The sequence below is a fragment of the Moorella sp. E308F genome (genome assembly GCF_006538365.1).
Lineage (GTDB): Bacteria > Bacillota > DSM-521 > Neomoorellales > Neomoorellaceae > Neomoorella.
In genome coordinates, this window is the sequence record NZ_BJKN01000002.1 from 1,049,602 (window position 1) to 1,107,272 (window position 57,671).

Here is a 57,671-nt window from a genome sequence, read left to right on the forward strand (position 1 = left end):
CCCGACAATTATTTCCTGGCAGACCGGGCTCTTGCAGTCAAAGATGCGCAAAGGATTACGCTCAAAACGTCCTTGGCACGTGGGGCATAGATCGGCAAGGTGCGGCCGCAGGTAATCCTGCAGTTTCTCCCGGTGCCGGGGCCGGCAGGCCGGGCAGCCGACGCTGTTTAAATGCAGTTCCAGGTCCTTCAACGCCAGGTGGTTATAAAAATCCATGGCCAGGGCGATAACCTCGGCGTCCAGGGCCGGGTCACGGGAACCAAAGGCTTCCACCCCAAACTGGTGGAACTGGCGCAGCCGGCCGGCCTGGGGGCGGCCGTAACGGAACATGGGACCAAGGTAAAAGAGCTTTACCGGCAATCCCCCGGCCTCCAGGTGGTGTTCCAGGAAGGCCCGCACCACCGGCGCCGTGCCTTCCGGCCGCAAGGTCAAGCTGCGCCCGCCACGATCGGTGAAGGTATACATTTCCTTCTCCACAATATCGGTGGTATCCCCCACACCGCGGTTAAAAAGCTCGGTATGTTCAAAAACGGGCGTACGGATTTCCCGGTAGCCGTACAGCCGGCTCACCTGCCTGGCAGTGGCTTCCATTAAATACCAGCGGCCCACCTCTTCCGGCAGGATGTCTTCCGTACCCCGTGGTCTACTGGTCAGCATCTCAGGCCTCCATTAACTAAAAAAGGGATTCTCGGCCCGCTCGGCACCAATGGTAGAGGCCGGGCCGTGGCCGGGATAAATTTTTAGATTATCCTCCAGGACAAAAAGTTTTTCTTTGATGGAATTAAGGAGCTGGTTAAAGGAACCGCCGGGAAAATCAGTACGGCCAATGGAACCGGCGAAAAGGGTATCGCCCGTAAATATTAATCCCTCGCCTTTCAGGCAAATACCGCCCGGGGTATGCCCGGGGGTATGGATCACCGTCAGGGTAATGGTCCGGCCGATGGTGATAGTATCCCCCTCTTGTAAAAGGCGATCGGCGGCGGGGCTCCTTTCCCTGGCACCCATGAGCACGGAAAGATTGCGCCCGGGATCGGTAAGACAGGGAGCATCATTGTTATGGATCAGGATGGCGGCACCAGTGGCGTTTTTTATGGTCCCGTTGGCCCCAATATGGTCAATATGACCATGGGTATTGATGATATAGCGGATTTTTAATCCCGCTTCCCTGGCTACCGCGAGAATTCGCTCGCCTTCTGCGCCCGGGTCAATGATAGCCCCCTCTTTCGTTTCCTGGCAACCCACAAGGTAGCAGTTGGTGCCAATTGGTCCTACCACAAGGTTTTTTAAATACATAAAGCAACCCCATCCCCAAAAAATAACTCCAAACTTAAAACAACTTCTTACTATCCAGCAGCATGGTCACCGGGCCGTCGTTTTCCAGGGCCACCAGCATCTCGGCCTGGAAGTGGCCGGTGGCCACCTTGATGCCATAATCTTCAAGGGCGACAACAAATTGCCGGTACAGCTCCCTGGCTAATTCCGGCGGCGCCGCGGCGGTAAAACTTGGCCGCCGTCCTTTGCGGCAGTCGCCATAAAGGGTAAACTGGGAAACAGCCAGTACCTCACCGCCGACATCCCGGACCGATAAGTTCATTTTACCTTGGTTATCAGCGAAAATCCGCAAATTGGCCACCTTGTCGGCCAGGTAGGCAACGTCATGGTCATCATCACCCTGGCCTACGCCGATGAAAACCAGGAGCCCTGGGCCAATAGCGCCCACTTCCTGCCCTTCTACCGTCACCCGCGCCCTTTTGACCCGCTGCACTACCGCCCTAATAATTGTCACCTGCCTTCCAGTTTAACACAAAAAGAGATGAAAACAAAGCCGTTATCCATTTAACCGGGAATTACCCTTTTGACCTCCATCACATCGCGGATACGGCGGATTTTATCCATAATGTAGTTCAGGTGCTCTAGACTCCTGATTTCAATCTTTAAGTCTACCAGAGCCTGGTCATTTCTGGTGGCCCGGGCGTGGACGGAGTTAATAATGGTTTTGGTATCCGCCACAGCGGCCATAATATCCATGGCCAGATTGGGCCGGTCCAGGGCCAGGGCCTCAATATGCACCTGGTAGGTGGCATCGGAGGTATCCCCCCAGGCCACCTCAATGATTCGCTCCTTTTCCGTTTCCCGGTGGTGGTTGATATTGGGACAATCGATCCGGTGGACGCTGATACCCCGTCCCCGGGTTATATAACCAAGGATGGCATCCCCCGGCAGGGGATTGCAGCAGTGGGCCAGGCGGATATCCAGGTTATCCAATCCCTTAATTCGGATACCATGGGAAGGTTTACCGTAGCCGCTCCAGGGCTTAACTGCTGTTTTAGCAACTTCCGCAGGAGGGGGTACTTCTTCTTCACCCTTCAGCCGGCCGAGTACCTGGGATGGGGGTATGACCCCATCGCCCACCATTACATACAGGTCTTCGTTGGTGGCCACATTGAATTTACGGGCCGCTTCCTGGAGCAGAGCCGGTTTTAAGATTTCTTCCGGATCTAAGCCCTGCTTCTGGCATTCTTTTTCCAGCATTTCCCGGCCCCTGGCCAGGTTTTTCTCCCGCTCTTCCTTTCTAAACCACTGGCGGATGCGGTTTTTGGCCTGGGAAGTCTTGACGATGTGCAACCAGTCCCGGCTGGGGCGGCTGCCCTTGGTGGTTAAAACTTCAACAATATCCCCTGTTTTTAACTTATAATCCAGGGGTACAATGCGGCCGTTAACCCGGGCCCCGGTACAGCGGTGGCCCACATCGGTATGCACGCGGTAGGCGAAGTCTATGGGTACCGAACCGGCCGGCAGTTCCACCACATCCCCCTTGGGGGTAAAGACGTAGACGCGATCGGAAAAGAGATCGATCTTTAAGGATTCCATGAACTCCCGGGGATCGCGCATCTCGCGCTGCCAGTCCAGGAGCTGCCGCAGCCAGGTCAGTTTTTTCTCAAAATCCGGGTCCGAGTTACCCCCGTCTTCTTTATAGCGCCAGTGGGCGGCAATGCCGTATTCGGCCGTGCGGTGCATCTCCCAGGTGCGGATCTGGATCTCAAAGGGGTCCCCGTTAGGCCCGATAACGGTTGTATGCAGGGACTGGTACATATTAGGTTTGGGCATGGCAATGTAGTCCTTAAAGCGCCCGGGGATGGGTTTCCACAGGGCGTGGACCAGGCCCAGAACGGCATAACAATCCTTTACACTATCAACAATCACCCGCACGGCAATAAGGTCGTATATCTCGCTTAACTCCTTGCCCTGCTTCATCATTTTATTGTAAATACTGTAAAAATGCTTCGGCCGCCCCTGGATGTCGGCTTTAATCCCACCTTCAGCTAATTTCTCCCCCAGGATCTTGACCACTTGCTGGATATATTCTTCCCGTTCCCGGCGCTTCATGTTGATGCTGTTGACCAGCTCATAATAGCGTTCAGGCTCGAGATAGCGCAGGGACTGGTCTTCCAGCTCCCACTTCAGGCGAAAAATACCCAGGCGGTGGGCCAGGGGCGCGAAGATTTCCAGGGTCTCCCGGGCGATCTCCTGCTGCTTTTCCGGCGGGTGGTGCTTCAAGGTGCGCATGTTATGCAGGCGGTCGGCCAGTTTAATCAGGATGACCCGGATATCCTGGGCCATAGCCAGGAACATCTTGCGTAAAGTTTCCGCCTGCTGTTCTTCCTTGGTCTTGTATTCCAGGCGGCTGAGCTTTGTGACGCCGTCGACCAGAAGGGCCACTTCATCGCCAAAAATTTCCCTGATAGTATCCAGACTGATGGGTGTATCTTCCACCACATCATGGAGGAGGGCCGCTGCTATGGTCACCACGTCCAGCTGCAATTCCGCCAGGATAGCAGCTACATTTAAGGGGTGAGTAATAAAATCTTCCCCGGAGCGCCGTTTCTGTCCCTGGTGGGCGGCAGCAGCAAACTGATAGGCGTCATCCAGGAGTTTCAGGTCCGCTCCCGGCTGGTAACTTTTAACCTGTCGCTCCAGTTCCTTCAGGTCCACAGGACATCACCTCCCGCCTGCAATTTGCCGGTAAAATTGCCGGGCCATTTCTGTTTCAGCCAAAAGCTGGCGGTAACGCCGGGAAGCCATTAAATTGCACCTGGCAGCTACCTCCTGGAGATGGATGGCCAGCTCCCGCCCCCGGCTTTCGACCCGGATGAGCCCAAGTTCTTCAAAAATCGCCAGGTACCATCGTTGATGATAACCTTTATTATTAATTATGTAAAGTCTGCTGCCGTTGTTAGTCCCTTTTTGCAGCTGGCGGTAAAATACCGCCAGTTCCCGGCGCAGGTTTTCCGGCTGCCTGTCGCCTTCCCGGAGGCTGATATATACTTCCGGTACCTGTTCAGCCAACGGCAGGGCCAGCTCTATTTCCTCCTGGCTGCCGGGAGGGTAATTAAAGATTACGGCATCGGCGGGGTAAAACCATGCCGGCATCTCCCGGCTGGCTACCAGCAACGGCAGGCGGCCGCTCAAAGCCGTTTCCCGAACCAGCCAGAGGTGCCGGGCATCAAGATAAGTATCTACGGCCAGCCGCACCCCGGGCAGCTCCCGCTGCAACCGGGCACCCAGCTGTAACGTCTGCGCAGCGTCCCTTTCATATATGAGAACGTTTTGTCCCCTGGCCAGCAGTTCTGTTAAGAGGGGCAACAGTTCCGGGAATACCTGCCACGTTGCCGGGCCGCCAACAGGACGTAACAGGTGCCCTGCCGCCTGTTCCCCGGTGACCAGGGCAGATACGAGGAAAGAACCTTCCCCGGCCTCTGCTTCTGCTGCCCAGAAGGGGTGACAGGTGATGAGCGTCCCTTCCCGGGTTAAAATCCTGCTTAAACCCGCCTGTCCCAGCCAGGGGCCCAGGGGGCGTAAAAATACTGGATTCTTGAAACAGCGCTTTAAACCGTAATAGCTCTGGCGGATGGCAAGACTGGTGGCGAATAACAGACCCGCGATCGGGCGGTTGTTACTTAAGGCTCTTTGCAGTTGTCGGCACCAGATTGAACTGGCACCTGCCGCGCCGGTTGCCGCCACCAGATCCTTGTTTATAACCGGCAGTACCGGTACCCGGCCGGCCGGCCGGAGGGCTGCCAGGGAGAGCTGCAGCTCCTCCCTTCCCTGGTAGTTGTCCCGTTCCAGATAAAAGGCCAGGTCCAACAGGTCTCCGGGAGACAGTTCCGGCGGTAATTGCAGGTTAAAGCCAATGGCCTCCAGTTGCCTGCCTTCCCCGGCTAGCGTCAATTTTAAATGAGCACCATTGCTACCAACCTGGCGGGCCGCCTTTAACCGGGCGTTACTGTAGACCAGGAGGGGGCGGGGATTGCCTTCGCCAAAGGGAGCCAGGCCCTCCAGCTCCGCCAGTAAATCCCAGTCCAGCTGGTTGAAAAGGACTTCCGCCTCAGGTGATATTTCCGGAGCAGGTTGAACCTCAGCCATGAGTGACTTTACTACTTCATTAAAGGCGGCCCGGAAGGCCGGAATTTCTTTAGTAGCGATCTCCAGCCCTGCTGCCTGGGCATGGCCGCCAAAGGACAGGAGGTAGGAACGGCACCTGGCTAAGATTTCATGGAGATTGATACCCGGAAGGCTACGGCCCGAACCTCGGCCCCTATCGCCCATCACAGTAATTAAAACAACCGGGCAGTTATATTTTTCCACCAGGCGGGCGGCAATAATGCCGGTTACTCCCGGGTGCCAGCCCTCGGCCGCCAGGACCAGGCCTTTTGCTCCTGCAGCTAAAGCCGTCACGGCCATGGCTTCGGCCTCGGCGGCAATGCTCTCCTCCAGGTGTCTCCGGGCCTGGTTTTCCTTCTGCAGGTGCTGGGCCAGTTCCAGAGCTCGCTGGGGAGAAGTAGTTAGTAAAATTTCCAGGGCTGGCATCGCACTTCCCAGGCGGCCGCAGGCATTCAAGCGGGGAACAAGGCCAAAGGCCACCTCCCGGGACGTCCACTCCCTGGCTGGCAGGCCTGCCACCTCTCCCAGAGCCTTCAGGCCGGGCCGCGCGCCTCCGGCCAGGGCCTTTAAACCCAGCTGGACCAGGAGGCGGTTTTCTCCCAGGAGGGGTACGGCGTCAGCGATAGTTGCCAGGGCTACCAGGTCAAGAGCCCAGCCAGCGGCCACACCTTTCTGGGGTACCAGACCAAAATGGGTCGCCAGGGACTGAGCCAGTTTAAAGGCCACCCCGGCCCCGCAGAGGGGGGGCAGGCCCGGTGCCAGCAGGGGGTTGACGACAGCCTTAGCCTGGGGCAGGCCTGTCCCGGGTCGGTGGTGGTCGGTAATAATCAGGTCCAGCCCCTGTTCACGGGCGAAGATGGCCTCCTCCAGGGAAGTAATGCCGCAGTCTACCGTTATGACCAGCTGACAATTTAACTCCAGGGCTTTAATGAGACCCTTCTTTTTTAAACCGTAACCCTCCGTTAGACGGTCGGGCAGGTAAACTTCCGCCTCAACCCCCAGGCGCGCCAGGGTTTCCAGCATAATGGCCGTGGCCGCCAGGCCGTCGACATCATAGTCACCATGGACCATGATTTTTTCCCCGTTTACTATAGCCTGGACCAGGCGCTCCCGGGCCGCCGGCAGGCCGGGAATTTTTTCCGGCGGGATAAGATTGGCCGGATCCGGCTGGAAAAAAGTCCTGGCCGCTGCCGCCGTAGTAATGCCCCGGTTGAGGAGAATTTGCGCCGTTACAGGTGAGATATGTAACTCCCGGGCCAGGGCGAGTCTCTCCGGCAAGTTTACTGGAGGCATGGCCCACCGCATACCCGTCAAGCTTGCCTCGTCCTTTCCTGCCGGCCTTCCCCTGTTCCCGATCCCGCTGCTGCTTGCTCGAGGCTGGATATGGTTTCCTGCAGTCTTTTAAGTTGGCTTTTTAATTCTCTTATTTCCCGTGCCTGGCGTACCTGCCTGACAGCGCCCAGCAAAAATACCACCAGGGCACCAAAGGCTGCCGACCCCAGGATAACCAGGACCAGGGAAATATTGCTAAATTGCCAGGCCAAAAATTTAATTTCTACCGGACCTGCATTCTGGACGGCAAAGATAGCCACCAGCAAGGCAAAAAAAATGGAGAGAAGGGAATAAATCTGCACCGTGGTCCACCCCCGAAAAATAGACACCGTTCGCCTCTAATCAATTCGCCTTTGAGGAACGTTTTCCTTCTCCGGGCAGGCGGCGCACACCGGGCAATCAACCGGTGAAGTACAGGGTTCAGCATGAATTAAAACCTCGGTATAAGGCAGGGCCGCTTTTATCTCATCGCCAATATGCTCGCAGAGGTCATGGACGTAATCGATATGCTTGTAACGCGGCACCACCAGGTGCAGGTCTACCTGGCGGTCCCGGCCAGCCTTGCGGGTGCGTAATTTATGGAATTCAACATATTCATGGGCATGGCGAGCGATAATTTCTTTAATTACCTCTTCTTCTTCAGCCGGCAGGCTGACATCCATCAGGGGCAACATGGCTTCCCTGGTTAAATGATAGGCTGCCCTAATGATCATGGCAGCCACCACCAGGGCCACCAGGGGGTCCACCCAGTAGAAACCGGTAAAATAAAGAGCTACCAGGCCCAGCATCACGCCAGCGGAAGTATAAACATCGGTGCGCAGGTGCCAGGCATCGGCCTCCAGGGCGATGGACTCCGTAGCCTTTGCCACCTGGAAGAGATAGCGGGAAACCAGGTAGTTGATGAGGCCGGCCCCGCCCATGACGAGAACGCCGGTCAGGGGTTGGTTTACAGCATGACCGCCGCTAATAAGCCTTTTTATGGCTTCATAGATAATCCAGAGGGCTGCCAGGAAAATCAGCAGGGCTTCAATGGTACCCGCAATATTTTCAATTTTACCATGGCCGTAGCGGTGCTCGGCATCAGCCGGCTTACTGGCTTCCCGGACGGAAAAATAGGCTATTGCCGCTGCCACCAGGTCCAGGCCGGAGTGGATGGCTTCCGACATGACGCTGACCGAATGCATCCAGTAACCGATCCCTAGTTTGCTCAGTACCAGGATAAAATTGGAAAAAATGGATACCCTGGCAGCTCTGGTCCGTAAATCCATTCCTTAAGGCCCCCTGCACCCTTATAAAAGTAAAAATTGGACTTCATGCGGGAGCGATGAAGTCCCTAGCACCAGGCCTTTTATTCATTGTACAACGCCGGTTGGCCTTCCGCAAGCTGCCGGTCTAAAAAAGTCCAAGCAGGCGCCCGCCCAGCAGCACAGCCGGTAAAAATAAAGCGCCCACTCGTAAGCATGATAAAAATAATCCCACGGCTAATTCAGATAGTGAATGCCGGCGCGCGAAATAAGCCGCTCCCAGGCTGCCGGTGCCCCCTGCCAGGAGCAATCCCCACAGGGAGCCGAGAAAGATCCCGGCCAGGAGTAGAACCGCTAGACTCCCTGTTAGCAACTGTTTTCCTGCCAGGACAGCTTCTTTATGCCCCCGGTACCAGTGCCGGGCAATTCCTTCGGCTGCCATCAGAGCAACGGTTCCCCCGACTGTAGCCAGGGTAGCATAAGAGGCAGCCAGCCCCGGGACCAGGCCGGTGACGCCAAAAATTACCCCGGTAGCCCATAGAAACAATAACCCCCGCCAGGGCCGGACCACTCCTGCTGCCAGGGCCAGGATAAAGGTTAAACCGCCCAGGAAGGGAATAGCTAAACGAATATCCATAAGTATAATTCGCCTGCAGTTTTTTACGTTTAGCATACCCTTGTTGACGTTAACTATGCTGCCCGGCGCCAGGCCCGGTCGCTCCATTTTCTGGTGCACGGGCGATGGTGTTCGAATTGAGGGCAGTCATGGCCGCCATTTCCCCTGGCGCCCGATTATCAATACGATAGGAAAATATTTTGCCCACCGGTAGGAAACCGGTGGGCTCCGTCGTACTGGTGGTTCCCTTTTAGATCGACTATAGTATCTCGTTCTTGGTACAGATAAACTCTTCGTAAGCTTTATACCCGCATGTTAATCGATCAGGCCTTTTTTCAGCAGGAAATCTCTTGCCACCTGGGCCACTTCCTTTTTTTCCTCGTCTACCTGATAATTCAGCTGACGCATTTCATCATCATTGAGCTGGCCTGCCAGCTTGTTCAGGATTTCTTCCAGTTGCGGATACTTCTCAAGGGTATCCATACGTACCAACGGTGCAGCAAAGTAAGGCGGGAAGAACTGTTTATCATCTTCCAGGATCTTTAGCTTATAGGTAATCAATTGGCCGTCGGTGGCGAAGGCGTCGATCACATCTACCATTTTGTTGCGAACGGCTTCGTATTTTAGGCCGGTTTCCATCTGCTTGGTGCTTTTGAAATTTAGCCCGTAAGTGGCAATTAAGCCGTCATAGCCGTCCGGGCGGTTAAAAAATTCCTGCTCGGCCCCAAGTACCATCTCACTGGCCACGCTTTTCAGGTCGGAAATTTTTTGTAAGTTATACTGCTCCGCAACCTCCTCCGGTACCGCCAGGGTGTAGGTGTTATTAAAGCCAAAGGGTTGCAGCCATTTCAGCTTGAACTGCTCGTTATACGCCTTTTGGACGGTATCGTAGGCCTTCTGGGGGTCATTAATAACCTCCCTTTTCAAGATTGCCACCAGGCCGGTACCGGTGTAGTCAGCGTAAAGGTCTAAGTCACCTTTTTTAAGGGCGTTAAAGTTAACCAGAGTGCCGCCAAGGTTTAATTTGCGTTCAACCTTCAGGTCCGTATGGGCCTCAATGAGCTGGGCCATCATCTCGCCAAGGAGAATGTTTTCGGTAAAGTCTTTGGAACCTACAACCACCACGCCGTTAGCCCTTGTTCCACCGCATCCAGCTGCCACCAAAAGCAACATAGCAATGCCTGTAACTAGCGCGATCAGCTTCCACACTCGTTTGCATTTCTGACGCAAAATATCTCCTCCTTAACTTACTTTATAATGCTGAGACAGCCTTCTTTTTGAGCCCCCGCGGGACCAATGCTTGTTCAAGCAGGGCCAGTCCGGCGTCGGTCAAAATAGCCAGCAGCGCCGCAGGTACGGCCCCCATCAGTACCATGGTGTTGTTCCTCGTTTGAATGCCGCGCCAGATTAGCGTCCCCAGTCCACCTGCCCCAATGAGTACGCCGATGGTCGCAATGCCAATGGCCGTGACAAGAGCTACACGCAAGCCGGCCAGGATCACCGGCAGGGCAATTGGCACCTGCACCCGCCATATTAGTTGGCTCCTGGTCATCCCCATGCCTTTACCTGCCTCCAGCAGGCCGGGTTCTACCCCTAATAGCCCGGTATAGGTATTGCGGACAATAGGCAGCAGGGAATAAAGGAACAACGATACAACGAGGGTAGTATCCCCCAGTCCGAACAGCATCATCAACAGAGCTAACATGGCCAAGCTGGGAATAGTTTGGATCACTTCAGTGGCTGCCATTACAGGCTTGGCTAACCACCGGTACCGGGTCAACAGTATTCCCAGCGGAATGCCGCCCGCCGCGGCCAGCGCTACTCCTATTACCGATAGGCTGAGGTGTTGCCAACTCAGAGCCAGCACCCTATCCATCTTTCGCCTCCTCTCATTTGGTTTTTAAACGGGCGGGTTATCGCTGCTGCAGCCCCCGTGGGGTTACCGCCCGCTCCACAAGCCCTAGTAACCAGCTGGCCAGTAGGGCCAACATGGCAGCGGGTAACGCACCGGCTATGATGAGCTTGGCATCATAGGTGTGGATGCCAGCAAGAATTGGATCGCCCAATCCACCGGCGCCAATTAAGGCCGAAAGGGTAGCCCAGCTGATAATATAGACAGTCGAAACACGGATGCCAGACATAATAACCGGGAAGGCCAAGGGGAACTGTATCCAGGTTAAAAGCTGCCGTCGGTTCATTCCCATACCTACGCCAGCTTCCAGGTAGGCAGGGCTTACTTCGCGAATGCCGGTATAGGTGTTGCGTAGGATAGGGAGAATCGAGTAAAGGAACAATACAGTCATGGCCGGAACTACACCAATACCTAGAAAAGGCAGAACAAATCCAAAAAACGCCAGGCTGGGAATGGTTTGAATAGTACCAGAAATACCGAGCACCACCGACGCTACTCGCTCATGGCGGGCGAGTAGAATACCCAACGGCACGGCGATAAGGGTTCCCAGCAACACCGCACCTAGCGAAAGCAGCAGGTGTTCCCCGGTAGCAGATAGGATACTTGAACCTCTGGCAGCCAGAAACTCCGTCCAGCTAAGCACTTGCTTCATCTCCCCATACCACGGAAGCCAGGGCATTGACTATACTGGTCCTGGTGACCAGTCCCTTCAAGCGGCCTTCCCTGTCCATTACCGGCAGATATTCCAACTTCTCCTGGATGATCAGATCAAAAGCTTCCCGTGCTGGGGTTCCCTCAAACACTACAGGAACATCACGCGCCATTAAGTCCTGCACCTGGTGAGCCCGCTGGTAGTTGCGATTCAATTCCTCGATAGATACGGCGCCTAACAGCCGGCCAGATTCATCGGTAACCAGCAGCGTATCTACCTTTTTACGACGCATGGTAGCAACTCCTTCGGCAACACCCGTATGAGGCCGCACCGTCACCGGTTCACCAATCATAACCTGTTCTACGGTGCGCAATTCCAGTCCGGGGGCCAGCCGATCTTTGCCGATGAACGACGCTACGAACTCGTTGGCTGGGTGCCGCAACAGTTCTTCAGGCGCAGCGACTTGAACAATGTGGCCGTCTTTCATTACCACAATCCGATCAGCAAGCTTCAGGGCTTCGTCCATATCGTGGGTAACAAAGAGAATGGTCTTGCGCAGCTTGGCCTGCAAGGCCTTCAATTCCTCCTGCAGGTTTTCCCGTGTAATGGGGTCAAGGGCACCAAAGGGCTCATCCATAAGGATGAGCGGCGGTTCTGCCGCCAGGGCACGCAACACCCCGATACGCTGTTGCTGCCCCCCGCTTAGCTCTGAAGGGTAACGGTCAGAGTATTCATCAGGATCCATCCCCACCAGTTCCAGTAATTCGCGGACGCGCTGGCGACGGCGTTCTGCCGGCCATCCCAGTAGACGGGGTACCACATCTACGTTTTGAGCAATAGTCATGTTGGGAAACAGGGCGATCTGCTGGATAACGTAGCCAACCTGCCGCCGTAACGCTACGGGATTTTGTTCCCGGATGTCCTTGCCGTTAAGGTAGATAGCCCCGGCGGTGGGTTCGATAAGGCGGTTAACCATTTTTAAGGTGGTGGTCTTGCCACAACCGCTGGGGCCGATTAACACAATAAATTCTCCTGCTTTGACGTCCAGGTTAAAATCGGCTACGGCTATTCGGTTACCGTCATATACTTTTGAGACGTGTTCGAAGGTAAGCATGGCGTCCTCCTTTCAACAGTGCTGTTTCGGGCCAAAAACACCTGGTATTAACTGTCATGAGGTGCTGGTTTAACTTCAGCCAGCTGACGGAGCCGATCCACCGCGTTCTGGCTTCCTACCACAAGAAGCAAGTCCCCTGCGTTTAAGCGCAGCTCTGTCCCCGGAGAGGCGTACCAGCGGCCCCGGCGCCGCACAGCGGTAACGGTAACACCCGTAAGTGTCCTCAATTGGGCCTCTTGCACACTCTTTCCTACAAGGGGTGAACCCGGTGAAACCAGGACCTCTTCAGCATTCTGCATGTTTTTTAGCATGCCGGTTTTAAAGTGCACAATTTCTTTAACCAGTTTATCGATTTCTGTGTTTAGCTTATTACGCTGTCTTATAAGGGTCTCCAGCCGGCGCTCCAAGACCTCAAGGGAGTTGTGTTCGTGAAAATCATCTATAAAGTCCCGGGCAGCCTGACGGGAAAGGATAATTACCCCACTCCCCGGAACTACTTCAACCACCTGTCGTGCCTGCAGGAGCGCCAGGGCTTTTCTTACTGTTTCTGGCGAAACCCCGTACTGCCCGGCTAAACTAGTCCGGCCCGATACTCTTTCACCTTCCTTGTAAGTTCCCCGGAGAATTTCGCTGGCAATCATTAGCGCAATTTGTTCATAACGGGCCAGATCTTCGTTGCTTGTATAGTCCATTTTTAGTCTCTCCTTACCGCCAACTCTATATTATAACTTAGATTGTCACCTGTCAACCTATCCCACTATGCCATTTTAATTACCAAATAAGTTCTAGAGCCAATATCATAATGTAGGGACAAGGATATTATTGTCTTCATTCGGGTATAAACCGCAAAAAAAGCCGCCTTATTCTTTATGAAAGAGTAAGGTGGCTTTTGACTATACGGACAGGCTCATTGTAACATTCGATCACTGCCCATGGCCAGCGCACATAAAAGATAGCCTGTCAAACTTCCTAACAGGCTATCTCCTGGTAAACCCTTTTATAGCCAAACTTTATTTAATGGGAAGTAGCCTTGCGCGTCTTGGCTTTGGTCGCTGACTTGGTCACCGCCGCCTGCCGGTGGCGTTCCCGGCTAAAATTACGCAAATCGATCCACAGGGGACTGGCGGTAAAGATTGAGGAGTAAGCACCGCTGATAGTACCGATGAGCATGGCCAGGGCAAAGGTCCTGGTGGTCTCACCGCCCAGGAGCATCAAAGCCAGTAGGGCGATGACGACAGTCAAGACGGTATTAATAGACCGGGTCAGGGTCTGGTTAATACTGCGATTGACCAGTTCCTCTATAGTTTCCTTCTTGCGTAGCCGCAAGTTTTCCCGGATGCGGTCAAAAATAACAATGGTGTCATTTATAGAATAACCGATAATAGTCAGGATGGCCGCCACAAAGGTACTGTCTACTTCCCAGCGGAAAATGGCAAATAATCCTATAGTAACCAGGACATCATGAATCAGAGCCAGGATAGCCGCCAGGCCGGATAAAAATTCAAAGCGGATTGTGATATAGATAATCATCAGGACCCAGGCAATGGCCATGGCTTCAATACCTTTTATGGTCAGTTCCCGGCCAATGGTGGCGCCAACCTTTTCATTTCGCTTTAAATCGAGTTGCCCCAATTTATCGCGCAGGGCACTAATTACCTGGTCGGTTTGTTCTTCACTGAGTTCTGTTGTCCGGACCAGAAACTCATTATTGCCCGCTGCTTGAATGGAGCTGTTACCCAGGTTGAGACCGCCGAGAACCTCCCTGACCTGGCTGGCACTAACCGGTTGCTGGAACTGGATCTGAACAATATTCCCGCCGGTGAAATCAATGCCAAAATTCAGGGGGGATGGCCAGTTCAGGACCATGGCTATAAGGCCCGGTATAATTATAAGCAGCGAAAGGGCATACCACCATTTGCGCCTGCCGATAAAATTAAAGTTTAAGTTCATTAAATCTCACCCCTCGCCGCTACCGGTATTTGTCCTTCTTTGACCCCATAGAGCCACAGTTTTTGGAAGGCTGGTACGCTAATGACCTGGTGTAAGAGGAAACGAGTCAGGGTTATGGCTGTGAACATGCTGGCGACAATACCTAAAGAGAGGGTGACGGCAAAGCCACGCACCGTGCCGCTGCCCAAGAAATAAAGGACCAGTGCCGCCAGCACCGTCGTGGCGTTAGCGTCAAAGATGGTGGTGAAGGCGCGCTTAAAGCCGGCATCAACAGCCGCACGTAAAGTTTTGCCATTACGCAGTTCCTCTTTGAGGCGCTCGTAGATAATAATATTGGCGTCGACGGCCATACCCACCGACAGCAAGAGGCCGGCTATGCCCGGTAGTGTCAGGGTAGCCTTTAAAGCCCACAGGACGACAAGGACAATCAAGGCGTAAATAATCAGGGAAAAATCGGCTACTAATCCCGGCAGGCGGTAAACAACAAGCATAAACAGGGCAATTAAAACCAGGCCGGCAATGATCGCCGTCTTACTCTTAGCCAGGGAATCAGCTCCCAGGGTCGGACCCACGGCTCGGCGCTCAATAATCTGCACTGGTACCGGGAGGGCGCCGCCGCGTAAGAGGGCTGCCAGGTTGGCTGCCTCCTGGAAGGAAGCAAAGCCGCCCCTGATGACCGCCTCGCCGCTGGGAATGGCTTCGTCAACATGGGGGTTTGTCAGCAGCTGGTTATCCAGGTAGATGGCTATATGCCGCTTGGGGTCACCCCTGCTGTAGCTGCTGACCAGCTTCTGGGTCGTTTCGGCAAACTTTTTGGTGCCTTCGGCATTAAATTTCAGGGTAATTTCCGGCTCCCGGGTTTGCTGGTCAATAACGGCCCTGGCGTCTTTCAAGTCTTTCCCGGATACTACTACCTGGCCGTCACTGGTCTTAAACTCCAGTAAGGCTGTTTTACCGATCATTTTAACGGCTTCCTCCGGGTTGTTGACCCCGGCCAGCTGAATAATCAGGCGGTCACTACCTTCCCGCTGGATCACCGGTTCAGCTATCCCCAGCTGGTCGACCCGGTCGCGCATAATCCGTTCCAGAGCAGCCATATCCTCACTGGTCACCGTATGTTCCGGTGTGCTCTGGGCCTGGATGAGGATATAAACACCGCCGCGCAGATCCAGTCCGAGTTTCATGGCCCGTATTAAAGGTTGAAAGGCTCCTATGCCTAGCGCCAGGATGGCAACCAAAACAATGGCGAGCTTAAAGAAGCCGCCTGTTCCTTTTCCCCCTGCCAAAATTCTCCTGCCTCCCTTGACAGAATGCGATTGTAGGACAACCTATTATAACTCCAGCAGGAGTTACCCGTCAATTGCTGCCAATACCACTCCTACCAGTTTTTACTATTTTACAGCAACCGGGCTTCATTGGCCACCAGCCCAAAATGGCAATCGAGGAAAGCGGCGGCCCGCCGGCACATCATCATCCGCGTCAGGAAGATCTCAAAATACTCCATGGGCGTGCTGATTGAAAGGTCAATGGTCAGTTCCAGGGTAATGGTACGCCTGGTAGCATCTACCCGTAAAAAGGAGTGCTGAACGGCGTAATTAACCCGGTCGTGGATATCAAAGGTACTGATATCATTATTGCGCACCCGGGAACGGTGGACATCAGATTTATCCGCCAGGATGAGGGCTGCCCCAACGATATTGACGGCCTGGCCATACTCTTCTTCATGGTTACCGATGGCGCCTGCAATGGTAGCTACCTCAGGGATAGGCATACCCATGCGGGTTAGGATGCGGTAAGCCAGCAAGGCCCCTGTCTGGCCGTGATCCTGCCGGCTTATGACATTACCGATATCATGCAGGTACCCGGCTATAGCCGCCAGTTCGGCCAGCCTCCGGTCATAGCCCAGGTGTTCAAGCACGTTATAGCTGATCTTGGCCACCAGGTTCAAATGGCGGTGGCTATGTTCAGTAAATCCCATGGCCCCCAGGTGTTCATTACCTTTAACAATCAGCGCATCTACTTCGGGATCCCTTTTAACATCTTCCAGGGTCACCGGATCCAATCCTTATTATTCCTCCTGTCCCGGGACATAGGCCACCCCCGCCTTGTCCACTTCGACCTCAACCCGATCAGCAATGCGGACCATCAAAGTTCTATCTTTGATTTTCGTTATTCGGCCATGCAGCCCTCCAGCCAGGACCACCCGATCATCCACCTTCAAGCTGTTCAGCATTTCCTGGCGCCGTTTTTGTTGCTTTTGCTGGGGCCGGATCATTAAGAAATACAGGATTGCAAAGAAAACCACCATGTAAAAAATGGTTCCTGCCCACTGTTGCATGAAACAACCTCCATTCTTTCTTAAATTTAGTCTGGACTTGCTTATCATTCGACGTACCTTTGGAAAATACCTGCCCTGTTCTAGATTTTTCCCGAATTATATTTAGCATAAAACTCGGCTGCCATTGCTTCCAGGTCATTGTTAGCGATGGCCTGGCGAATCTGGTGCATCAACTTCAGTAGGAAATATAAATTGTGAATGGTGGTCAGCCTGAGCCCCAGAATCTCATCGGCCTTGAGGAGGTGCCGGATGTAGGCCCGGGTGTAGTGGCGGCAGGTATAGCATTCGCACTCCGGGTCCAAGGGGCGAAAATCCCGGGCATAGGCGGCGTTGCGCACCACCAGCTTGCCGTAGGTAGTCATTACGGTGCCGTTACGGGCAATGCGGGTGGGCAGGACGCAGTCAAACATATCCACCCCTCTTTTTACCCCTTCAATCAGGCAGTCCGGCGAACCCACACCCATGAGATAGCGGGGTTTGCCTTCGGGAAGATATCCTTGCAGGTCCTCCAGGATGCTGTACATCAATTCCTTGGGTTCACCGACGCTTAAGCCCCCTATACCGTAACCGGGGAAGTCCAGGGCTGTAATCTCCCGGGCGCTGCGGCGACGCAATTCGGGAATTACCCCGCCCTGAATAATGCCAAACACCGCCTGGTCCTCCCGGCGGTGGACCTCCAGGCAAATTTCCGCCCAGCGGCTGGTGCGCTCTACTCCTGCTTCTACTTCTTCCCGGCTGGCCGGGTAGGCGACACACTCATCAAAGGCCATGGCAATATCGGAACCCAGGGCTTCCTGGACAGCCATAGATTCCGCCGGTCCCATAAAGTGGGTGGAGCCGTCCAGGTGGGAACGAAAGGTCACCCCAGCATCACTGATTTCCCGCAAATCGGCCAGGCTAAAGACTTGAAAGCCGCCGCTGTCGGTAAGAATGGGTTTGTCCCAGTGCATGAATTTATGCAGGCCCCCGGCTTCCCGGATAATATCGGCGCCGGGGCGGAGGTAAAGGTGATAGGTATTAGCCAGGATAATTTCGGCTCCCACTCCGGCCACTTCTTCCGGTGTCATGGTTTTGACGGTGGCCTGGGTGCCGACGGGCATGAAGACCGGCGTTTCGACGGTGCCATGGGGCGTTTTTAGTCGCCCCAGGCGGGCGCCGGTGGCCCGATCACGTTTGAGCACGGTAAAGGTTACAGCGGGCAAATGAATATTTCCTCCTAACTAATAATCCGAAAATAACTCGAAAACAAAGCCAGCACTCATCTACATAGTTTACCCTCCGGGGGTGGTCACTGACAAGCAACCGAAACTCTTTCCTACAAGATCAGCATCGCATCCCCGAAGCTGAAGAAACGGTAGCCCTCTGCCACAGCAGTCCTGTAGGCGGCCAGGATTTTTTCCCGTCCGGCAAAGGCACTGACGAGCATAATGAGGGTTGATTTGGGCAGGTGGAAGTTGGTGATGAGGCAGTCAACGGCCTTGAAACGGTAGCCGGGGTAAATAAAGATATCCGTCCAGCCGTTCCCTGGCTGGATAAGGCCTTCTTCAGTAGCTACCGTCTCCAGGGTGCGAACTACCGTCGTGCCCACGGCCACTATCCGCCCTCCCCGGGCGCGGGCGGCATTAATGGCCGCCGCCGCCTCTGGGGTTACTTCGTAGTACTCGGCATGCATATGGTGTTCTTCAATATTTTGCACCTTAACGGGGCGAAAAGTGCCCAGGCCAACATGGAGAAGGAGGTAGACTATTTGCACCCCCTGCCCCCGAAGCTGTTCCAGGAGGCGGGGGGTAAAATGTAGACCAGCCGTCGGCGCTGCCACGGAGCCTTCAACCCGGGCATAAACCGTCTGGTAGCGCCCGGGGTCCTCCGGCTTTTCTTTAATATACGGCGGCAGGGGCATCGCCCCCAGACGGTCCAGGAGGGTTTCAAAGGGCCCTTCCTGGTAAAAAAACTGCAGTAATCGTCCCCCGGCGCTAGTCGTAGCCGTGGCCCGTGCCTTCAATTCCCCTTGACCAAAGATTATCTCCGTACCGACCGGCACCCGTCGCCCCGGCCGTACCAGGGCCTCCCAGGTATCCCGGTCGCGCCGGGTTAGTAAAAGAACTTCAATCCTGGCCCCGGTACCGGCCCGGCGGCCCCAAAGACGGGCCGGTATCACCCTGGTCTCATTTAAAACCAGGACATCCCCCTCTTTGAGATAATCAGGCAGGTCGTAGAAATGACGGTGTTCCAGATAGCCCCTTTCCCGATTAAGGACAAGGAGGCGCGAGGCATCCCGCGGCTCCACCGGTGTCTGGGCAATCAATTCCGGCGGCAGATCATAGTCGAATTCTTCCAGGCGCAAAACACCTTTCACCTGCGGTAAGAAGCAATTTTTAAGCGGCCGTCAAAGCGGTCCTGGTTATAATAGTGTTCAATAATTTGCTGGTAAGTATACCCTTTTTCTGCCATCCCCATGGCGCCCCACTGGCTTAAGCCCAAACCATGGCCGTTACCCCGGCCCTGGAATACTACCTGCCGAAACATCTTCGGTATACTGCGGGTACCATCCCGGCCGGCTACCGTATACTCACCGGCGGCGCCGTTGGGAGCGTTCATCACCCCGCCGGCCCCCAGGGCCACCAGCTCGGCACCGTAATTTACGGCCCGCTGCTCGCCGGTGCCGTCCAGGATGTTAACAGTGGAATCCATCTGCACGGTAAACAAGGTGCTTTTCAGGATATCCTTCCCGAAGACGGCCCGGATGCCGTCCCGGAAGGCCGAGGCAGTCCCGGTGGTTGTCCGAATATCCATCCTGGTAACACGGCCGGAGACCGTTTCCCCCTGGCCGTCCCTGCGCTGGCGGGAAAGCACCAGGTCAACCACATCCCCGGCTGCCACCTGGCCCTGCCCCGCCAGCCAGGCATTGAACTTTTCCTGGACCTGTTGCCGGGTCATGGTTACCGTCCAGGTGTAGGTGTTGGCCGGGTAGCCGCCCGGCGTCTGATGGGGATACTTTAAAGCCCACTCATCTTCCGGAGAAGGCACCCCGCGCAAGTAGGGCAGGGGGTTGCTCCAGACATTCTCGCTGTCCTCGGTATAGCCGCCCGCATTGGCATGAAAGTAGGCCTCGATTACCCTGCCGTCATAGTAAATTACCTGCCCGCGGGTGGCATCGACGGCTTGAATGACTTTATCGCGGTTAGGGCCATAGTTGACCTCGGCTTCATAACCGCCATAGACCTGCGTCATGGTATCATCGGTGACATCATATAAGGCAGCCGGTTTCAACCTCGTAACGGCATAAGAACGAGCAATCACAGCCTGGGCCTTGAGGGCCTCTATGCCGGCACTGGCCGGCATCTCCCTGCCCACCACGCCATAGAGGTATTGTTCCAGATCCAGGACATTAACAGCCATCAGGCCGCTGTCTCCCTTGAAAATATGCAAATTACCCCGGTAACGCTGCCCCTGGTAGCGGAAAAGATTCAAAGCCCCGGTATCCTGCGCTTTAAGCTGGATGGGGCCAGGGATTGTACCCGGGAAAGGCGTGCCCTCCCGGAGTAACTGATAGCCGGCCCCGGTATTTTTAACCGTCCACTTTTCTCCTTCTTTCACAGGGCTGATCTCCTTGCCGCTGGAGCCATCAATTAACTTGTAGCTGCCCTGGTCAACCTGGAAATCAACCTGCTCCAGATCGCCAGCGAGCAAGACCCGGATTATTGGTACGTCTCCTTTAGGGGCGGCACCTGCCGGTATCGTTACTAGAACCAGGAGCAAACTCGCCAGGAGAACGATTGCCCCCCCTCTCCTGCAGGCTTTATTTTTCAAGTTTTCTCCTCTCCCTTTAGTGCCGTATTTTATTTAAGGTAAAAATTGAAGCCCATACAAAAGAAGCTTCTTGCAGCGATAGTTTAAAGAAACGATAAATCCGGTCAGTTTATCTGGTTTTCTGGTACCCTGGTATCCCTTTACCTTCCGGAACTGCCTTCAAGCCTTTACTGCCGCCCGGGTTAACGTGGCCCGGGGCGGGCTCTTTCACCTGCCTGGCAGCCTTTGGTTTTTCCCGGGGATTACCTTCACCGGTTTTCTGGTCCTTTTCTTTTACCTGCCCCGGTCGCTCCTTGTAATTGGTATTATTTTTCTGTTTCTCGCCCTGCCCCCCGTCGTCATCACGATGGTTACCAGCACTATTACCACCTGCAACTTGTTGCCCCAGGGCCTTCTTGAGGGTGGCGCCCAGCTGCTGCTCTTTCTGCAAAAGATCTTTATCCTGATGCAGCTTTTGCAGCAGCTGCTCCCAGTTGCTGTCAAATCTCGCCAGCACCCTGGCCACGCTCTCTCTTTGCAGGTCGGCCGCCGTAACCGGCAGTCCTGCATCCAGGGCTTCCAGGAGGATACCGTACTTTCCTGGCGAAAGGCCGGCGGCTTCTGCATGCTGGCGAATTTCCGGCTGGACGGCGGCTGCCTCTACTACCGCCCGGACCCTGGCCTGTTGAAGGATATTCCGCGCCTGGCTGGTTAACTTCTGACCCAGTTCAACGCCGGCCGCCAGTTTTTCCTGACCGCCACTGACAGCAGGGCTCACTGTTATCACCATAGCTCCCTGGCTGTCGGGGAGGTAGTAACCCTGGCGCACGGCCTCCCTGGTCAGGATCTCGATGGCAGTAGCTGCTTTTTCATCCTTAAGGGCAACGCCGGCCAGAAGCTTTTCCCCATCGTCATTTAATCCCCGCGCACTGAGCACCTTTTCCCGCTCATCCACCGCCAGTTCAATGCTGGGATTGATGTCGATATTAATATAATAGGCCGGTTGACGGGGAGCTGGCGTGACCGTGGCCCGGCGGGCCAAGGGTGGAGCCAGAAAAAGCAACAGGATTACTGCCGCTACCGCCATCGCAGCCTGCCAGGGGGGCCTCTTTTTTACCGGAGGCAACATCACCTCTTCCCCTACTTCCGGCACCGAGCCGGTCAGGTGGAGGGTACGCCACTCCCCCTCCGGGGTCAAAACAATGACCTCTTTTCCCTGCCTGGCCACTACCAGACCCCGCTCGGCGTTAAGCATCCTGACCACCCCTTTTGCCTTGACCTATGTATTCTGCCAGGTAATCATAATCACCCATCAGCATAAGTGCTGCGGCGATAATATATTTGCGGTGGCGTTCCAGGGTTTTGCGGCTGGTTTCCACGGACTTTTCCAGGGCTTTCAGGGGCAAGGCTTTACGTTCCTGAAGATACTGTCTGAAGAGGGGATTGGCCGCCACTACGCGGGCGGCTGCCAGGGCCCGGTCACGGGCGTCCCGGTGCTGAGGGCTGGCCTTGACCAGGTCCTTAAAGGTTATGCCAAAGCTGGCCAGCTCTTCCCGGTAGCGCTCAATTTCCCGGCGCCGGTCAGCCAGCTCGTTGACCAGGTTTATCTCTTCCCCGCCCAGAGGATCGGCGGCGGCTGCCGTTTCGTTATCCAGAGCCTGTAAAGACAGCACCCGCCGGTGGCGCCCCTCCCGGCGGAAATAATCAACTAGACGGCGGCGGATAATAGTCTCGGCGAGGGTTAAAAAGTTGGAACCACCGCCCGGCCGGAAACTGTCGATAGCTTCGTTAAAGGCTATCAGGCCGACACTGGCCTCGTCATCTTCTCCCAGGCGGATAAAATGACCCGTTGCCCGAGAAACGACGGCCAGGATAAAGGGGGTAAAACGGCGGATTAATTCCTCCCTGGCCCCGGCATCCCCGTTCCTTGCCCGGAGCAGTAACTGGCTGGGGTCTGCTTCCAATGGCACTTTTAGCCTCACCTCACATAGTATTCGCCCGACCCTGTCGTTTTCCGGCTACCAGCCCCTAACGACGAAAGATTAAGTTTAAGACGATGGTTAAGATGAGGCTCAAGAGGAGGGAACTCAGCAGGGGAAAATAGAAAGTGAAGTTGCCCCTCTGGATATAAATGTCCCCCGGCAGGCGCCCGATAGAAAAGATTTTCCCTATCCCCAGGAGGATGAGACCCATCAGGGCAAGTAGCAGTCCCATCCCCAGCAGCATTTTGCCGAAAAAACTCCAGTCGCCCATGGTAGTTCCTCCAATTTAATTAAAACAAACTGTCCATCCGGGATATCCCCAGGTGCTCGTAGGCCCTGGCTGTAGCCATGCGGCCCCGGGGAGTGCGCTGGATAAAACCGTGCTGGAGCAAAAATGGCTCATAGACATCCTCAATGGTATCCGGTTCTTCGCTGATGGCCGCCGCCAGGGTGTCCAGGCCCACCGGGCCGCCGTTAAATTTCTTGATAAGGGTTAACAACAGGCGGCGGTCGGAATTGTCCAGGCCTAAGGAGTCAACCTGCAAGAGTTCCAAAGCTTCCCTGGCTACCTGCCGGGTAATTGTCCCCCCGGCCCGGACTTCAGCGTAATCCCGTACCCTTTTCAGCAGGCGGTTGGCCACCCGGGGTGTTCCCCGAGAACGGCAGGCAATCTCCCTGGCCCCTTCAGGCTCAATGCCTACCTGCAGGATGGCTGCCGCCCGGAGAATAATTTGCTCTAGTTCCTCTATCCGGTAAAACTCCAAGCGAGAATTAATTCCAAAACGATCCCTTAAAGGCGAAGACAACAACCCGGCTCTGGTGGTAGCCCCCACCAGGGTAAAAGGGGGTAAATCCAGGCGGATAGAGCGGGCACCAGGGCCTTTGCCCAGAATAATATCCAGGGCAAAATCTTCCATGGCCGGGTACAGGACCTCCTCTACCTGGCGGGGCAGGCGATGGATTTCATCTATAAAGAGAACGTCCCGGGGCTCCAAATTGGTAAGGATGGCCGCCAGATCCCCGGCTCGTTCCAGGGCCGGGCCCGAGGTAACCCTTAAACTTACCCCCAGCTCGTTGGCAATTATTCCAGCAAGGGTGGTCTTCCCCAGCCCGGGAGGACCGTAGAGCAGGACATGGTCCAGAGCATCCCCCCGCTCCCGGGCCGCCTGGATAAAGATGCTTAAGGTTTCCTTGACATGCTCCTGGCCGATATATTCGGCCAGGCGGCGTGGGCGCAGGCTCACTTCCAGTTCTTCGTCTTCCCGATGCAGGTTCCCGGCCAGCAAGCGCTCTGCCGTCAATCAGCACCACCCCTCCGGCCTATGGTTTTCAACACTCCCTGGAGAACGGCCGCCGTATCAGCCTCCGGCCCCAGTTCTGCTTTAACCCTGGTCAGGACCTGGCTTATCTCATCGCGGCTGTAGCCCAGGGCCAGGAGGGCGGCCAGGGCTTCATCATTATCGCCGGCCCCGTTATCCCCGGACACCCCGGCTGTTGCCGCCGTCTCACCGGCGAGACCCGATTTTAAAATTGCATCTTTTAATTCCAGGAGCAGGCGTTTAGCCTTCTTGGCCCCGATGCCGGGGAGGGCGGTTAGGAAAGCGGTATCTTCGGCAACAATAGCCTGCGCCAGCTTTTCCGGAGACGCCGCCGCGAGGATTTGAAGGGCCCCGCGGGGTCCAATGCCGGCCACCCCAAGTAAAAGGACAAAGAATCTTAGCCCCTCGGGCCGGGTAAAGCCGTATAGCTCAAGGGCGTCTTCCCTGACTACCAGGTGGGTATAGACGGCAATCTCTGTTCCCGCGGGCGGCCAAACTTCCGCGGGCGGTGTGCGGACAAACCAGCCAATGCCCCCGGTTTCCAGCAAAATGCCTTCCGGCATTACCTGGAGTAACCGCCCGCGCAGGTAACCAATCACTGCTGCAACACCCCGGCTTCCCGCCGGCGCCAGGGAGCTATACTTGCGTGGCAAATGGCCACGGCCAGGGCATCGGCCACATCATCGGGTTCCGGCCGGCTTTTCAGGCCCAGCAGGGTCTGAACCATCCGCTGCACCTGCTCCTTGGGTGCCCGGCCGTAACCGGTAACTGCCTGTTTGACTTCCAGGGGCGTGTACTCGGCAACGGGAAGGCCCGCATGGGCCGCCGCGAGCAACGCTACCCCCCGGGCCTGGCCTACCGCCAGGGCCGTACGGCTATTTTTATTAAAAAAAAGTTCTTCAATGGCCATAATATCCGGGTGGTGATTTTCTATTATTTCCTGGAGGTGATCGTAAATCATGACCAGGCGCCGGCTTGCTTTTTCCCCTGCCGGCGTCCGGATGCAGCCATAAGCAAAGGCCTGCAGCGGCCCGGCATTCCTCGCCTCTATCAGGCCATAGCCAACAATGGCGGTACCAGGGTCGATTCCCAGGATCAACATCCTTTTATTCCTCCCTGGCAATTATTCGACGTCAAAGATAGTAGTTCCTTTTTTTGTACCATGCAAACTAATATTTCAGGCCAATTTTCTATATCTTACCGGCTCGAAAGAGTTATAATATATCTGGATACCGGCAAGACCTGCCAGGTTTGAATCGAGGGGAGCAAGAAATGAGCAAATTGATGGGCTGGCTGTGCCACTATACGCCGGTGGAAATTTTAACGGCTCTAGGGTACACCCCATACCGGCTGCTGGGACGAAAAGGCAATAACCCGCGCGCCGCTACATATCTGCCGGGGAACCTCTGCCCTTATGTCCAGAGCTGCCTCGAGGCAGCGATCAAGCAGGAGTTGCCACCCCTGGCCGGCGTCGTAATCGCCCGCTCCTGCAACGCCATGATCCACCTGGCTAACGTATGGCCACGCTATGGATTAAAAGGTAAGATCCTCATCCTCGAGGTGCCCCGCCGCCTTGATGACAACGCAGTTTTCTATTTCAGCCAGAATTTACGCCGGCTGGCGTCAGAGCTCGCTCATTCCGGGGAGCGGCAATTAAATGAAGAACGCTTGTGGGCGGCCATTAGCTGGTGGGAAGAACAAAGGGCCGCCTGGCGTAAGCTTTTAACCTGCCGGGCCGCAGGCGAAGACCCTCCGGGTGGGGAGGAAATCATGGACGGGCTGGCCAGGTGGCAAACGCCCCTTAACCAAAGAGAGGCAGAAAAATGGGAGACGGTTATTAATCGGTTAGCCAGGCAACCCTGTAGAAAATCCGCCCGGCGGCCGCGCTTGCTGCTTTCCGGAAGCATCCTGCCGCAAGAATTGATTGCCATGGTAGAAGCATGCGGCGGTTTATCTGTTTTCGAAGACAGCTGCAATGCCCGGCGCCTTTTATTAGCCCCCGCCGTCGGGGCAGAAGGTGACCCCTACCTTTATCTGGCCAGGCTCTACCTGGGAGGCCCCCCCTGTCCCAGGATGGTAAACGACCGCGAGAAACGCTGCCGGTACTGGGCCGAAGCAGTAGATCGATTCCATATCCAGGGAGTCATTTACCATGCCATGAAGTTTTGCGATGCCGCCATGTACGACTTCCTGGCCCTGAAGAGCTTTTGTGAAAAGAGGGGGTTACCCCTCCTTCGCCTCGATGGGGATTTCAGCGGTGGTAACCGGGGCCAGTGGCAGACGCGGATAGAAGCCTTTCTAGAAATGCTGGAGGTACGGTAATGGATATCTATCAGTTATTGCGCTCTTATCTGGGATCGACTTTGCGCCAGCGCGCCATAAGATCTCCCTGGACATATAGACTACTGAAGCAGGCCGTGGCAGCCCAAAAAAGACATTATCCCTGGCAGGCGGCCCACCGGCTGCTTCTCAATACCATCGACCAGGCAGCAGCAGCTTTTTTACAAAAAGGGCCGGTGATCTGGCACAATGTTTTCTTCCCCACCGAGGTCCTTTATGGTCTGGGAACAGTTCCCTTCGCCCCGGAAGCAGCCGCTGTGGTGGCTACAGGTTTGGGAATAGCCGAGAGGGCCTTGCAGCGGGCTGAAGGTGATTGGGTAAGCAGCGAGGCCTGCTCCTTCCACCGCCTGGCCCACGGTTGCGACCGGGAAGGTTACTTCCCGCCGCCAGGAGCGGTAGTATGCAGCTCTCACCTGTGCGACACTGCTCCCCAGTCCCTGGCGGCCACGGCAGCTTACCACGGGGTGCCTTTTTACCTTTTAGACGTACCCCATCAGCAGGACGATACCGCCCTGGAATATGTCGCCCGCCAGCTCAAAAGCATAACCTTTTCCCTGGTAGAAACCTTAAACCTGGCGTGGGACGAGGACCGTTTTCAAGCGGCCCTTGTTAACTCCAACGCAGCCCGGGAACGCCTGCTGGCAATAAACCGCCTGCGCCAGCAGCGCCCGGCCTGCATCCGGGGGGAAGAAGCCCACAGCTTTATTTACCTCATGCTAGCGGGTTTTGGCGCCGCAACCTCGGTGGAGGTTTACGGGGAACTATTGACGGAACTGGCTCAGCGTTACCGGGACCAGCGCCGGGCCGTGCCGGAAGAAAAGGCGCGTTTGGTATGGTTGCACCTGCGGCCCTATTACCCCAACGCCATTTTCCAGATTTTAGAACAGGAGGCCGGAGCGGTGGTAGTTTGCGAAGAGATGAATTATGTTTATTGGGAACCCCTGGACCCGGAAAGGCCCTTTTACAGCCTGGCGCGTAAAGTTTTAAGCCACCACGGCCTCGGCCCTATAACCAGGAGGATAGAAGCTATCCTGGCCATGGTCGACGCCTACCAGGCCGGCGGGGTTATCCATTTTGCCCACTGGGGTTGCCGCCAGAGCACAGCCGGTTTGCGCATGTTGCAGGATGCTTTGCGGGAAAGGGGCATACCTTTCCTCAACCTGGAGGGCGACTGCGTCGATCAAAGCAAATACGCCCCAGGCGCTGTCAGGACGCGCTTGGAAGGTTTTCTGGAAATGTTATTATAAAGAATAAATTACTCCGGGAGGTTATATCCTTGAGCCTAACAGCGGGAGTGGATATCGGGTCCCTGACGACCAAAGCAGTTGTAGTCCGGGACGGCCGGTTGGTGGGCGCCGCCGTCCTGAAGAGCGGCGTTGACAGCGCTGAGATTGCCAGGAAGGCTTTACAGGAGGCCCTGGAACAAGCCGGGTTTAAGGAAGATTCCCTGGACGGCATTGTCGCCACGGGCTACGGCCGCATCCGGGTTCCCTTCGCCCAGCGCCGGGTTACCGAAATAACCTGCCACGCCAGGGGAATTTATCACCTCTGGCCGGACATACGCACGGTCATCGATATTGGCGGCCAGGATAGCAAAGTTATCCTCCTGGATGACGGCGGCAAAGTGCGGGATTTTGTCATGAATGAGAAATGTGCCGCCGGCACCGGCCGTTTCCTGGAAGTCATGGCCAGCGCCCTGGAGGTCCCGGTAAAGGATATGGGGACCCTCTCTCAACAGGCAAGCCAGGGTGCCAGCATTAGCAGCATGTGTACCGTCTTTGCCGAATCCGAAGTCGTTTCCCTGGTAGCCGAAGGCCGGCCGGTAGCAGAAATTATCAAAGGCCTGCATAATGCTATCGCCCAGCGGGTGGTGGCCATGGCCCAGCGGGCAGGCTGGGAAGAGCCGGTAGCCATGACGGGCGGGGTGGCCAAAAACCCGGGGGTTGTAAAAAGCCTGGAAGAATACCTTGGCACAAGCATCCGCATACCCCCGGACCCGCAAATAATTGGAGCCCTGGGGGCAGCCCTGCTAGCGGCCGGGTAAGGAAGGCCCTATACCGCCCCTGAACAGCCCCCAACCATGATCGGGGCCAACCACCTGCTTAGCCGTTATAGAGCTCCCAGTTGGCCCGCGCAAAAAGGTCCAAAACCTCCTCGAAATCCAGATGATGGCTGCCTTTCAGGAAAGCGACCGTAGCAGCCGCTTCCCGGGGATCGTGGCCTTCCACAGGTGCGTCGGAGCCGGCCAGCAAGCGGATACCTTTATCCCTCATGAGCCCCCAGGCGTAGGCTGTTTTCATGCGCTCCGGGCCCAACCTTTGCACAGCCCATGATATTTCCCGGGAAAAAATGGGCTGGATACAGACCGGGATCGCGAGTTCCGCCAGGGTATCCAGCTGCTCCTCCCGGGCGTATTGGACGTGTTCCAGGCGATCCAGGGGATGGCGGCTCTGCCGCACAACACGCAGGAATTGGTCAACGGCCCGGTCGCCGATGGCGTGAGCGGCTACGGGTTTACCTTTTTGGTGTACCTTCTCAACCAGAGAAAGGAGGGCCTCATCAGTGTAATTCAGCAGGCCATAGTTACCGGGATCGTCGGCATATTCTTCCGTAAGGGCCGCGGTACGAGCGCCCAGACCCCCGTCCAGGAAGACTTTAAACCCCAGGGCTTCATCCAGTAGCTCGAAATCCACCGTGTAGAAATCCACCTCGACCACCTGGTCCAAGCCCTCAAAGAAAGGGCGCTTGTCCCGGTCCATTCCCATATCGATGGCTTTAATTATCCCCAGTTGCTTCAATTCCCTTAAGCCCCGGGATAGGATGTCTCCTGGCTCCAGGTTGAGGCTAGCCACTAAAGTATTTAGGAGTTTAAATGCTTCGGCCTCATGGAAGAGCCCGTTTTCCGCAAAAAATCCCAGCCTCTGCATGGCGGCCGTATTGGCTGCGGCCAGGTGCAGGCAAGTCCGGACTATTACCACCGGCGTTGATCCGAAGGCGTGATCCAGGAAGGCCCGCCCGGGGATAATTTTTTCGGCCAACCTTTCCTGGTTAAAGCGTACCCCTACGGCCCACCCTTCAACCAAACGAGACTTCAGGGTTTCCACCAGTTCCTCAAGGCTTAAGCATTTTTCCAGGTTGGCGAAGCGATTGAAGATGGCAAATTCCCATAAATGTAAGTGGGCATCCAAATACCCCTGGCGGCAGAGCGTTTCTTGTGTCATGTTTATCCCTCCACCCTAAGCTTAAACCCGGGGCTTCGTTTATACAAGGTTTTTTTAAAAGAAATCATGTTTAAAAGGTGGAGGTATGAGGAGCAAAGGGGTAAATGCCGACCTTTAGGGGCGAAATTCGTCCAGGCTATCCAGGGCTTCCAGGACCTCTTGTTCGGAATTGAATTCTGCCTGGTCATTTTCTATTTTTTCCCGCCAGCTGGGCGGCAAGGAGGCAACTTTCAGGTTCGTTACCCGCATTAGTGGTCCCAGGCTGCCGGCCGGGCCCTGATAAATAGCTACCAGGCCATCCTTGACGGCCAAATGGCGTCTGGGTGCATCGGCAGGGCACAGAGCATCTACCTCCTGGATGATGACCAGGTGTTCCTCCTCCCGGGTTATGCGCCAACCCTCGGCCGGTGGGAAAAGAAGGTTCATTTCTTCTTTATCAGCCCAGTTCCACTTGACCCCTGCCGGTAGAGGAATGGGTTCCCGGTGGCCACAGTAGCGATAATATCTCTCCAGGTGAGGTTCCTCCAGTACCCTTGGCTCCAGAAGACCCGGCACCTTTAAGATAACCGGCCTTTGCCCGGTACTTACCCTGGCTTGCTGGTAAGCCACCAGCCCCCCGAGGAGAAAAATCATAAGGCCAAGAACAAAAAAGCGCCGGCTTGCGTCGCCCAAGGTGGCACCTCCTTATAACAGAAATTACCACCTTCTAGCTTTGCCGGCGCAACAAGGTTTTATACCTGCTTATAACTCCAGCTGCTCCAGAACGGCAGCAGGAATGTCGGCGTTGGTATAAACAGCCTGGACGTCATCGTGATCCTCCAGGCGGTCCACCAGGCGCATGACTTTAGCCGCCATTTCCGGATCGTCAATGGTTACTGTAGTCTGGGGTACCATTGCTATTTCGGCGCTAGTAATATTAGCTCCGGCTTCCTGCAGGGCTTTCTTTACCTTCTCCAGGTCTTCAGGAGCAGTCTTTATTTCCATGGCGTCAGGGGCACTATCATCAACATCTTCTGCTCCGGCCTCAATAGCCTGGAGGATTAATTCTTCCCGGGTTTCTCCCGCCGGAACTTCGACGCTAATGACCCCCTTGGGGTTAAACATCCAGGCTACACAGCCGCTTTCCCCCAAATTTCCACCATTGCGGGAAAAGATATACCGGATTTCTGAAGCCGTGCGGTTACGGTTATCCGTAGCAATATTTAACAACATGGCTACGCCTCCGGGACCATAGCCTTCATAAACCATTTCTTCATAAGCTGCGCCTTCAATCTCGCCGGTACCGCGCATAATGGCCCGCTGTATATTCTCATTGGGCATATTGACTTCCTTAGCCCGGGCGATGGCTGCCTTCAAGCGCGGGTTACCTTCGGGGTCACCGCCTCCCTGCCGGGCAGCAATGATAATCTCTCGCCCGATTTTAGTAAAAAGGCGGCCGCGCTTTTCATCCATCTTGGCCTTACGATGTTTTATATTGGCCCACTTGGAATGTCCGGACATGCCTTTACCCCCCTCTCACCTCTAACTGCCGTTAAAATTCTAACATACAAAACCGCAGTTAAGCAATAAGCCTCATTATCTACATTACCCGCTGCCGAATATGTCTGTAATATTTTACCTCGAAGACGCGGCCAATTTTATGTTAACTTTTTGGCACCTATATGGTAAAATTCTATTTAGTAACTTTCATTTCACGCCGTGGCCACCAGAAACGCCGAATTTCCTTTTATGAAAGCGGGGGAACCAATTTTTCTGGGGTTAATCCGTGGCAGGGCTAACCTTTGGCCCGTACCCGTCAGCTAACCTCGCAGACGTTGGAGGGGGATTTTTTACTGGTCCGCCAAGCGTTAAAGTAATCTAGTTTGTAAAGGAGGGGTTAGTTTTGCGGTCTAAATTCAAAACCCTGGCCGCATCCCTGGCTGTAATATTAATTGTTACCACCCTGGCCATCGTACCGGTCACGCCTGTTCAAGCAGCAACTTACACAATTTACAATGGTAACTATTATGCTTTCCATTTCGCACCGCAAAATTATTTTTACATCAGGTATTACCGCCCGCAACCGGCACCTCAACCTCAACCGGCTCCAGCACCAAAACCGGCACCGGCTCCAACTCCGGCCCCTCAACCTGCATCCCAGTCTGCTACCAGTAGCTACCAGATGAACCAGTTTGAGCAAAAAGTCGTCGACCTGGTCAACGCCGAGCGAGCTAAAGTCGGGCTGAAGCCGTTAACTGTAGATTTACAGCTGGCAAAAGTAGCACGCCTCAAGGCTGAAGATATGCGGGATAATAATTACTTCAGCCACGAATCGCCTACCTACGGATCTTTCTTTAACATGTTACAGAAATTCGGTATTACTTACCGTACCGCCGGTGAAAACATCGCCGCCGGCTATCGAACGCCCGAAGCCGTGGTAGCTGCCTGGATGGGTAGCCCCGGCCACCGCAGCAATATCTTAAACCCCAATTTTACGGCCATTGGCGTCGGCCATGCCAAAGGCGGCAGGTACGGTAACTACTGGGTGCAGCTATTCACCTAATCTACCCTATTTTAAAAAGTTCGGTGCTCAGATAACGCTCGCCGGTATCCGGAGCAATAGCCAGTACTTTTTTACCTTTACCCAGGCGCCGGGCCACCTGCAGGGCGGCATAGACGGCTGCACCGGAAGAGATACCCACCAGCAGGCCTTCCATCTGAGCCAGGCGCCGGGCGGTCATGAGGGCGTCTTCATTGGACACGGTAATAACCTCATCGATTACCTCGCGGCGCAGGACCTGCGGGATAAAGCCGGCCCCGATGCCCTGGATCTTATGGGGGCCCGGCCGGCCCCCGGAAAGGACGGGGGAAGCTGCCGGTTCCACAGCAATTATTTTTATCCCCGGAATTTCCTGCTTTAAAACCTCGCCGACGCCGGTAATGGTACCCCCGGTACCCACTCCGGCCACAAAGGCATCCAGGTCTTTGCCCATTTGCTCTAAAATTTCCCGGGCTGTGGTACGGCGGTGTACATCAGGGTTGGCCGGGTTTTCAAACTGCTGAGGCATAAAATAATCAGGGTTTTCCCGGACTAACTCCATGGCTTTATCTACGGCCCCCTTCATACCCAGGTGCCCTGGAGTTAGGATAAATTCAGCGCCATAGGCCGCCAGGAGTTTGCGACGTTCAATGCTCATGGTTTCCGGCATGACAATGATTAAGCGGTAGCCGCGGGCCGCTGCAATCATAGCCAGGCCAATGCCGGTATTGCCGCTGGTGGGCTCCACGATGGTGGCACCCGGTTTAAGTTTTCCTTCTGCTTCCGCAGCTTCAATCATACTGAGGGCAATTCGATCTTTAACGCTAGCCCCGGGGTTAAAGTATTCCAGCTTTACATATATTGCCGCCCCATTTTCCACCAGGCGTTGTAAGCTTACTACTGGCGTCCGGCCGATTAGCTGGGTTATGTCGGCGGCTACTTTCATGGTTAATTTCCTCCTTAATGTATACTTTTCATATCGGAATTAATCATATTTTAACTTCCGGTACAGATTATGTCAAGTAAAAAGCCACTGCTTCTCTACTATTATGCAGTGGCTTAGCTGGCATTAATGTCTGGATTTAAATGGCCTCCAGGAAAATTTTATGATCGACCAGGGCCATTTCTTTGATGCGGGCACGCAGGATTTTCTTTTTGCCAAAGATATCTTCCATGAGGATACCGTCTTCCCGGGGCACAATCCTGTCAACATTTTCAAAGACCAGTTCTTCTTCCCCGCCCTCTTTCAAGAGATAAGCATTGGCTTCACACATCTTTCCGGGTTCCTCCTTCGCAAAAGGTTTTAAGACGCCGCGCCAGGGCGTCAATCAAGTGGGGTAAGGGTTCAGGAACAACACCAATTATTTCAACGCCGGCCTTATTTATAGGCAGGAGAAATTTACGCGCCGGGCTGGCGGCAATGGCCGCGGCCATAGCCGGCGTCAGTTCCCCCAGCATGGCGTCGGCTATAAGGATGGCTACGGAACCGGTGATGACATCTACCCGGGGGGCGTTATAGATGATGGCCCTTTCACCGGTGGCCCCTTCATTGGCCCCGGCTTTGAGCATGGCTACGGTAGCGGCAGCGTTAGTCCCCAGGGCCAGGATTTCTACCTCTGGCGGTAGTTCTTCCCTGAGCCTTACGGTAATATGCTTGCCGATGCCGCCCCCCTGCCCGTCTACCACTGCTATCCGCAGGTGTAAACCACTCCCTGGTGAAAAATGTAAAAAGGGCCACAGGGAACCTTGTCGACTTCAGTGTCGACTCCGACCTCCTCGTGGCCTTCCATCCAGCGCGGTCTCCACACCGCTTTATAATATAATATTCGCTTTTAAAAGCCCGATTCCTGCATGGTGAACAAGAAAAATTAAAATTGTGGCGTTCGTAAAATACCTTTCACAAAGTCAGACCCCAGGGAAATATAGGTCTGGGGAACGGGGCCGACAATAATGGCCTCAGCCACCGGAATGGTTGAGGTAACCGTTACCTGTTTCCTGGTGAAGGGAGCAACTACCTGGACTTCGCTCTCTACCTGGAGGTAAATGCGGTGGCGCGTCTGGTTGATGCCGGTGGCTTCAAAGGTATCCCCTACATTGACGTTAACGGTACCTATGGGAATAAAACGCAGCGGCACCGGGGGACCGTAGGCTGCCAGGAGTTTTATCCCCAGCACTTGCCCCAAGGGTAAGTAATAGGTTTTCCCCTTCAGCTGGGCCAGGCGCTCCTGGACAGCCAGCTGGGCCTGGGCCTGAAGGCGGCTGATACTCAAAGCGTCGGCCTGCATGAAAACTATCCGGTCATCACTGCTTCCGGGTTGAATCAGGCTATTATAACTTACCTGGCCAGTTATTTTATCCAGCACTGCCTGTTGCATGGCCTCGGTAGCTGCCCAGCGGGCCTGGGCATAAGCTACCGTTTCCATAGCCAGGTGCAGGCGCCATTCCAGCAGGAAGAGCACCAGCAAGCCGGCTACTAAGACGAGCGCCAGAGCTCCCATTGGCTGCCGTCCCAGTCGCCGCCACCGCCGCCGCAAGGCAAACCACCCCCATATAGAAGTATACTCCGGGGGAGGTTAAAATGTGAAATACTTTTAGTGAGGGGCAAAAGAAACACGCAGCCGCGCAAATTTGCGCTTGCCGGCCTGGAGAACCTGGCCGTCGTGTACAGCTATTTCCGCGTCTGGATCAAGCAGGCGTTCGCCATTGAGTTTTACTGCTCCCTGGCGGATCAGGCGCCTGGCTTCACTGGTGCTGGGGGCCAGACCCGCCTGGACCATCAGACGCGGCAACCACATCCTGGCCTCCTGAACGATCACCTCCGGCATTTCTTCCGGCAGGTCGCCCAGCTGGAAAACCTGGCGAAATTCCTTCTCCGCCTCCCGGGCAGCTGCCTCCCCGTGGTAGAGGCCGACAATTTCCCGGGCCAGACGCATCTTTACGTCCCGCGGGTGCAGGCTACCGCTGGCGAGGCCCTGTCTTATGGTTTCCAGTTCCTCCAGGGGCACGGCCGTTACCAGCTCGAAGTAAGTCAGCATAAGTTCATCGGGCAGAGACATGGTCTTGCCGTACATCTCTTTAGCCGGTTCGTTGATACCGATATAATTGCCCAGGCTTTTACTCATCTTCTGCACACCATCCAGCCCCGGCAGGATGGGCATCATCATGGCCACCTGGGGTTCCTGGCCGTACTCCCGCTGTAACTGGCGTCCCATGAGGAGATTGAACTTTTGGTCCGTTCCCCCAAGCTCGACATCAGCCCCCAGGGCCACGGAATCGTAGCCCTGCATCAGGGGGTAAAAGAATTCGTGGACGCTAATGGGCCGGTTATCCTGGTAACGGCGGGCAAAATCTTCCCTTTCTAGCATCCTGGCCACGGTAATCTTGGCAGCCAGCTGGATAACATCGGCAAAGGTAAGCCTGGCCAGCCACTGGCTGTTAAAAGTAACCTCGGTCCGGGCCGGGTCCAGGATTTTAAAAATTTGCTCCTTGTAGGTTTCGGCATTGGCCAGGACTTCAGCTTCCGAGAGCTGCCGCCTGGTTTCCGATTTACCGGTTGGATCGCCGATTCTCCCAGTAAAGTCGCCAATAATGATAATCACCTGGTGGCCCAGTTCCTGGAACTGGCGCAATTTCTGGAGCACTACCGTATGGCCCAGATGAATGTCCGGGGCCGTCGGATCCAGGCCCAGTTTAACCCGCAGGGGGTTCCCGGTGCTGAGGGACTTCTTTAGCTTGGCCTTTAGGTCTTCCTCCGGAATAATTTCAGCCACTCCGCGGCGCAAGACTTTAAGCTGCCGCTCTACTTCTCGTTCCAACCGAATCATCCTCCGTAACCTGCTCTTTTCGTGCCCAGGATTTTACTCGGCAACTTTTTGCGTAAAACAGGCGTTTATAATCTATAAATTAGCGAACCTGTTTAAGTTTAACATAAGCTATGAGTGAGCTTCAAGCTCTTATCATTCCCCTGGGGGTAAAGCTATGTTATAATAAAGAGGCCGTAAAGGAGGTCACGGACAATGGCACCCCCGAAAAAACGAAAGCGCAAATTAAACGTTTTCCGTGCCCTGTTGCTGACCCTGCTGGTCCTGGCTGTGGTGCTGGTGGGCGCCGGCGCTGGTTTTACCATTGGCGTCATCCGTACTATGCCTGACTGGCAACCTGACAAACTCCAGCTGGCCATGACAACATTTATTTACGATAAAGACGGCCAGCTTGTCGAAGAGCTGCATGGTGAACAAAACCGCATTGTTGTGCCCCTGGAAAAAATTCCTAAAGACCTGCAGAATGCTGTCATCGCAACCGAGGACGCCCGTTTTTATCAGCATCACGGTGTAGACTTAAAAGCCATTCTCCGGGCATTGTGGATTAATTTGCGGAGCGGCAGCATCCGCGAGGGCGGTAGTACCATTACCCAGCAGCTGGCTAAAAATGCCTTCATTGAGAATCCTGAACGCACCTTGAAACGTAAGATTCAGGAAGCTTTAATGGCCATTGAACTGGAACGCACCTACACCAAAGAAGAAATCCTGGAAAGTTATCTAAACATTGTTTACCTTGGACCCGGTACTTACGGGGTAGAAGCGGCGGCGCGGTTATACTTTGGTAAATCTGTGTCTGACCTGGATCTTGCCGAGTGTGCCATGCTGGCCGGCCTGATTCAGAGCCCGGCCAACTATGATCCCCGTTCTAAAGGCAATGAGGAAGCTGCCAAAAACCGCCAAGCGCAAGTGCTGAACAATATGGTCAAGTACGGCTATATTACCCCCGAACAGGCAGAAAAGGCCAAGGCGGAAAAACTGGAGTACCGCGAAGCCTCCAAAACACAGGCCGAAAAATTTCCCTACTTTATCGACGCCGTTATTGATGAAGCCGGCCGCCTGCTGGAAAGCCAGGGTATTGAAGCCGCCGAGCTTTACCGGGGCGGCCTGAAAATTTATACTACCCTCGATACCAAAATCCAGGCCGAAATGGAAAAAGTTTATCAGGATAAATCCAATTTTCCTCCCAGCAGTCCCGACCGCCTGATTGAAAGCGCCATGGTGGTCCTGGACCCCCGCACCGGTGAAGTACGGGGCCTGGTCGGCGGCCGGGATTATACTACCAGGCGGGGCTTCAATCGGGCCATCCAGGCTGAACGCCAGCCTGGTTCTACCATCAAGCCTCTGGTTGTCTATGCCCCGGCCCTGGAAAAGGGGTACCCCCCGGCCTTTGTCATCGATGACGTGCCGGTTACCTACCCCGGTACACCCAAACCCTTTACCCCGGTCAATTACGACGGCCGCTACCGGGGGCTCATCAGCATGCGGGAGGCCGTGCGGTGGTCCGTCAATATTCCCGCTGTTAAAATGCTTAATTCTATCGGCATCGATACGGGCTATGAATTCGGTCGCCGCCTGGGCTTGCCCTTAAAGCCGGAGGACCGTAACCTGGCCCTGGCCCTGGGGGGCCTGACTACCGGCGTCTCCCCCCTGCAAATGGCTGCTGCCTACGGTGCTTTTGCCAACCAGGGGGTATACATCACCCCTCACTTCGTGACCAGGATTACCGATCGTAATGGCCAGGACTTAATCGTCAACAAGCCCCAGCGACGGGAGGTCATGAGCGAGCAGGTTGCCTACCTCATGACTGATATGCTGGAAACCGTCGTTATGGCCGGTACCGGTAAAAATGCCCAGATAGGCCGGCCGGCAGCGGGTAAAACAGGTACCACCTCCCTGCCAGATACGCCGGAATACAGGGGCCTTAAAGGGGAAAAGGACGCATGGTTTGTCGGCTATACCCCCGAACTAGTAGGAGCCGTCTGGATGGGCTATGACAAGACCGATCCCAAACACTACTTGAAAAGTGTTGCTGGCGGCGGTTACCCGGCTCTAATCTGGAAGAAGGTAATCGGTGCTGCTTTAAAGGATCAACCCGTTCAGGACTTCCCCCGCCCCAGCGGCATAATCTATGCCGATGTCGATGCCAAGTCGGGCCTCTTGCCCAGCGACCTGACACCCAGGGAGTTTATCGTCAAAGAAGTCTTTACCCAAAGCATGTTACCCAAGAAAGTCTCCGATGTCTGGGTCCAGGTCCAGGTCTGCACCACCACCGGCCAGCTAGCTTCGCCCAATTGCCCGGATGTAACGACGGGGGTCTTTTTAAAGCGACCCGACGGCTATAACGGCCCGGTGAAACCGGAAGACGCCTACCTGGAAGCGCCAACGGAGGTCTGTACCCTCCACGGCGGCAAAGGCAGTGACAGGCCGGGGCTGGTAAGCATCTGTACTGACCCCCGCCACGGCGCGGAACTTTTCCTCGCCAATATCCCGAAACCCGGGGAAGGTGGGGGCTGCCCGCCCCAGTACGTGAAGCAGGTCCAGCTGCCCCCGGAAAAAACTCCTACCCGGTACTGCGACCTGCCCGATCACCGGCTAAGTAAAGATACATTGGGGCCGGGAAACGAGGAGACAGGTCCGCCGGCCCCCAATCTAACGGCTCATTTGGAAGTAGGCCCCAACGTCAGCCAGCCCAGGGTAATTCTGCGCTGGGAGCTTCCCTGGAAGGATGATTTCCTCTTTTCTATCGAGCGCAGCAACCAGGGCTCCAGCCGCAAGAGCCTGGCCATAGTAAAAGATACCACATATACCGATACCAGCGTAAAACCCGGCTTTACCTACCGTTACCGGGTCATTGCCCTGGATGAGAAGAATAAGTCCAGTACGCCGTCAAATGAAGTCACTATCGCCATCCCCAGGCGATAGTAAAAGCCCCGGGCTAAAAACCCGGGGCTTTTTAGCGGCTAATATACACCACGGTGACACCGCTGCCACCTTCGCCAGCCCCACCCAGGCGAAAGCCTTTGACCAGGGGGTGCTGCCGCAGGTAATCCTGCAGGGCTACCCTTAAGGCACCGGTGCCTTTACCGTGGATTAAACGCACCTGGTTTAACCCCGCCAGGACGGCATCATCCAGGTAGGCATCAACCCGGTGACAGGCTTCTTCTACCGTCAGCCCTCGCAGGTCGATCTCCGGCCTGATATCGTTATTGCTTACTGTCTTTACTGTCCAGCCGTTCTTGATGCCTTCCCTTTCAGGCCCTGCCTTGGCTTCCGTCTCTATCAGCCGCAGTTCCTTTAATTTAACATTTATTTTCAAAATACCAACCTGAACCAGGACTTCCCCCTGCTCGTTAGGAGGACTGAGAACTTCTCCAGCCTGACCCAGAGTCGCAAGGAAAACCTTGTCGCCTACCTGGAGGTTTTCCGGTGGTTGGCTGCTAGCGGCAGGCTGGTACTGGTTCAGCCCGGCTTCCACGGCATCTTCCAGTTCTTTCAGTTGCCGCCGCGCTCTGGCTACTGCCTGTTGCTGACCGCGCAGATTTTCTTCAGCCAGGGCCTTTTCCAGGCGGGCCATGATTTCCCTGATCTCCGCCCTGGTTTGCCTTAAGATACCCCGGGCTTCCTGGCGTACTTTTTCCATCTGCCTGGCCGCCTGCTGCTGCCATACTTCTTTTTCCCTCTCCAGTTCAGCCTTGGTCATCTCAGCCTCCCGGCGCAGAATTTCGGCCTGCTCCCGTTCCCGGGCACTCACCCGCCTATCTTCAGCCAGGCCGGCTATCAGGCGGCTGACGCGCTGGTTTTCTTCGCCAAGGAGGCTCCGGGCCCGTTCAATAATGGCGGGTGAAAGCCCTAAACGGGAGGCAATGACAAAGGCATTGCTCTCACCCGGAGTACCGATGATCAGGTTGTATGTGGGCTGGAGGGTCTCGCTGTCAAACTCGACGGCGGCGTTTTCCACCCGCGGGGTGGCATAAGCATAGGCCTTCAGTTCGCTGTAGTGGGTGGTGGCAATCGTCCTGGCCCCGGCATTCGTAAGGTAATCCAGAATGGCCATGGCCAGGGCCGCCCCTTCGGTCGGGTCAGTACCAGCCCCCAGTTCATCCAGGAGAACCAGGCTCCCCGGTGTTACCTCTTTTAAAATAGAGACAATCTGCGCCATATGGGCCGAAAAGGTACTTAAGGACTGCTCAATGCTCTGCTCGTCGCCGATATCGGCATAAACGGCGGCCGTAGGGTCGACTTCCGTACCTTCGGCCGCCGGCAGGTGCAGGCCGCACTGGGCCATAAGGGTAAATAGGCCCACCGTCTTTAACGTTACCGTCTTGCCGCCGGTGTTGGGACCGGTAATGACCAGGGTATCAAAATCTTCGCCCAGGGTGAGGCTGACGGGCACCACTTTTCCTTGCAGCAAAGGGTGCCGGCCGCGGTAGATACGCCAGCGTCCCTCATTATTCAACCGCGGCTCTATGGCCGCCATCTCCAGGCTTAAGTATCCTTTGGCGAGGGTAAAGTCCAGTTCACCCAGGGCAGCCAGGGTAATTTCCAGTCTCTCCTTCTCCCGGCCGATGAGGTTGCTTAAATGCCGCAGGATGGCCTCGATTTCCCTGGCTTCGGCCATCTTCAAGCGGCGAAGTTCGTTATTTAGCTCTACCAGGGCCATGGGCTCGATAAATAGCGTCGCTCCGCTGGCCGACTGGTCGTGAATCAAGCCCGGCACCTGGTGGCGGTACTCCTGTTTGACCGGCAGGACGTAACGATCATTGCGGATGGTATACAGGTTATCCTGGAGATACTTCTGCATTTCCGCTGAACGGAGGTAGCCATCCAGGCGTTCTTTTATCCTCTCCTGGGTCTTACGGATCTGCTGCCGCAAGGCTAGAAGCCGCGGCGTTGCCTGGTCCATAACTTCGCCGTCGGGACCAATAGCCTGGCCGATGGCCTTTTCCAGGTCACGGAAATCACCAATCCTGTTAGCTGTCTCCCGCAGCACCGGCCAGTTGCCGTCCTGGCCCAGGAGGTACTGCCGCACTCTCCGCCCCCCGCTCATGGTGGCGGCCACCTGCAACAACTCTTCCTCTTCCAGGAGCCCGCCCACAGCCGCCCGGGCGACTTGCGGCCGGATATCATGGATATTGCTGAAGGGTATGTCAGGGTAACGCCGCAGCACCTGCTCCGCCTCGCTGGTGGCCTTGATGCGGTTGCGGACCTCCTCAATGTCCCGTACCGGTTGCAGGGCGCGGGCCAGCTCCGCTCCCAGGGGTGAAACACATTTCTCCTCCAACCGCTGCAGGATTTTATCCAGTTCCAATTTTAAAAAGGTCTTATTCAACCATTGTTGCCCCCATCTCTTCTTTTCTCCGACCTGATGATAACCATGTCGGCGGCCGGGGTCAACAGGAAACCCGCACCTGTCTATTCTATTACTCCCCGGAAATAATGGCCGCGGGTGATGCCGGTAGGAGCCAGGTTTTCCGCTTCCCTGGCCAGAACAGCCAGCATCTCACCACCTTCCCCGCTCTCCAGGGCGGCCAGGGCCTCGTGATACAGGCCCGTCACCCGCCGGATATAGCCAGGAGGCTTTTCCCGGGCTTCAATCCGTACCCATTCAAGGCCCAGGGCGGCAATTTCCTCTAGATGATCGAGGAGGCTCATTTCCCTGGCATTATATAAATAAAACCGGCACTGCCGGTCGGTAGTGACCGGAAAAATCAGGCCCAGGCGGTCTTTTAAACCGTAGCGTCCCCGCCGGCAGGGAGCGGTGCAAGCCTGACCAGGCCTTTTGCCCCCCAGACGCGCCCCCAGGACGCAGTGGGCCGAAATCATAAGGGGCAAAGCCCCGTGGACAACAGCTTCCACCGGTAAAGGAGGATCCAATTCCCACAGCTGTTCCATGTTCATCTCCGGGGAAAGGGTTACGCCTTTAAGCCCTGCTCCGGCTAAGGCTTTGAGAGACCAGGTATTGAAGGCATTGAAGGGATAGTCGCCCCACCCGGCAAGACCGTATTCCTTTATAATTTGCAGGCCGCCAGGTCCTGCAATGAGGAAAAGGCTGGCTCCGGCAGCAGCCAGCCTTTCAAGGTGCCGGGTCACGACTGCTGCTTCGGTCTCATGCCAGATCCGCGGCAGGGCCGGGATGACTGACGCTCCTTTTTCTCCTGCTGCAGCCATTAGCTCCTGCAGCTGAGCCTCCTGCGGGGGTTCTTTCCCCTGCCAGACTTCGCCGGTGAGATAAACCCGTCCGGCCCCGGCCGCCAGGGCGGCCCGGGCTCCTTCCAGGTCGCCCACGGCTACTGCCAGGCGCGGCACCCTTCGCGGGCCCTGCCTTCCGGCTGAGGATACACCCTCGTTCCCCGGATCGTGTCCCTTGCCCGCCACCGACCTGGCCCCCTGCCTTTCCCGCCCCCTCCGGGACAGGAGCCTTTCCAGGCCTTGCCGAAATTCTGTTTCCGGCGGCACCCGCCGGGGCCACGCTGCCAGGCGCACCTGGCGTAACTTTTCTATAGCCTCCCGGCGGACACGGTTTAACTCGCTTAAAGGCACCATCACCGGCCCCGCCAGGCTGGCAGTGAGTTCAGCCAGCCGGTAAGGGGTATTGCCCAGGCGGCCCAGCTGCTCTGCCAGCACAGATTCATCCAGGGGGTGGCGTTCCGCCACCTCAGCGTACACAGAAGTCCGGGCCTGGACCCGGTGCCCCTGGGGATCAACAACCTCCAGCTTTAAAGGTTCTCCCGCCCGGGCCTCAACTTTCATGGTCAGAGGCAGGCGCCGCTCTTCCCGGGGTGAAGTATAGGTGCGCCGGACTTCCTTCAGGAGTTCCACGTCGCTAGTCTTAAAAATGCGGTCCCCGGGCCTGGTCGACGGCGGCAGGTCCAGGGTCACCGTTGACCCTGCCGGGGCGAAGGTTACCTCCCTTCCCCCCTGCCAGATGTGGTGCACCACCAGTCCTTGATGGCCACCCCGGCTCACCCAGACTTCCAGGCCGTCCCCCTGGCGGAGGGGAGCTTCCAGGTGAACGAGGAAGCGCTCGCCCTGGCGCCGACCGGCTCGTCCCAGGTAAAGGCCGCGGTTGCTGGGCCGGCCATAGCTCATTAGCTCAGCACCCGGGTCCCCATCCAGGTAACCCGGGGTAAAGTCGCGGTTGAAGATCTGGGCTACTTCCATTGCCTCTTCCGGCAATACCTGAAAGCCTTCCGGGTCGGCCAGGTAACGGTCAATAATCTTGCGGTAGGCCCTGGTAACTACGGCCACATACTCGGGACGCCGCATCCGCCCTTCAATTTTAAAAGCCTTAACCCCGGCAGCTATTAACTGCGGTACCCGGTCCAGGGTATAGAGGTCACGGGTGCTTAAAAGGTGTTCCGGTTTTAATTCCAGAGGCCGCCCTGTTTCATCCACCAGGGTATAGGCCAGACGGCAGGGCTGGGCGCAGCGGCCGCGGTTACCGCTGCGCCCTCCCACCATGCTGCTGAGCAAACACTGGCCGGAATAAGAAAAGCAGAGGGCGCCGTGGACAAAGGCCTCCAGTTCTATTTCCACCTGGCGGCTGATGGCCTTAATATCGGCCAGGGATAACTCCCGGCCCAGGACAACGCGCTTGAAACCTTGCTCCTGTAAATATTTAGCCCCGGCGGCGCTGGTGACCGTCATCTGGGTACTGCCAATGAGAGGAATTTCAGGCAGGAGCTTTCTGGCAAGGGTTGCCAGCCCCAGGTCCTGGACAATAATACCGTCCACCCGGGCGTTACCCAGGAAATAAAGATAATCAAGGGCTTCCGCCAGCTCCCTGTCGGCCAGGAGAATATTGACGGTTACGTAAACGCGGGTATCGCGCTCATGGGCGTAGTCAATGGCCGCCAGGATTTCTTCCTGGGAAAAATTTGCCGCTCCCTCCCGGGCATTGAATTGCTTCCCACCAAGGTAAACCGCGTCCGCACCATTGCTTACTGCTGCCTTTAAAGCCTCCGGGCTCCCGGCCGGGGCCATGAGTTCTACCTTTGTCATAGTGCCACCTCAAGGCATATTATACCGCCAGGAAAGGCAATAAAAAACGCCGGCAGCAGAAAATTTTCCCGCTCCCGGCGTAAACTCTCCTCCGTAGTTCGCCATTCTAGTTTTGCTCCACCCGGCTCTGAGCCTTATCATAGGGTGAATAAGCAGCACCAACAAACCACTCCCAGTTGGACCGCAGGCAGTTATAACGTTCATCCAGGCGGGCATAAGCCTCATTCAATTCGTTAACCGTCAGGGCTGGCAGTACCCGTTTGTATTCCACCTTGGCTAAAACCTGAGCCATTTTTAACGCCTCCCTTTAAAAATTCCTTTTGCTAGAGTTATTTTACCACACTTTTTTAACAGTTGCGTCATCCTCCGGCTACAAGGTTGTTTTTTCTTTCCCAGTGGTCGAAAATCCCTCCCGAACAGTTTTTTGTACTTCTCTTCACTATTTAACAATATGCAAATTCCGTGCCAGGGAATAAAAAAACGGCCTTCGCGCCTTGGTAGGCCTTGCGAAAGTCGTCTTTTTTGCATAGCCGGAATTCGGTGCACCTATACAAATTATTGAATTTACATTGCTCAATAGACCGGGAAATATGGCTTTGCTTCTATCCTGTTTTTTGTACTCTGTTCGTATTTTTGTATTGACTATTTTTTCTTGGGCCGCAGGTTATAACGCTTGATCATTTCATTAAGGGTGCTTCGCTTCAGGCCCAGGATTTCTGCCGCCCGGGCCTGGACCCACTGGCTTTCTTCCAGGGCCTGCAGTATCAGGCTGGTTTCATAGGCCGTCACTGCTTCTTTGAAACTCATCCCCCTGGTATAGGCCCAGCCCGAAGTGCCTTTTGCCAGATTACGGAACTGGCGCGGCAGGTCGCCGAGTTCGATTTTTTTCCCTTCAGTTAAAATTACCGCCCGCTCAATGACATTTTCCAGTTCCCGGACATTGCCCGGCCAATCGGCCCGGACAAGGGCGTCCATGGCCTCGCTGGTAAAGCCGGTAACTTCTTTACCCAGGCGCCGGCCGATCTTTTCCAGGAAATGCCTGGCGAGCAAGGGGATATCGTCCCGCCGTTCCCGCAAGGGCGGCAGCCAGATGCTGATTACATTGAGACGGTAGAAAAGTTCGGGCCGGAAGGAACCTTCCTTGACGGCCTTCTCCAGGTCGCGGTTGGTGGCCGCGAGCACCCGGACGTCGACCCGGGTGGGCCTCGTTTCCCCTACCCGCAAAAATTCCCCTTCCTGGAGGACCCGTAAAAGTTTGCTCTGTAGTCCCAGGCTGATATCGCCGATTTCATCCAGGAAAATTGTGCCTTCATGGGCCTCTTCAAAGAGCCCTTTTTTGGCCGTCACCGCCCCGGTGAAGGCGCCCCGGGCATGGCCGAAAAGCTCGCTTTCCAGCAAAGTTTCCGGCAGGGCGGCACAATTAATGCTGATGAAGGGCGCTTCGCTACGACGGCTGTGGTAGTGGATGGCCCGGGCCACGAGTTCCTTACCGGTACCGCTTTCCCCGCGGATGAGTACGGTGGCGTCAGTTTTGGCCACCTTTTCAATCAGGCGATAGACTTCCTGCATGGCGGCGCTATTACCCACCAGCTGGCCGAACTGGCCCTGGAAGACCTTGAGCTCCTGGCGCAGGTGCAGATTGCTTTTTTCCAGCTGGGCAATGAGATAGGGCAGGCACATGCGGTTTTCAGCCAGGCCGTGGTAGACGGCAATAGCCTTCTCCCGGCAGGAAGGATAACCGCAGGCACCGCAGTTAAGCTCGTCTTCTGGTGTAAGTTTACCCAGTTCGGCCAGGATGCTCCGGATGTCAGCCTCGCTGGGACGGGGGAAGAATACGGTTTTATCATGGAATTCCCGGCGTAAGTTTAAACCTTCCAGGTTCAGGGGTTGGGGTTTTGCCTGTTCCAATCCCTGGCGGGTAAATTCGGCTACAATTTTGCGCCGGCGGAAGGAGGAATATTTATTCTCCTGCATGGGGCCATTGATACAGCCCTTACAGAAGAGCATATCGACCATCCTGGGCATCATTTTACCCTCGTTAACGGCCTTCAAAAATTCCAGGCAGTCCTCCCGGCCTTCTATCACCAGGACCTGGTTGGCCAGGATGTCGGCATCAATCCCGGCACTCCTGAGCAGGCCACCGCCTACAGGGTACAACCGGCCCAGGTAGGCCGGTTCACTGTCGAAATCGAGATTGCCGCAAGAAGAGACGTCGATTTGCCGCGCAGCCAGCATTTCCTTGAGTTCCAGGAAGGTAAGAACGGCGTCAATAGCACCGGCCACTTCATCGTCCACGGCCTCGCCTTTTTTAGCCACACAGGGGCCGATAAAGACCAGGCGGTTATCTGGCCCGAGCTTTGTTTTAAGATAACGACCCAGGGCGATCATGGGTGATACTATAGGCACCAGCTGGGGTAAAAGGCGGGGGTAATACTTGCTGACCAGGTTAACTACTGCCGGGCAGGGGGTACTGATCAAGCCCTGGCGTTCCCCGACTTCCTGGAGGTAGCGGTGGTATTCCAGTGTGACCAGATGGGCGCCAAAGGCCACTTCATGGACTTCGGCAAACCCCATCTGCTTCAAAGCCGCCACAACCTGCCCCGGCCAGGCCGGATGAAATTCGGCCACAAAGGAAGGCGCCAGGCAAGCAATGGTCCGGCCGGAGGCCAGAAATTGCTCTACTTTGGCAATTTCCTGCTCCACCAGCTTGGCCTGTTGGGCACAGACCTGGACACAGTGACCGCAAGCTATACACAGCTCCGGCACTACCCGCGCCTGGCCTTCAACTACTTTTATCGCTTTGACCGGGCAGTTACGGATGCAGGCGTAACACATACGACATTTGCCTGTGATAGTTTTCACTATTTCCACGACATACCCCCCCTTAACCGCACCATTTTTCTTTATCTATTATACAATACATGTCGCCGGATGGCGAGACGGATTTTTGAATTAGCGTCAATGTTAATATAGCGCAGCAAAAGAAAAGCTACCTTAAAAGTTAAGCAAGGTAGCTTCAAAAAAGGAGGTACACTGGGTGTACGCCATTGACTAAAGAGGCGGGATTATCACTATTCGTGATTATTGTTGCTAAAAAACAGCTCATCTACAGTAAGACCGAAAAAATCGGCCAGTTTCTTCATGGTGTCCTTTCTGGGATAACGCTGGCCCCTTTCAATCATGGCATAGGCGCTCTGGGTTATCCCTACAGCTATCGCCACCTTCTTCTGGGTGAGGCCGCGTTCCCGGCGTAACTGGTACATTTTTTCATTTCGCATAGAGATCACCATATATGGTTAGGAAAAGCTCCTGTTAGTAATAATTTAATCACGTTTTGCAATTTGTGTCAAGGGATGATGAATTGATTATCACGTTTAGTGATATAATATTGTTTGCTATCACAAAGAGTGTTAAATTGGCAGTAGTTAGCTGAACTACATGAACGAAATTATTGTTGTTAAATCTTTTAGCTTATAAGTCAACTGGGGGTCTATCATGAAAACCCTTGGCGAAAGATTAGCAGCTTTACGTAAAGAAAAAGCCTTAACCCAGGCCGAAATGGCCCGCCGGCTCAACATGGGTCAGAGCACCATTGCTATGTATGAAAGGAATAAGCGTTCCCCCGATGCCGAAACTTTGCAGAAGCTGGCGGATTTTTTTAAGGTATCCGTCGATTTTCTTCTGGGGCGGGTTGATTCTCCCCATCCAATATCTTATGAACCCCAGGATGAAAAGCAGCGAAAAACAACCTTTTTTCTCCAGGAGCCTGGCGGCAGGACTTTTCTTGCCGATCCCCTGTTTGCAGATTTATTTAAGCGCCTTTCTGAACTGACACCTCAGGAGAAAGCAAAACTGGCCCAGTACTGGTATCAGGCCTTGCAGGATATAGAAAAAGAAAGGGTAGAACTATGCCAGCCCGGTGCTCCAGACCTGCCGACCCTTCACAATAATGATAAAAAATGAAGCACCGGTTTAATCAGGCTTGCTGTTTTAGCTGCCGGAACAAAGGGACCGCCACCCCGGCCATGACCTGGTAACCCGGGCGGCTGGGATGGGCGTCGTCGACGAAGTATTCCTTCCGGCCCCAGCCGGTGGCCGGGTCCAGGAGAGGGGTAAAAAAGTCAAGAAGCTTTAAACCCCTGGACAGGGCCAGGTCCCGGCAGGCGTCGCGATAAGCCGCAAGCAGCGCGGCCATCTTCTCCAGGAAAGATAAGGGGATATCTGAACCCGTCTGGCAGAGGGGCGGCGGCAAGGCCATTACCGGCTGGATACCGGACCGCAGGGCCTTATCCACCATGGCCCGGACATTATTGATTACTTCCGTAACGGCCAATCCGGCCCAGGCGTCGTTGGTTCCTCCCATAATGGTCACCGCCCGGGGGGCGAGCCGGACAACATCCTGGTCGAAACGGGCCAGCATTTCGCCCGTGGTTTCGCCGCTAATGCCACGGTTTACCACCACCAGGCCGGTGGCGCGGCCTGCCAGGTCCAGCCATGAAGCCTCCGGGCCAAAGGGATAGCCCCAGGTCAGGCTGTCGCCTATACCGACGAGATCAACCCTGTTCATCTTTTCCTTTGCTTCTTGCGCTTTCATAATTGCACCCCAACTTAATTAATGGTAATAAGTGGAAGGCCGGGAGTAAAACTCCAGCGGCCGCCCCTGTAGAATTTTACTCCTTTGTATAAATTAAGGCAATAATAAAAGAGGGTTAGACCGCAGGATACCGCACTGGTCTATCCCTCTTTTAACATTTACAGTAAACAAGGTGGTCCAGCCAGGTCTACGCGCACCCTAATATTTTCCCCTTGGCGTGTAATGGGTATGAAGGAGATGATGGGACTTTTCGCTCAAAGGTTTGCCCAGGAACTCGCGGTAGAGGGCCTGGATAGACGGGTTCTCGTGGGACTTGCGGATAGGCATCTCGACGTCGGCCTGGTAGATGCCCTTGATACGCTGCTCCCTGATCTCGGTGTTGGTCGGGATGGGCTGGCCGCCGCCGCCGATGCAGCCGCCGGGGCAGCACATGATTTCAATGAAGTGGTACTGCTCCCCGGCCTTAACCCGCTCTAAAAGCTGCCGGGCATGGCCCAGGCTGTGGGCCACCGCCACCCGGACTTTGGTGCCCTCGATATCCACGGTGGCTTCCTTAATACCCTTAAGGCCCCGGACATCATAGAAATCCAGGGAGGGCAGCGTTTTCCCCGTAATCAACTCATAAGCGGTGCGCAAGGCCGCCTCCATAACCCCACCGGTGGCGCCGAAGATGACCGCTGCGCCGGTGGATTCGCCTAAAGGATCGTCGTACTGCTCTTCCGGAAGGTTCCGGAAGTCAATCCCGGCTTCCCTGATCATCCGCGCCAGCTCGCGAGTGGTGAGGACATAGTCCACGTCCTGGTAACCGCTGTCCCGCATCTCCGGCCGCTGGCACTCGAACTTCTTGGCGGTGCAGGGCATGATGGAAACTACTACCATTTTAGCCGGGTCAATACCCGCCTTTTGGGCATAGAAGGTCTTGGCCACGGCGCCGAACATCTGCTGGGGCGATTTGCAGGTTGACACGTTGGGAATGAATTCAGGATAGAAATGTTCCATGAACTTGATCCAGCCCGGGCTGCAGGAGGTAATTAACGGCAGGGGGCCTCCCTTGGTGAAGCGCTCAATAAACTCGGACCCCTCTTCCATAATGGTCAGGTCGGCGGAAAAGTCGGTGTCGAAGACCCGGTCAAAGCCCAGCCGCCTTAAAGCCGCCACCATCTGGCCGGTATTGATGCTCCCCGGCGGCAGGCCGAATTCCTGGCCGATGGACACGCGGGTAGCCGGCGCCGTCTGGACGACGACAAATTTTTCCGGATCGGCCAGGGCCGCCCAGACCTCGTTGGTATAATCCTTTTCGTACAATGCCCCCACCGGGCACACCAGGGTGCACTGGCCGCACTCCACGCAGGCAATGTCCAGAAGTTTATCCTGGAAGGCCGGGGCGATGACGGTATCAAAGCCGCGGCCCATGGGGGCGATGGCCTTTACCCCCTGGACCTTTTCGCACACGGCCACGCAGCGGCGGCAGAGGATGCACTTGTCGGGCTCGCGGATAATAGCCGGTGTGGAATCATCTATAGGATACTCGCTCTTTTTACCCTCAAAGCGGATCTGCCGGACCCCCAGTTCCTGGGCCAGGGATTGCAGCTCGCAGTTCAAGTTGCGGATGCAGGTGGGGCACTCCATCTTGTGGTTGGAAAGGAGCAGTTCCACATTCAGGCGCCGCGCCATCCTGACCCGCGGGCTGTTGGTCTTTACCACCATACCATCGGCTACCGGGGCCACACAGGAGGCCATCAGGTTCCTGGCCCCTTCCACTTCCACCACGCAGACCCGGCAGGCGCCGATTTCGTTGATGCCCTCCAGGTAACAGAGGGTGGGAATGTGGATGCCCGCCTTCTCGGCAGCTTTCAAAATCGTCGTTCCGGCCTCAACTTCCACCGGTATATTGTCAATGGTCAATCTCACGGTGCTCACTTTTTTCGCCTCCTATCTTCCGCCTATTCCCGCACGTCGCAGCGCAGGCAGCGGGACGCCTCGGCTACCGCGGCCTCAAGGTCATAACCCAGTTCTACCTCGGCAAAGCCCGTCAGCCGTTCTGCCAGGTCAAGGCTTGCCGCCACTTCCCGGGCCGTCTTCTCTTCAATCACCGGCGCTGTCCGCTGGCGTTTAATTTCCATCTCAGGTACAATCACGCCGTCGCCGCCGAGATATCTATCAATGGCCGCCGCCGCCCGCTTACCGGCAGCAATGGCGCCGATGACGGTATCCGGCCCGGACACGCAGTCGCCGCCGGCAAAGACACCGGGCACCTTCGTCGCTCCGGTCTTGCTGTCAGCCACCATCGTGCCGGCACGGCTTACTTCTACGCCGTCCGGGATACTCTCCGGATCCACCGCCTGGCCGATGGCCGCAATGACCACGTCCACGGGCAAAGTGAAGTCGGCCCCTTCGATTGGGACGGGGCGCCGCCGGCCGCTGCGGTCAAATTCACCCATGCGCATGCGGGCGCAACGTATGGCCGTAACCCTGCCGTTTTCGCCCAGGATGGCCACCGGATTGGCCTGGCAGGTGATTTTGACGCCTTCTTTTTCCGCCTCGTGGACCTCCTCGCGCAGGGCCGGCATATCGTCCTTCTGGCGCCGGTAGATAATGTGGACCTCTTTCGCGCCCAGGCGCAGGGCAGAACGGGCGGCGTCCATGGCCACATTACCGCCACCGATGACGGCCACCACTTTATCCTTTAAGTTCGGTGCCTGGCCTAAGTTAAGCTGCCGCAAGAAGGTTGCTCCCGCATAAACGCCTTCCAGTTCCTCGCCCGGTACGCCGAGCTTCTGGTCCTTATGGGCACCGATAGCCACAAAGACGGCTTCATACCCCCGGGCTTTGAGGTCGTCCAGGCTGAAATCGCGGCCCAGGGCCTTGCCGGTCTGCAGCTCCACACCCAGTTCCAGGATGGTATCAATCTCCGCCTGGAGGGTCTTCTTCGGCAGGCGGTACTCGGGGATGCCAACGGCCATCATGCCGCCGGCCACCGGCAGGGCTTCAAAGACGGTCACGCTGTAACCCTTCAGGGCCAGGTAGTAGGCTGCCGTCAGGCCCGCCGGGCCGGAGCCGATTACAGCCACCTTTTTCCCGTTAGGCGGCTTAATTTCCGGTCGTGGCCGCTGGCCGTTGAGCTTCATAGCATAATCGGCGGCAAAGCGCTTGAGCTCGCGAATGGCCAGGGGCTGGTCGATCTTGGCCCGGTTGCACTTGCCCTCGCAGGGATGATTGCAAACCCGGCCGCAAACAACCGGGAAAGGATTCTCCCGCCGGATAACTTCGTAGGCCTCGGCAAAGCGCCGCTGGCGGATGAGGTCGATGTAAATGGGCACATCCACGTTGGCCGGGCAGGTATTCTGGCACGGCGAATTAAAGAGGGCCGCGCAGACGCTGGCCGGGCAGCGGTGCTCGCGGATGTGGGCCAGGTATTCATCCCGGAAGTATTTAATGGTGCTCAGAACCGGGTTGGGTGCTGTCTGGCCCAGCCCGCAGAGGGCCGTGTCCTTGATCTGCTGGCCCAGCTCCACCAGCAGGTCGAGGTCTTCTTCTTTACCCTGGCCTTTGGAAATACGGTCCAGGATCTCCAGCATGCGGGTGGTGCCGATGCGGCAGGGAGTACACTTGCCGCAGGACTCGTCTTTGACAAAGTCCAGGAAGAACTTGGCCAGGTCCACCATGCAGGTATCTTCGTCCATGATAATCAGCCCGCCGGAACCCATAATGGTGCCTAGGGCCGTCAGGGATTCATAGTCAATGGGGGTGTTCAAGTATTCGGCCGGGATGCAGCCGCCCGAAGGCCCGCCCGTCTGGGCCGCCTTGAACTTCTTGCCGTCGGGAATGCCGCCGCCGATGTCGTAGATAACCTCTCCCAAGGAGGTGCCCATGGGGATCTCCACCAGGCCGTTGTTGTTAATCTTCCCGGCCAGGGCGAAGACCTTGGTCCCCTTGCTCTTTTCGGTACCGATGCTGGCAAACCATTCCCAGCCCTCGCGGATAATGGTCGGTATATTGGCCAGGGTCTCGACATTGTTTATGACCGTGGGTTTGCCCCAGAGACCGGATACGGCCGGGAAGGGCGGCCGCGGCCGCGGTTCGCCCCGGCGCCCCTCGATGGAGGCCAGCAATGCCGTTTCTTCGCCGCAGACAAAGGCGCCGGCGCCCAGGCGGATATCGATGTCAAAATCAAAGCCGGAATTAAAGAGGTTCTTGCCCAGGAGTCCCTTCTCCCGTGCCTGCTGGATGGCTATCTTCAAGCGGTTCACGGCAATCGGGTATTCAGCGCGCACATATATATAACCCTGGCTGGCACCGATGGCGTAACCCCCGATGGCGAGTCCCTCCAGGACGGCATGGGGATCGCCTTCCAGGATACTGCGGTCCATAAAGGCCCCCGGGTCGCCCTCGTCGGCATTGCAGACGATATACTTAACCGGTCCCGGTGAGCGGTGGGCAAACTCCCATTTGAGGCCGGTGGGGAACCCGCCGCCGCCCCGGCCGCGCAGGCCGGACTTTTTGATCACATCGATTACTTCACCGGGAGTCATGGTAGTCAGGACTTTTCCCAGGGCCTGGTAGCCGTCGCGGGCAATATATTCATCAATGGATTCGGGATTAATGAGACCGCAGTTGCGCAGGGCGATGCGCACCTGGTGCTTGAAGAAAGGAATCTCTTCAAAGGCCTTGACGGCAGCTTCCGTCTCCGGCTGCTTGTAGAGCTTGCGCTCCAGCACCCGGCCCTTGATAAAGTGCTCTTCCACCAGTTCCGGGACATCCTCCGGGTGGACCTGGGTGTAGAAAACCCCCTCCGGGTAAACCATCATATTGGGGCCAAAGCGACAGAAACCGAAACACCCGGTATCGACGACCTGAATTTCCTTATCTAGGCCGCGGGCCTTCAGTTCCCGGATGAGGGCCTCTTTAGTCGCTGGGCTCTCTGAGGCCGTACAGCCGGTACCGGCGCAGACCAGGACGTGGGCACGATAAAATTCCATTTACTCTTCCCCCCTGTTAACAACCCATTCGCTGATTACAATCCCGTTAACTACATGCTGGGCGACAATCTGCCTCGCTTTATTGGCATCCACCTTGCCGTAGGTCACCCGCGGCTTCCCTGGCAAGATAACATCCACCAGGGGTTCCTGGGCGCAGAGGCCAATGCATCCCGTCTGGGTGACGGCTACATTGGTAAGGCGGCGCTTGCCCAGCTCGTCAAGAATAGCGCTCATAACCTCCCGCGCGCCCGCGGCAATCCCGCAGGTGCCCATACCGACAACGATCTTTGCCTTTTGATCCGCCTCCCGCAGGCGGATGGCTTCCAGCTGGGTTTCCTTGATCTTTTGCAGTTCTTCCAGGGACTTGATCACTTGCCTTCACCTCCGAACAATTCTGCCAGTCCTTTATTGATGTAGCGCTGTACCCAGTCCAGTACCGGCCCACAGTTTAAAGGTACCTCGCCCAGGTGAAGCTGCAACCAGGCGGAAGAAAAATGGAATTCTTTTGGCCCCCGACGGTGGTAATAAACAAGCTCTACCGGTTCTTCCCGGCTCAAAGCGGTGGCTATGGTCGCTCCCATGTCACCTAAGGGCGGCAGGTCCGGGTGGCTCAGCTTCATTGTTACCGCCACCCTGGTCCCCTGGCCCGGCCGGGATTCCAGAGCAACTTTACCCCCACACTGGGCTGCCGTAGCCTGCAAAAGGGGCAACCCCAAGCCTACCTTTCTGGTGGTCCGGGTAGTGTAAAAGGGGTCCAGGACCTTTTGTAAGGTTTCGGGTCCCATTCCACGGCCGTCATCCTGGACTTCGATGGTCACCTGATCGCGGTCCTCATCCTCGACAATGGTAATGAGAATATGACGGGCCCCTGCAGCCAGGGCATTTTCCAGGAGATCAAGAATGTGCAGGGCCAGTTCTTCCATGGCTTTTACTGATACTGCTCTAATACAGCCACCGCCGTATCAGGCTTTAGAAGGCCGTGGGCGCGCTTGTTGACGGTCATAACCGGACCCAAGCCGCAGGCGCCGAGACACCGGACAACCTCCAGGGAAAACTTGCCGTCGTCGGTGCTGTCCCCGGCCTTAATGCCCAGCTCCTTTTCCAGGCGCTCCAAGATTTCCGGCGATCCCTTAACGTAGCAGGCCGTACCCTTACACACGGATATCTGGTATTTACCCTTGGGTTTGACGGTAAAATGGTGGTAGAAGGAGATGACACTGTAGACTTCCGTCAGAGACACTCCCAGGCCGTCGGCTATGGCCACCTGAACCTGACGGGGTAAGTAGCCGATGAGCTCCTGGGCCTGGTGGAGGACTTCGATGAGGTCAGAAGGCCGGCCGCGGTGGGCGGCAATGATCTTATCGAGTTCCTCCCATTTGGCTTCGCATTGACAGGCTTCCATAGTAAAACCTCCTTAAAATAAGGAATCCCATTTTTATTAACGAAATACCGAACTCAATGTACTATTTATCTGAAATTGCTTCTTCCCCACCAATCACCACCTTAAATTGTTGCTGCCGCATGGCATGGACCAGCGCGGTTATATTTACCACCTCTAAATCATAATCAGTAACCCGGCGGCCAATGTCATGTAAGTAATGGGCATCAGAAGCCGCCACCAGGGGCCAGCCGGCGAGGGTTTGGAATTTCTTGCGGGCGGCCTCCGGGGTAAGCAGGCCCAGTTCCAGGGCCGCTACCGGCAGTCCAGGTGGGATTAACCCAAGGTGGACGAGCAGGCTGTATGATGGTCGGTCCACATGGGCCGGCAGGCATAAGCCGCCGCGCCTGGCTACCTCCCCGGCCACTTCCTCTACCCCCAGGCCGGTGCTGGCCAGGAGGAGCCTTTTTTCCCGGCCTATCTCTCTTCCAGCAGCATCCATAAGAAGCTGAAGGCCAAAATAATCTTCCCGGTTTTCTCCAGCAGGGAGGTGACGGTAAACTTCCGCCTGCCACTCCAGAGCCTCCTCCGCCGTTTCGAAAAGACAAACCAGGTGCACATCCTCCTTCGTCTGGACTTCCAACCCGGCAAGGACTATGAGCCCCGTATCCCGGGCTGCTTCCTGGACGGCAGCCACATTGCCGGCGCTGTTGTGGTCGGTTACAGCAATGAGCTGGAGCCCCGCTTTTAAAGCCGCGGCTACAATCCGTGGCGGTGTCATTTCCTCGCCGGCACAGGGTGACAGAGCTGTATGGATATGGAGGTCGGCACGATAAAGAGCCATAGTATTCTAATTCTCACTTCTCATATAACAGCTGGTATAAACGCCCGGCTATTTCAAAGGTATGGTAAGGTGTATACAGGAGAGGTAATCCTTCCGCCTCAGCTTTCTGGCAGACTTCCGGAGGGATTCCCCGCCCTCCAGTGAACACCACCCCGGCCGCCCCGGTCAGGAGGGCCACGGCCACTACATTCATGTGCGTCTGGAGAGTCAGCCAGAGGCATCCGGGTGTTCCATTGGCCATAAAATCGCTTATCAAGTCAGAACAGTAGCCGGTACTAACCTCCCTGTCCAGGACCTTCTCTCCTGCCAAAACCTGCAAATTCAAGCGTTCAACTATTTCCCGGAGTTTCATCTCTATTTCTCCTTTCCGGTTGGGCCATGGACGGCGGCAGTTTCCGCGCCAGTTCCACCACTTCTTCTGCCAGGACTCGCACCCGGTCGCGAAGAACGAAGACGCAGTCGGTATCCTGGGCTTCCTCCCGGACAATATCCTCAGCCAGGGCGCGGCAGCTGGGCGAGCCACAGGAGCCGCAATCCAAACCGGGAAGCATAGCCTGGGTGGCTTCCAGGCGTTGCATCTTTTCGATAGCGGTGGCCAAGTCGGTATCCAGCTGGAGGGACGGCCGTGGCTGTACCGGAGCCGCGACCAGGCTGGCGCCTGCTTCCGGCAGGTTTGCGGGTCTGGGCGGCAGGCCGCGGGCGAGTTGCCTCAGCTCTAACCTCGCCAGGTAAGGGTTGTGCACCATGAGGGCGCCACCGACACAACCGCCGGGGCAGGCCTGGGCTTCAATATACTCAATGTCCTCGAAGTCGCCCGCTTCAATACGGGTGAAGACCTCAATGACGTGGTGGATACCATCTACTTCCAGTAAACGCCGGCCGCCAATGCTGGCATTCTCGCCACCGCTGTGGCCCCACCCGTAACCGGCAGCTCCAGCACGGGAGGGATAAGGTACAGCGGTAGCCAAGCGCTGACGGATATCACCATATATGGCGGCCAGGGGAATGACTCTATCAGGGCCCGGCAGTCCACCTTGAGGCTGGCGCGCAGCCGTAATCTTGGCCGGGCAAGGGGAAATAAAGAAGGTGCCAATGGCTTGCGAAGGTAACCCGGTTGCCTCCATCGCTTCTTCTCGGGCCAATCTTGCGGCCACATCCACAGGGGTGGCCAGGGGTAAAATCTGCTCTACCAGGGAAGGGAAACGCACCTGGATCAAGCCCACCACCGCCGGGCAGGCCGGGGAAATGAGCGGCCTTTTCCCCCTATAATCATCCAGGTACCGCCTGATTGCCCGGGCTACTATTTCCGCCGCCAGGGCCACTTCGTAAACGGCATCAAATCCCACGGCTACCAGGGCACCCAGGATATGTTCCAGGTCCGCCTGACCGGCAAACTGCGAGATTATGGCTGGAGCGGGCAGGGCGATCCGGTAGCTATAGGCAGCCAGAGCCGTCAGATCATCGCCCACGGCGATCTTGGCATGGTTAGGGCAAATGCGAATACACTCGCCGCAGTCAATGCAGCGCTCCTGGATAATACGCGCCTTGCCTTCCCGTACCCGGATGGCTTCTGTAGGGCAGTGTTTGATACAGTTGGTACAGCCTTTACATTTATCCTCTTCCAGGTGTACGGAATGGAAATAACCCACCGCGCCACCGCCTTCAGCGATTATAAATAATTATGTTAACGGTAGTACCCTGACCCGGCGCCGACTTTATTTCCAGTTCATCGGCACAGCGGCGGATATTGGGCAGTCCCATACCGGCACCGAAACCCATCTCCTGGATCTCCCGCGGAGCGGTAGAATAGCCTTCCTGCATGGCCAGGTCAATATCAGGTATCCCCGGGCCGGTATCACGGGCGGTAATGGTGATAACCCCAGGTGTTATCTGCGCTTTCAGTTCCCCGCCCTCCGAGTGGATAACTATATTCATTTCCGCCTCATAGGCGGCAATGGCCACCCGCCGGATAATCGCCGGTGGAAACCCTACCTGTTGCAGGACCTGGCGGATGCGCGCCGCCCCGTCCCCGCCTGCCAGGAAATCCCGCGCCCGAACGGGAAAAGACATTTCCAGGGACGGTATATTATCTTTCAAGGCAACCACTCCGGCTAGTCCAGGCAGGCTTCCTTGTCTCTCCAGTAACTCCTACCTGTTGAAGCCCTTCCTCGCAGCATCCCTCCATTGTCCTCTCCCCTCCCGCCGGCATGGCGCCATACGGTATCGTACCAGCTTTTTTCCCCTCCTGCGTTTTCTCACTTTCCCAGCTTAAGGTAGCGACCTGG

The 57,671-nt window shown here is 55.9% G+C and carries 56 protein-coding genes and 1 riboswitch (2 of these 57 only partly in view); of the genes, 6 read left to right on the forward strand and 50 right to left on the reverse strand.

The features are described 5' to 3' along the window. From hisS to ruvC, 26 genes are all read right to left on the reverse strand, one after another. A protein-coding gene (gene hisS, locus E308F_RS11770; protein WP_141265075.1) for a histidine--tRNA ligase crosses the window boundary here: on the reverse strand, positions 1 to 657 show its 5' portion. It extends 615 nt beyond the left edge of the window; the window shows 657 of its 1,272 coding nt (coding positions 1–657); the start codon lies at positions 655 to 657; its stop codon lies beyond the left edge, outside the window. Positions 658 to 669: 12 nt separating this feature from the next. Next, complete coding sequence (locus E308F_RS11775; RefSeq protein WP_141265076.1) at positions 670 to 1,293, reverse strand: MBL fold metallo-hydrolase; 624 nt, start codon at positions 1,291 to 1,293, stop codon at positions 670 to 672. A 34-nt stretch (positions 1,294 to 1,327) separates the two neighbouring features. Then, positions 1,328 to 1,777, reverse strand: coding sequence for a D-aminoacyl-tRNA deacylase (gene dtd / locus E308F_RS11780; RefSeq protein ID WP_141265277.1), 450 nt, complete (start codon positions 1,775 to 1,777; stop codon positions 1,328 to 1,330). A 59-nt stretch (positions 1,778 to 1,836) separates the two neighbouring features. Then, the gene (locus tag E308F_RS11785) at positions 1,837 to 3,993 is read right to left on the reverse strand and encodes a RelA/SpoT family protein (RefSeq protein WP_141265077.1); all 2,157 of its coding nucleotides are present in this window, start codon (positions 3,991 to 3,993) and stop codon (positions 1,837 to 1,839) included. Positions 3,994 to 3,999: 6 nt separating this feature from the next. Continuing rightward, positions 4,000 to 6,747, reverse strand: a complete 2,748-nt coding sequence (gene recJ / locus E308F_RS11790) for a single-stranded-DNA-specific exonuclease RecJ (protein ID WP_253260474.1) — start codon at positions 6,745 to 6,747, stop codon at positions 4,000 to 4,002. Positions 6,748 to 6,752: 5 nt separating this feature from the next. Continuing rightward, on the reverse strand, positions 6,753 to 7,076 hold the full coding sequence (locus tag E308F_RS11795) for a LapA family protein (protein WP_172613570.1): 324 nt from the start codon (positions 7,074 to 7,076) through the stop codon (positions 6,753 to 6,755). Between the two features lie 36 nt (positions 7,077 to 7,112). Beyond that, positions 7,113 to 8,042 carry a cation diffusion facilitator family transporter gene (locus E308F_RS11800; protein ID WP_141265078.1) on the reverse strand — a complete coding sequence of 310 codons (930 nt, stop codon included), beginning with the start codon at positions 8,040 to 8,042 and terminating at the stop codon, positions 7,113 to 7,115. A gap of 124 nt (positions 8,043 to 8,166) precedes the next feature. After that, the gene (locus E308F_RS11805) at positions 8,167 to 8,754 is read right to left on the reverse strand and encodes a hypothetical protein (RefSeq protein WP_216364526.1); all 588 of its coding nucleotides are present in this window, start codon (positions 8,752 to 8,754) and stop codon (positions 8,167 to 8,169) included. Between the two features lie 195 nt (positions 8,755 to 8,949). Next, a complete protein-coding gene (locus E308F_RS11810; RefSeq protein WP_141265080.1) occupies positions 8,950 to 9,864 on the reverse strand; it encodes a glycine betaine ABC transporter substrate-binding protein in 915 nt (304 codons plus the stop codon). Between the two features lie 22 nt (positions 9,865 to 9,886). Continuing rightward, on the reverse strand, positions 9,887 to 10,510 hold the full coding sequence (locus tag E308F_RS11815; RefSeq protein WP_141265081.1) for an ABC transporter permease: 624 nt from the start codon (positions 10,508 to 10,510) through the stop codon (positions 9,887 to 9,889). Positions 10,511 to 10,547: 37 nt separating this feature from the next. Then, a complete protein-coding gene (locus E308F_RS11820; protein WP_141265082.1) occupies positions 10,548 to 11,198 on the reverse strand; it encodes an ABC transporter permease in 651 nt (216 codons plus the stop codon). Beyond that, positions 11,182 to 12,312: a betaine/proline/choline family ABC transporter ATP-binding protein gene (locus E308F_RS11825; RefSeq protein ID WP_141265083.1), complete on the reverse strand. Its 1,131-nt coding sequence runs from the start codon at positions 12,310 to 12,312 to the stop codon at positions 11,182 to 11,184. The genes E308F_RS11820 and E308F_RS11825 overlap by 17 nt, the downstream gene beginning before the upstream one ends. A 47-nt stretch (positions 12,313 to 12,359) precedes the next feature. Then, a complete protein-coding gene (locus tag E308F_RS11830; RefSeq protein ID WP_141265084.1) occupies positions 12,360 to 13,004 on the reverse strand; it encodes a TrkA C-terminal domain-containing protein in 645 nt (214 codons plus the stop codon). A gap of 322 nt (positions 13,005 to 13,326) precedes the next feature. Continuing rightward, complete coding sequence (gene secF, locus E308F_RS11835) at positions 13,327 to 14,262, reverse strand: protein translocase subunit SecF (protein ID WP_141265085.1); 936 nt, start codon at positions 14,260 to 14,262, stop codon at positions 13,327 to 13,329. After that, a complete protein-coding gene (secD, locus tag E308F_RS11840) occupies positions 14,262 to 15,548 on the reverse strand; it encodes a protein translocase subunit SecD (RefSeq protein WP_253256467.1) in 1,287 nt (428 codons plus the stop codon). Before secD ends, secF begins: the two co-directional genes overlap by 1 nt. 110 nt (positions 15,549 to 15,658) lie before the next feature. Further along, positions 15,659 to 16,324: an HD domain-containing protein gene (locus E308F_RS11845; RefSeq protein ID WP_141265086.1), complete on the reverse strand. Its 666-nt coding sequence runs from the start codon at positions 16,322 to 16,324 to the stop codon at positions 15,659 to 15,661. Positions 16,325 to 16,330: 6 nt separating this feature from the next. Then, positions 16,331 to 16,600 (reverse strand): preprotein translocase subunit YajC, encoded by a 270-nt coding sequence (gene yajC, locus E308F_RS11850; protein ID WP_141265087.1) that lies wholly within the window; start codon positions 16,598 to 16,600, stop codon positions 16,331 to 16,333. 80 nt (positions 16,601 to 16,680) lie between these two features. Further along, the gene (gene tgt / locus E308F_RS11855) at positions 16,681 to 17,802 is read right to left on the reverse strand and encodes a tRNA guanosine(34) transglycosylase Tgt (RefSeq protein WP_141265088.1); all 1,122 of its coding nucleotides are present in this window, start codon (positions 17,800 to 17,802) and stop codon (positions 16,681 to 16,683) included. Positions 17,803 to 17,915: 113 nt separating this feature from the next. Continuing rightward, complete coding sequence (gene queA / locus E308F_RS11860; RefSeq protein WP_141265089.1) at positions 17,916 to 18,944, reverse strand: tRNA preQ1(34) S-adenosylmethionine ribosyltransferase-isomerase QueA; 1,029 nt, start codon at positions 18,942 to 18,944, stop codon at positions 17,916 to 17,918. Between the two features lie 8 nt (positions 18,945 to 18,952). Next, positions 18,953 to 20,410, reverse strand: a complete 1,458-nt coding sequence (locus E308F_RS11865; protein WP_172613920.1) for a SpoIID/LytB domain-containing protein — start codon at positions 20,408 to 20,410, stop codon at positions 18,953 to 18,955. 109 nt (positions 20,411 to 20,519) lie between these two features. Continuing rightward, on the reverse strand, positions 20,520 to 21,644 hold the full coding sequence (locus tag E308F_RS11870) for an anti-sigma factor domain-containing protein (protein WP_141265090.1): 1,125 nt from the start codon (positions 21,642 to 21,644) through the stop codon (positions 20,520 to 20,522). Then, a complete protein-coding gene (gene sigI / locus E308F_RS11875) occupies positions 21,637 to 22,359 on the reverse strand; it encodes an RNA polymerase sigma factor SigI (RefSeq protein WP_141265091.1) in 723 nt (240 codons plus the stop codon). Before sigI ends, E308F_RS11870 begins: the two co-directional genes overlap by 8 nt. Positions 22,360 to 22,417: 58 nt before the next feature. Next, positions 22,418 to 22,642, reverse strand: a complete 225-nt coding sequence (locus E308F_RS11880; RefSeq protein ID WP_141265092.1) for a DUF2905 domain-containing protein — start codon at positions 22,640 to 22,642, stop codon at positions 22,418 to 22,420. Positions 22,643 to 22,661: 19 nt separating this feature from the next. Then, positions 22,662 to 23,672, reverse strand: a complete 1,011-nt coding sequence (ruvB, locus tag E308F_RS11885) for a Holliday junction branch migration DNA helicase RuvB (protein WP_141265093.1) — start codon at positions 23,670 to 23,672, stop codon at positions 22,662 to 22,664. Next, a complete protein-coding gene (gene ruvA, locus E308F_RS11890; protein WP_216364527.1) occupies positions 23,669 to 24,343 on the reverse strand; it encodes a Holliday junction branch migration protein RuvA in 675 nt (224 codons plus the stop codon). Before ruvA ends, ruvB begins: the two co-directional genes overlap by 4 nt. Next, positions 24,286 to 24,792, reverse strand: coding sequence for a crossover junction endodeoxyribonuclease RuvC (ruvC, locus tag E308F_RS11895; RefSeq protein ID WP_141265095.1), 507 nt, complete (start codon positions 24,790 to 24,792; stop codon positions 24,286 to 24,288). The genes ruvA and ruvC overlap by 58 nt, the downstream gene beginning before the upstream one ends. A gap of 170 nt (positions 24,793 to 24,962) precedes the next feature. Between ruvC and E308F_RS11900 the strand changes: the two genes are divergently transcribed. Genes E308F_RS11900 through E308F_RS11910 form a run of 3 tightly spaced genes read left to right on the forward strand, consistent with a single transcriptional unit; the run spans position 24,963 to position 28,074 of the window. Then, a complete protein-coding gene (locus tag E308F_RS11900) occupies positions 24,963 to 26,012 on the forward strand; it encodes a 2-hydroxyacyl-CoA dehydratase subunit D (RefSeq protein ID WP_141265096.1) in 1,050 nt (349 codons plus the stop codon). Continuing rightward, a complete protein-coding gene (locus E308F_RS11905) occupies positions 26,012 to 27,277 on the forward strand; it encodes a 2-hydroxyacyl-CoA dehydratase subunit D (RefSeq protein ID WP_141265097.1) in 1,266 nt (421 codons plus the stop codon). Before E308F_RS11900 ends, E308F_RS11905 begins: the two co-directional genes overlap by 1 nt. Before the next feature lie 29 nt (positions 27,278 to 27,306). Next, on the forward strand, positions 27,307 to 28,074 hold the full coding sequence (locus tag E308F_RS11910) for an acyl-CoA dehydratase activase (RefSeq protein WP_141265098.1): 768 nt from the start codon (positions 27,307 to 27,309) through the stop codon (positions 28,072 to 28,074). Positions 28,075 to 28,132: 58 nt separating this feature from the next. On the opposite strand, the gene E308F_RS11915 is transcribed toward E308F_RS11910, so the two are convergent. The 3 genes from E308F_RS11915 to E308F_RS11925 form a co-directional block, all read right to left on the reverse strand. After that, a complete protein-coding gene (locus E308F_RS11915) occupies positions 28,133 to 29,251 on the reverse strand; it encodes an amidohydrolase (RefSeq protein WP_141265099.1) in 1,119 nt (372 codons plus the stop codon). A gap of 114 nt (positions 29,252 to 29,365) precedes the next feature. Continuing rightward, the gene (locus E308F_RS11920; RefSeq protein ID WP_172613566.1) at positions 29,366 to 29,923 is read right to left on the reverse strand and encodes a hypothetical protein; all 558 of its coding nucleotides are present in this window, start codon (positions 29,921 to 29,923) and stop codon (positions 29,366 to 29,368) included. Positions 29,924 to 29,992: 69 nt separating this feature from the next. Further along, entirely contained in the window at positions 29,993 to 30,751 is a 759-nt protein-coding gene (locus E308F_RS11925) for a YebC/PmpR family DNA-binding transcriptional regulator (RefSeq protein WP_141265100.1), read from the reverse strand. 202 nt (positions 30,752 to 30,953) lie between these two features. After that, a riboswitch (cyclic di-AMP (ydaO/yuaA leader) is annotated at positions 30,954 to 31,080 on the forward strand. 53 nt (positions 31,081 to 31,133) lie between these two features. Here E308F_RS11925 and E308F_RS16230 point away from each other — a divergent pair. Further along, a complete protein-coding gene (locus E308F_RS16230; RefSeq protein ID WP_216363883.1) occupies positions 31,134 to 31,793 on the forward strand; it encodes a CAP domain-containing protein in 660 nt (219 codons plus the stop codon). A gap of 1 nt (position 31,794) precedes the next feature. Here E308F_RS16230 and cysK read toward each other — a convergent pair whose 3' ends face one another. The 5 genes from cysK to tyrS form a co-directional block, all read right to left on the reverse strand. Then, positions 31,795 to 32,715: a cysteine synthase A gene (gene cysK / locus E308F_RS11935; protein WP_141265101.1), complete on the reverse strand. Its 921-nt coding sequence runs from the start codon at positions 32,713 to 32,715 to the stop codon at positions 31,795 to 31,797. Between the two features lie 136 nt (positions 32,716 to 32,851). Then, positions 32,852 to 33,043: a CooT family nickel-binding protein gene (locus E308F_RS11940; protein ID WP_141265102.1), complete on the reverse strand. Its 192-nt coding sequence runs from the start codon at positions 33,041 to 33,043 to the stop codon at positions 32,852 to 32,854. Further along, positions 33,036 to 33,467, reverse strand: a complete 432-nt coding sequence (locus E308F_RS11945) for a DUF3842 family protein (protein WP_141265103.1) — start codon at positions 33,465 to 33,467, stop codon at positions 33,036 to 33,038. Before E308F_RS11945 ends, E308F_RS11940 begins: the two co-directional genes overlap by 8 nt. A gap of 170 nt (positions 33,468 to 33,637) precedes the next feature. Next, complete coding sequence (yunB, locus tag E308F_RS11950; protein ID WP_141265104.1) at positions 33,638 to 34,303, reverse strand: sporulation protein YunB; 666 nt, start codon at positions 34,301 to 34,303, stop codon at positions 33,638 to 33,640. A gap of 57 nt (positions 34,304 to 34,360) precedes the next feature. Next, complete coding sequence (gene tyrS / locus E308F_RS11955) at positions 34,361 to 35,593, reverse strand: tyrosine--tRNA ligase (protein WP_141265105.1); 1,233 nt, start codon at positions 35,591 to 35,593, stop codon at positions 34,361 to 34,363. Positions 35,594 to 35,785: 192 nt separating this feature from the next. Here tyrS and E308F_RS11960 point away from each other — a divergent pair, with 192 nt between their 5' ends. After that, positions 35,786 to 38,512, forward strand: a complete 2,727-nt coding sequence (locus E308F_RS11960) for a transglycosylase domain-containing protein (protein WP_141265106.1) — start codon at positions 35,786 to 35,788, stop codon at positions 38,510 to 38,512. A 31-nt stretch (positions 38,513 to 38,543) separates the two neighbouring features. Here the strand turns inward: E308F_RS11960 and E308F_RS11965 are convergent, their stop codons facing one another. From E308F_RS11965 to E308F_RS11985, 5 genes are all read right to left on the reverse strand, one after another. Continuing rightward, positions 38,544 to 40,919: an endonuclease MutS2 gene (locus tag E308F_RS11965; RefSeq protein WP_141265107.1), complete on the reverse strand. Its 2,376-nt coding sequence runs from the start codon at positions 40,917 to 40,919 to the stop codon at positions 38,544 to 38,546. Between the two features lie 83 nt (positions 40,920 to 41,002). Continuing rightward, complete coding sequence (locus E308F_RS11970; protein WP_141265108.1) at positions 41,003 to 43,591, reverse strand: DUF3656 domain-containing U32 family peptidase; 2,589 nt, start codon at positions 43,589 to 43,591, stop codon at positions 41,003 to 41,005. Between the two features lie 106 nt (positions 43,592 to 43,697). Continuing rightward, positions 43,698 to 43,883, reverse strand: coding sequence for a hypothetical protein (locus E308F_RS11975; RefSeq protein WP_141265109.1), 186 nt, complete (start codon positions 43,881 to 43,883; stop codon positions 43,698 to 43,700). A gap of 350 nt (positions 43,884 to 44,233) precedes the next feature. After that, positions 44,234 to 46,462 (reverse strand): sigma 54-interacting transcriptional regulator, encoded by a 2,229-nt coding sequence (locus tag E308F_RS11980; protein WP_172613565.1) that lies wholly within the window; start codon positions 46,460 to 46,462, stop codon positions 44,234 to 44,236. Positions 46,463 to 46,662: 200 nt separating this feature from the next. After that, positions 46,663 to 46,869, reverse strand: a complete 207-nt coding sequence (locus E308F_RS11985; RefSeq protein WP_064774358.1) for a helix-turn-helix transcriptional regulator — start codon at positions 46,867 to 46,869, stop codon at positions 46,663 to 46,665. A 217-nt stretch (positions 46,870 to 47,086) separates the two neighbouring features. Between E308F_RS11985 and E308F_RS11990 the strand changes: the two genes are divergently transcribed. Further along, a complete protein-coding gene (locus tag E308F_RS11990) occupies positions 47,087 to 47,554 on the forward strand; it encodes a helix-turn-helix domain-containing protein (RefSeq protein WP_141265110.1) in 468 nt (155 codons plus the stop codon). A 13-nt stretch (positions 47,555 to 47,567) separates the two neighbouring features. On the opposite strand, the gene E308F_RS11995 is transcribed toward E308F_RS11990, so the two are convergent. From E308F_RS11995 to E308F_RS16235, 11 genes are all read right to left on the reverse strand, one after another. After that, positions 47,568 to 48,185, reverse strand: coding sequence for an SGNH/GDSL hydrolase family protein (locus tag E308F_RS11995; RefSeq protein WP_172613564.1), 618 nt, complete (start codon positions 48,183 to 48,185; stop codon positions 47,568 to 47,570). 198 nt (positions 48,186 to 48,383) lie between these two features. Further along, positions 48,384 to 50,105, reverse strand: a complete 1,722-nt coding sequence (locus tag E308F_RS12000) for an NADH-dependent [FeFe] hydrogenase, group A6 (protein WP_141265111.1) — start codon at positions 50,103 to 50,105, stop codon at positions 48,384 to 48,386. Between the two features lie 23 nt (positions 50,106 to 50,128). Next, on the reverse strand, positions 50,129 to 53,164 hold the full coding sequence (gene nuoF, locus E308F_RS12005; RefSeq protein ID WP_141265112.1) for an NADH-quinone oxidoreductase subunit NuoF: 3,036 nt from the start codon (positions 53,162 to 53,164) through the stop codon (positions 50,129 to 50,131). Beyond that, positions 53,165 to 53,533, reverse strand: coding sequence for a (2Fe-2S) ferredoxin domain-containing protein (locus tag E308F_RS12010; RefSeq protein ID WP_054937076.1), 369 nt, complete (start codon positions 53,531 to 53,533; stop codon positions 53,165 to 53,167). It lies immediately after the preceding gene. Then, on the reverse strand, positions 53,533 to 54,087 hold the full coding sequence (locus E308F_RS12015; RefSeq protein ID WP_141265113.1) for an ATP-binding protein: 555 nt from the start codon (positions 54,085 to 54,087) through the stop codon (positions 53,533 to 53,535). Before E308F_RS12015 ends, E308F_RS12010 begins: the two co-directional genes overlap by 1 nt. A 5-nt stretch (positions 54,088 to 54,092) precedes the next feature. Beyond that, a complete protein-coding gene (locus E308F_RS12020; RefSeq protein WP_141265114.1) occupies positions 54,093 to 54,566 on the reverse strand; it encodes a complex I 24 kDa subunit family protein in 474 nt (157 codons plus the stop codon). A 61-nt stretch (positions 54,567 to 54,627) separates the two neighbouring features. Continuing rightward, positions 54,628 to 55,386, reverse strand: coding sequence for a PHP domain-containing protein (locus E308F_RS12025; RefSeq protein ID WP_141265115.1), 759 nt, complete (start codon positions 55,384 to 55,386; stop codon positions 54,628 to 54,630). Between the two features lie 13 nt (positions 55,387 to 55,399). Further along, positions 55,400 to 55,738 carry a DRTGG domain-containing protein gene (locus tag E308F_RS12030; RefSeq protein ID WP_141265116.1) on the reverse strand — a complete coding sequence of 113 codons (339 nt, stop codon included), beginning with the start codon at positions 55,736 to 55,738 and terminating at the stop codon, positions 55,400 to 55,402. After that, positions 55,716 to 57,035, reverse strand: coding sequence for a [Fe-Fe] hydrogenase large subunit C-terminal domain-containing protein (locus E308F_RS12035; RefSeq protein ID WP_141265117.1), 1,320 nt, complete (start codon positions 57,033 to 57,035; stop codon positions 55,716 to 55,718). The genes E308F_RS12030 and E308F_RS12035 overlap by 23 nt, the downstream gene beginning before the upstream one ends. A gap of 13 nt (positions 57,036 to 57,048) precedes the next feature. Beyond that, entirely contained in the window at positions 57,049 to 57,456 is a 408-nt protein-coding gene (locus tag E308F_RS12040; protein ID WP_141265284.1) for an ATP-binding protein, read from the reverse strand. A 16-nt stretch (positions 57,457 to 57,472) separates the two neighbouring features. Next, positions 57,473 to 57,671 carry the 3' portion of a hypothetical protein gene (locus E308F_RS16235; protein ID WP_216364528.1) on the reverse strand. The gene runs 359 nt beyond the window's last position, so 199 of the gene's 558 nt are visible here — the last part of the coding sequence; its start codon lies beyond the right edge, outside the window; its stop codon occupies positions 57,473 to 57,475.

Bases quoted from the DNA above. Each gene is read 5' to 3' on its own strand.
- E308F_RS11775 (WP_141265076.1), bottom strand. From the start codon at position 1,293: ATGTATTTAAAAAACCTTGTGGTAGGACCAATTGGCACCAACTGCTAC.
- recJ (WP_253260474.1), bottom strand. From the start codon at position 6,747: ATGCGGTGGGCCATGCCTCCAGTAAACTTGCCGGAGAGACTCGCCCTG.
- E308F_RS11800 (WP_141265078.1), bottom strand. From the start codon at position 8,042: ATGGATTTACGGACCAGAGCTGCCAGGGTATCCATTTTTTCCAATTTT.
- E308F_RS11815 (WP_141265081.1), bottom strand. From the start codon at position 10,510: ATGGATAGGGTGCTGGCTCTGAGTTGGCAACACCTCAGCCTATCGGTA.
- E308F_RS11820 (WP_141265082.1), bottom strand. From the start codon at position 11,198: ATGAAGCAAGTGCTTAGCTGGACGGAGTTTCTGGCTGCCAGAGGTTCA.
- E308F_RS11825 (WP_141265083.1), bottom strand. From the start codon at position 12,312: ATGCTTACCTTCGAACACGTCTCAAAAGTATATGACGGTAACCGAATA.
- E308F_RS11830 (WP_141265084.1), bottom strand. From the start codon at position 13,004: ATGGACTATACAAGCAACGAAGATCTGGCCCGTTATGAACAAATTGCG.
- secF (WP_141265085.1), bottom strand. From the start codon at position 14,262: ATGAACTTAAACTTTAATTTTATCGGCAGGCGCAAATGGTGGTATGCC.
- yajC (WP_141265087.1), bottom strand. From the start codon at position 16,600: ATGCAACAGTGGGCAGGAACCATTTTTTACATGGTGGTTTTCTTTGCA.
- E308F_RS11870 (WP_141265090.1), bottom strand. From the start codon at position 21,644: ATGCTTAACGCCGAGCGGGGTCTGGTAGTGGCCAGGCAGGGAAAAGAG.
- E308F_RS11880 (WP_141265092.1), bottom strand. From the start codon at position 22,642: ATGGGCGACTGGAGTTTTTTCGGCAAAATGCTGCTGGGGATGGGACTG.
- ruvC (WP_141265095.1), bottom strand. From the start codon at position 24,792: ATGTTGATCCTGGGAATCGACCCTGGTACCGCCATTGTTGGCTATGGC.
- E308F_RS11900 (WP_141265096.1), top strand. From the start codon at position 24,963: ATGAGCAAATTGATGGGCTGGCTGTGCCACTATACGCCGGTGGAAATT.
- E308F_RS11905 (WP_141265097.1), top strand. From the start codon at position 26,012: ATGGATATCTATCAGTTATTGCGCTCTTATCTGGGATCGACTTTGCGC.
- E308F_RS11915 (WP_141265099.1), bottom strand. From the start codon at position 29,251: ATGACACAAGAAACGCTCTGCCGCCAGGGGTATTTGGATGCCCACTTA.
- E308F_RS11925 (WP_141265100.1), bottom strand. From the start codon at position 30,751: ATGTCCGGACATTCCAAGTGGGCCAATATAAAACATCGTAAGGCCAAG.
- cysK (WP_141265101.1), bottom strand. From the start codon at position 32,715: ATGAAAGTAGCCGCCGACATAACCCAGCTAATCGGCCGGACGCCAGTA.
- E308F_RS11940 (WP_141265102.1), bottom strand. From the start codon at position 33,043: ATGTGTGAAGCCAATGCTTATCTCTTGAAAGAGGGCGGGGAAGAAGAA.
- tyrS (WP_141265105.1), bottom strand. From the start codon at position 35,593: ATGATTCGGTTGGAACGAGAAGTAGAGCGGCAGCTTAAAGTCTTGCGC.
- E308F_RS11960 (WP_141265106.1), top strand. From the start codon at position 35,786: ATGGCACCCCCGAAAAAACGAAAGCGCAAATTAAACGTTTTCCGTGCC.
- E308F_RS11970 (WP_141265108.1), bottom strand. From the start codon at position 43,591: ATGACAAAGGTAGAACTCATGGCCCCGGCCGGGAGCCCGGAGGCTTTA.
- E308F_RS11975 (WP_141265109.1), bottom strand. From the start codon at position 43,883: ATGGCTCAGGTTTTAGCCAAGGTGGAATACAAACGGGTACTGCCAGCC.
- E308F_RS11985 (WP_064774358.1), bottom strand. From the start codon at position 46,869: ATGCGAAATGAAAAAATGTACCAGTTACGCCGGGAACGCGGCCTCACC.
- E308F_RS11990 (WP_141265110.1), top strand. From the start codon at position 47,087: ATGAAAACCCTTGGCGAAAGATTAGCAGCTTTACGTAAAGAAAAAGCC.
- E308F_RS11995 (WP_172613564.1), bottom strand. From the start codon at position 48,185: ATGAAAGCGCAAGAAGCAAAGGAAAAGATGAACAGGGTTGATCTCGTC.
- nuoF (WP_141265112.1), bottom strand. From the start codon at position 53,164: ATGGAATTTTATCGTGCCCACGTCCTGGTCTGCGCCGGTACCGGCTGT.
- E308F_RS12015 (WP_141265113.1), bottom strand. From the start codon at position 54,087: ATGGAAGAACTGGCCCTGCACATTCTTGATCTCCTGGAAAATGCCCTG.
- E308F_RS12020 (WP_141265114.1), bottom strand. From the start codon at position 54,566: ATGGAAGCCTGTCAATGCGAAGCCAAATGGGAGGAACTCGATAAGATC.
- E308F_RS12025 (WP_141265115.1), bottom strand. From the start codon at position 55,386: ATGGCTCTTTATCGTGCCGACCTCCATATCCATACAGCTCTGTCACCC.
- E308F_RS12030 (WP_141265116.1), bottom strand. From the start codon at position 55,738: ATGAAACTCCGGGAAATAGTTGAACGCTTGAATTTGCAGGTTTTGGCA.
- E308F_RS12040 (WP_141265284.1), bottom strand. From the start codon at position 57,456: ATGTCTTTTCCCGTTCGGGCGCGGGATTTCCTGGCAGGCGGGGACGGG.